At 60.0% G+C, this 57671-nt stretch carries 52 protein-coding genes and 2 pseudogenes (2 of these 54 cut by a window edge); 1 reads left to right on the top strand and 53 read right to left on the bottom strand.

Annotation, left to right across the window (positions count from 1 at the left end):
* The 8 genes from PSH78_RS08060 to flhA all read right to left on the bottom strand — a co-directional run.
* Positions 1-723, bottom strand: partial view of a chemotaxis response regulator protein-glutamate methylesterase gene (locus PSH78_RS08060; protein WP_305499632.1) — the 5' portion only. 402 nt of this gene lie to the left of the window's left edge; only the first 723 of its 1125 coding nucleotides appear in the window; its start codon is at positions 721-723; the stop codon falls past the left edge of the window.
* Positions 724-771: 48 nt separating this feature from the next.
* Positions 772-3027 carry a chemotaxis protein CheA gene (locus PSH78_RS08055; protein ID WP_305499631.1) on the bottom strand — a complete coding sequence of 752 codons (2256 nt, stop codon included), beginning with the start codon at positions 3025-3027 and terminating at the stop codon, positions 772-774.
* Between the two features lie 30 nt (positions 3028-3057).
* Positions 3058-3843, bottom strand: a complete 786-nt coding sequence (locus PSH78_RS08050; RefSeq protein ID WP_305499630.1) for a protein phosphatase CheZ — start codon at positions 3841-3843, stop codon at positions 3058-3060.
* An 18-nt stretch (positions 3844-3861) separates the two neighbouring features.
* Positions 3862-4233, bottom strand: a complete 372-nt coding sequence (locus tag PSH78_RS08045; protein ID WP_003183998.1) for a chemotaxis response regulator CheY — start codon at positions 4231-4233, stop codon at positions 3862-3864.
* Between the two features lie 167 nt (positions 4234-4400).
* Positions 4401-5144: an RNA polymerase sigma factor FliA gene (gene fliA / locus PSH78_RS08040; RefSeq protein ID WP_014337177.1), complete on the bottom strand. Its 744-nt coding sequence runs from the start codon at positions 5142-5144 to the stop codon at positions 4401-4403.
* Positions 5141-5971 carry a flagellar synthesis regulator FleN gene (gene fleN / locus PSH78_RS08035; protein WP_003184001.1) on the bottom strand — a complete coding sequence of 277 codons (831 nt, stop codon included), beginning with the start codon at positions 5969-5971 and terminating at the stop codon, positions 5141-5143. The genes fliA and fleN overlap by 4 nt, the downstream gene beginning before the upstream one ends.
* Before the next feature lie 116 nt (positions 5972-6087).
* The gene (gene flhF / locus PSH78_RS08030) at positions 6088-7437 is read right to left on the bottom strand and encodes a flagellar biosynthesis protein FlhF (RefSeq protein WP_305499629.1); all 1350 of its coding nucleotides are present in this window, start codon (positions 7435-7437) and stop codon (positions 6088-6090) included.
* Positions 7438-7448: 11 nt separating this feature from the next.
* On the bottom strand, positions 7449-9578 hold the full coding sequence (flhA, locus tag PSH78_RS08025; RefSeq protein ID WP_305499628.1) for a flagellar biosynthesis protein FlhA: 2130 nt from the start codon (positions 9576-9578) through the stop codon (positions 7449-7451).
* Positions 9579-10000: 422 nt separating this feature from the next.
* On the opposite strand from flhA, the gene PSH78_RS08020 reads away from it, so the two are divergent.
* Positions 10001-11071, top strand: a complete 1071-nt coding sequence (locus PSH78_RS08020; RefSeq protein ID WP_305499627.1) for an RHS repeat-associated core domain-containing protein — start codon at positions 10001-10003, stop codon at positions 11069-11071.
* 105 nt (positions 11072-11176) lie between these two features.
* On the opposite strand, the gene flhB is transcribed toward PSH78_RS08020, so the two are convergent.
* The 45 genes and pseudogenes from flhB to PSH78_RS07795 form a co-directional block, all read right to left on the bottom strand.
* The gene (gene flhB, locus PSH78_RS08015) at positions 11177-12313 is read right to left on the bottom strand and encodes a flagellar biosynthesis protein FlhB (protein ID WP_305499626.1); all 1137 of its coding nucleotides are present in this window, start codon (positions 12311-12313) and stop codon (positions 11177-11179) included.
* Between the two features lie 3 nt (positions 12314-12316).
* On the bottom strand, positions 12317-13093 hold the full coding sequence (gene fliR / locus PSH78_RS08010) for a flagellar biosynthetic protein FliR (RefSeq protein WP_370871115.1): 777 nt from the start codon (positions 13091-13093) through the stop codon (positions 12317-12319).
* 10 nt (positions 13094-13103) lie between these two features.
* Positions 13104-13373, bottom strand: coding sequence for a flagellar biosynthesis protein FliQ (gene fliQ / locus PSH78_RS08005; protein ID WP_003184009.1), 270 nt, complete (start codon positions 13371-13373; stop codon positions 13104-13106).
* A 23-nt stretch (positions 13374-13396) separates the two neighbouring features.
* Positions 13397-14146 (bottom strand): flagellar type III secretion system pore protein FliP, encoded by a 750-nt coding sequence (gene fliP, locus PSH78_RS08000; RefSeq protein ID WP_305499622.1) that lies wholly within the window; start codon positions 14144-14146, stop codon positions 13397-13399.
* Complete coding sequence (gene fliO / locus PSH78_RS07995; protein WP_305499621.1) at positions 14146-14583, bottom strand: flagellar biosynthetic protein FliO; 438 nt, start codon at positions 14581-14583, stop codon at positions 14146-14148. The genes fliP and fliO overlap by 1 nt, the downstream gene beginning before the upstream one ends.
* A complete protein-coding gene (fliN, locus tag PSH78_RS07990; protein WP_305499620.1) occupies positions 14584-15042 on the bottom strand; it encodes a flagellar motor switch protein FliN in 459 nt (152 codons plus the stop codon).
* Between the two features lie 71 nt (positions 15043-15113).
* Positions 15114-16082 carry a flagellar motor switch protein FliM gene (fliM, locus tag PSH78_RS07985; RefSeq protein ID WP_053120288.1) on the bottom strand — a complete coding sequence of 323 codons (969 nt, stop codon included), beginning with the start codon at positions 16080-16082 and terminating at the stop codon, positions 15114-15116.
* A gap of 9 nt (positions 16083-16091) precedes the next feature.
* Positions 16092-16596: pseudogene (fliL, locus tag PSH78_RS07980) on the bottom strand (flagellar basal body-associated protein FliL).
* 233 nt (positions 16597-16829) lie between these two features.
* Positions 16830-18191: a flagellar hook-length control protein FliK gene (locus PSH78_RS07975; RefSeq protein ID WP_305499618.1), complete on the bottom strand. Its 1362-nt coding sequence runs from the start codon at positions 18189-18191 to the stop codon at positions 16830-16832.
* An 85-nt stretch (positions 18192-18276) separates the two neighbouring features.
* Positions 18277-18621, bottom strand: a complete 345-nt coding sequence (locus PSH78_RS07970) for an Hpt domain-containing protein (protein ID WP_305499617.1) — start codon at positions 18619-18621, stop codon at positions 18277-18279.
* A 31-nt stretch (positions 18622-18652) separates the two neighbouring features.
* Positions 18653-20359 carry a fused response regulator/phosphatase gene (locus PSH78_RS07965; protein ID WP_305499616.1) on the bottom strand — a complete coding sequence of 569 codons (1707 nt, stop codon included), beginning with the start codon at positions 20357-20359 and terminating at the stop codon, positions 18653-18655.
* A 5-nt stretch (positions 20360-20364) separates the two neighbouring features.
* Positions 20365-20670 carry an STAS domain-containing protein gene (locus tag PSH78_RS07960; RefSeq protein WP_305499615.1) on the bottom strand — a complete coding sequence of 102 codons (306 nt, stop codon included), beginning with the start codon at positions 20668-20670 and terminating at the stop codon, positions 20365-20367.
* A 102-nt stretch (positions 20671-20772) separates the two neighbouring features.
* Entirely contained in the window at positions 20773-21222 is a 450-nt protein-coding gene (fliJ, locus tag PSH78_RS07955) for a flagellar export protein FliJ (protein ID WP_305499613.1), read from the bottom strand.
* A 6-nt stretch (positions 21223-21228) separates the two neighbouring features.
* A complete protein-coding gene (gene fliI, locus PSH78_RS07950) occupies positions 21229-22587 on the bottom strand; it encodes a flagellar protein export ATPase FliI (protein WP_305499611.1) in 1359 nt (452 codons plus the stop codon).
* Positions 22577-23407, bottom strand: coding sequence for a flagellar assembly protein FliH (gene fliH, locus PSH78_RS07945; protein WP_305499609.1), 831 nt, complete (start codon positions 23405-23407; stop codon positions 22577-22579). The genes fliI and fliH overlap by 11 nt, the downstream gene beginning before the upstream one ends.
* A 7-nt stretch (positions 23408-23414) precedes the next feature.
* Complete coding sequence (gene fliG, locus PSH78_RS07940; RefSeq protein WP_007958288.1) at positions 23415-24434, bottom strand: flagellar motor switch protein FliG; 1020 nt, start codon at positions 24432-24434, stop codon at positions 23415-23417.
* Positions 24427-26211, bottom strand: coding sequence for a flagellar basal-body MS-ring/collar protein FliF (gene fliF / locus PSH78_RS07935; protein ID WP_305499605.1), 1785 nt, complete (start codon positions 26209-26211; stop codon positions 24427-24429). The genes fliG and fliF overlap by 8 nt, the downstream gene beginning before the upstream one ends.
* Before the next feature lie 15 nt (positions 26212-26226).
* Entirely contained in the window at positions 26227-26553 is a 327-nt protein-coding gene (fliE, locus tag PSH78_RS07930; RefSeq protein ID WP_305499603.1) for a flagellar hook-basal body complex protein FliE, read from the bottom strand.
* Between the two features lie 232 nt (positions 26554-26785).
* Positions 26786-28174, bottom strand: a complete 1389-nt coding sequence (gene fleR, locus PSH78_RS07925) for a sigma-54-dependent response regulator transcription factor FleR (protein WP_305499601.1) — start codon at positions 28172-28174, stop codon at positions 26786-26788.
* A gap of 4 nt (positions 28175-28178) precedes the next feature.
* Positions 28179-29387 (bottom strand): PAS domain-containing sensor histidine kinase, encoded by a 1209-nt coding sequence (locus PSH78_RS07920; protein ID WP_370871074.1) that lies wholly within the window; start codon positions 29385-29387, stop codon positions 28179-28181.
* A gap of 110 nt (positions 29388-29497) precedes the next feature.
* Positions 29498-30973 (bottom strand): sigma-54 dependent transcriptional regulator, encoded by a 1476-nt coding sequence (locus PSH78_RS07915; protein ID WP_305499600.1) that lies wholly within the window; start codon positions 30971-30973, stop codon positions 29498-29500.
* 174 nt (positions 30974-31147) lie between these two features.
* Complete coding sequence (locus PSH78_RS07910) at positions 31148-31444, bottom strand: flagellar protein FliT (protein WP_305499599.1); 297 nt, start codon at positions 31442-31444, stop codon at positions 31148-31150.
* 11 nt (positions 31445-31455) lie between these two features.
* A complete protein-coding gene (fliS, locus tag PSH78_RS07905; RefSeq protein WP_305499598.1) occupies positions 31456-31851 on the bottom strand; it encodes a flagellar export chaperone FliS in 396 nt (131 codons plus the stop codon).
* A gap of 133 nt (positions 31852-31984) precedes the next feature.
* The gene (gene fliD, locus PSH78_RS07900) at positions 31985-33421 is read right to left on the bottom strand and encodes a flagellar filament capping protein FliD (protein ID WP_305499596.1); all 1437 of its coding nucleotides are present in this window, start codon (positions 33419-33421) and stop codon (positions 31985-31987) included.
* A gap of 83 nt (positions 33422-33504) precedes the next feature.
* Positions 33505-33870 carry a flagellar protein FlaG gene (locus tag PSH78_RS07895; protein WP_305499595.1) on the bottom strand — a complete coding sequence of 122 codons (366 nt, stop codon included), beginning with the start codon at positions 33868-33870 and terminating at the stop codon, positions 33505-33507.
* A 72-nt stretch (positions 33871-33942) separates the two neighbouring features.
* Positions 33943-34794, bottom strand: a complete 852-nt coding sequence (locus tag PSH78_RS07890) for a flagellin domain-containing protein (protein ID WP_079305252.1) — start codon at positions 34792-34794, stop codon at positions 33943-33945.
* A 253-nt stretch (positions 34795-35047) separates the two neighbouring features.
* The gene (locus PSH78_RS07885; protein ID WP_305499592.1) at positions 35048-35317 is read right to left on the bottom strand and encodes a hypothetical protein; all 270 of its coding nucleotides are present in this window, start codon (positions 35315-35317) and stop codon (positions 35048-35050) included.
* The gene (locus tag PSH78_RS07880; protein WP_305499590.1) at positions 35314-36606 is read right to left on the bottom strand and encodes a motility associated factor glycosyltransferase family protein; all 1293 of its coding nucleotides are present in this window, start codon (positions 36604-36606) and stop codon (positions 35314-35316) included. Before PSH78_RS07880 ends, PSH78_RS07885 begins: the two co-directional genes overlap by 4 nt.
* 83 nt (positions 36607-36689) lie before the next feature.
* Positions 36690-37616: a ketoacyl-ACP synthase III gene (locus tag PSH78_RS07875; RefSeq protein ID WP_305499588.1), complete on the bottom strand. Its 927-nt coding sequence runs from the start codon at positions 37614-37616 to the stop codon at positions 36690-36692.
* A gap of 200 nt (positions 37617-37816) precedes the next feature.
* Positions 37817-38869, bottom strand: coding sequence for a pseudaminic acid synthase (gene pseI, locus PSH78_RS07870; RefSeq protein ID WP_305499586.1), 1053 nt, complete (start codon positions 38867-38869; stop codon positions 37817-37819).
* Positions 38862-40367, bottom strand: a complete 1506-nt coding sequence (pseG, locus tag PSH78_RS07865) for a UDP-2,4-diacetamido-2,4,6-trideoxy-beta-L-altropyranose hydrolase (RefSeq protein WP_305499585.1) — start codon at positions 40365-40367, stop codon at positions 38862-38864. Before pseG ends, pseI begins: the two co-directional genes overlap by 8 nt.
* A complete protein-coding gene (gene pseF / locus PSH78_RS07860) occupies positions 40364-41065 on the bottom strand; it encodes a pseudaminic acid cytidylyltransferase (protein ID WP_305499583.1) in 702 nt (233 codons plus the stop codon). Before pseF ends, pseG begins: the two co-directional genes overlap by 4 nt.
* Positions 41066-41071: 6 nt before the next feature.
* Positions 41072-42232, bottom strand: a complete 1161-nt coding sequence (pseC, locus tag PSH78_RS07855) for a UDP-4-amino-4,6-dideoxy-N-acetyl-beta-L-altrosamine transaminase (RefSeq protein WP_305499581.1) — start codon at positions 42230-42232, stop codon at positions 41072-41074.
* Positions 42229-43230, bottom strand: coding sequence for a UDP-N-acetylglucosamine 4,6-dehydratase (inverting) (gene pseB, locus PSH78_RS07850; RefSeq protein ID WP_305499580.1), 1002 nt, complete (start codon positions 43228-43230; stop codon positions 42229-42231). Before pseB ends, pseC begins: the two co-directional genes overlap by 4 nt.
* Before the next feature lie 29 nt (positions 43231-43259).
* Positions 43260-46195: pseudogene (locus PSH78_RS07845) on the bottom strand (TIGR00180 family glycosyltransferase).
* A 51-nt stretch (positions 46196-46246) separates the two neighbouring features.
* On the bottom strand, positions 46247-46984 hold the full coding sequence (locus PSH78_RS07840; RefSeq protein WP_305499578.1) for a cephalosporin hydroxylase family protein: 738 nt from the start codon (positions 46982-46984) through the stop codon (positions 46247-46249).
* A gap of 16 nt (positions 46985-47000) precedes the next feature.
* Positions 47001-48071: a class I SAM-dependent methyltransferase gene (locus PSH78_RS07835; protein ID WP_305499576.1), complete on the bottom strand. Its 1071-nt coding sequence runs from the start codon at positions 48069-48071 to the stop codon at positions 47001-47003.
* Entirely contained in the window at positions 48061-48918 is an 858-nt protein-coding gene (locus tag PSH78_RS07830) for an NAD(P)-dependent oxidoreductase (protein WP_305499575.1), read from the bottom strand. The genes PSH78_RS07835 and PSH78_RS07830 overlap by 11 nt, the downstream gene beginning before the upstream one ends.
* Positions 48915-50141 carry a class I SAM-dependent methyltransferase gene (locus PSH78_RS07825; protein WP_305499573.1) on the bottom strand — a complete coding sequence of 409 codons (1227 nt, stop codon included), beginning with the start codon at positions 50139-50141 and terminating at the stop codon, positions 48915-48917. The genes PSH78_RS07830 and PSH78_RS07825 overlap by 4 nt, the downstream gene beginning before the upstream one ends.
* On the bottom strand, positions 50138-50698 hold the full coding sequence (gene rfbC, locus PSH78_RS07820) for a dTDP-4-dehydrorhamnose 3,5-epimerase (protein ID WP_305499572.1): 561 nt from the start codon (positions 50696-50698) through the stop codon (positions 50138-50140). Before rfbC ends, PSH78_RS07825 begins: the two co-directional genes overlap by 4 nt.
* Entirely contained in the window at positions 50695-51768 is a 1074-nt protein-coding gene (rfbG, locus tag PSH78_RS07815) for a CDP-glucose 4,6-dehydratase (protein WP_370871114.1), read from the bottom strand. Before rfbG ends, rfbC begins: the two co-directional genes overlap by 4 nt.
* Entirely contained in the window at positions 51759-52532 is a 774-nt protein-coding gene (rfbF, locus tag PSH78_RS07810; RefSeq protein WP_305499570.1) for a glucose-1-phosphate cytidylyltransferase, read from the bottom strand. The genes rfbG and rfbF overlap by 10 nt, the downstream gene beginning before the upstream one ends.
* A gap of 216 nt (positions 52533-52748) precedes the next feature.
* A complete protein-coding gene (locus tag PSH78_RS07805; RefSeq protein WP_305499569.1) occupies positions 52749-54059 on the bottom strand; it encodes an HlyD family type I secretion periplasmic adaptor subunit in 1311 nt (436 codons plus the stop codon).
* Positions 54059-55798 carry a type I secretion system permease/ATPase gene (locus tag PSH78_RS07800; protein WP_305499568.1) on the bottom strand — a complete coding sequence of 580 codons (1740 nt, stop codon included), beginning with the start codon at positions 55796-55798 and terminating at the stop codon, positions 54059-54061. The genes PSH78_RS07805 and PSH78_RS07800 overlap by 1 nt, the downstream gene beginning before the upstream one ends.
* A 263-nt stretch (positions 55799-56061) precedes the next feature.
* Positions 56062-57671, bottom strand: partial view of a calcium-binding protein gene (locus PSH78_RS07795; protein WP_305499567.1) — the 3' portion only. It continues 1393 nt past the right edge of the window; only the last 1610 of its 3003 coding nucleotides appear in the window; its start codon lies beyond the right edge, outside the window; the stop codon is at positions 56062-56064.

The raw sequence follows: 57671 nt of genomic DNA, 5'->3' as shown, positions 1-57671 counted from the left end.
GAGTTTGTCCAGACGCTCGGCAAATGCCTTGGTAAATGCCGCGGGCATGTGCTGGATCAGTACGATGGGCGCCGGGAAATTCGCCGGCAGTTGGGTCAGGACCCGCTGCAGCGCCACCGGACCGCCGGTGGACGTACCGATGGCAACCAGTTTGTAGGCCTTGCGCTTGGGGGCCGGCGACGCTGCGCTGGCCGGTGCCGAGCGCGCCGGCGCCGGTGCCGGAGCACTGCGAACCGGTGCCGGATTGAAGCTGCACGACGCGGGCGCGGACGTCGGCGCAACAACCGGCGCGGGCGCCGGTGCGCTGTAGGCACTGACCCGGCGATTGCTGCGGGAAATGCTGTGAACTTTCTCGCACAGCAACTGGCGGACCTTGTCCGGGTTGCGCGAGATGTCTTCGAAATTCTTCGGCAGGAAGTCGACCGCCCCGGCGTCCAGCGCATCGAGGGTGACACGGGCGCCTTCATGGGTCAGGGACGAGAACATCAACACCGGGGTCGGGCAGCGCTGCATGATATGCCGCACCGCCGTGATGCCGTCCATCATCGGCATCTCGTAGTCCATGGTGATCACGTCCGGCTTGAGCGCCAGCGCCTGATCGATCGCCTCTTTGCCGTTGGTCGCCGTACCGACGACCTGAATGCTGGTGTCCGCCGAAAGAATTTCCGAGACGCGGCGGCGGAAAAACCCCGAATCGTCCACCACCAGGACTTTAACTACCATAAACACTCCGTTAGACGAGGCGCGGCGCCAGGCCGCACCCCTCCAGAATCAAATACGCCGGGCGGCGTAGCGCTTGAGCATGCTAGGCACATCGAGAATCAACGCGATGCGGCCGTCGCCGGTGATGGTGGCGCCGGACATGCCCGGGGTGCCCTGGAGCATCTTGCCCAACGGCTTGATGACCACTTCTTCCTGGCCCACCAGTTGGTCGACGACGAAGCCGATCCGCTGGGTGCCCACCGAAAGGATCACCACATGGCCTTCGCCCTGCTCGACATGAGCGGCGGAGCTGACCAGCCAGCGCTTGAGGTAGAACAGCGGCAATGCCTTGTCCCGCACGATGACCACTTCCTGGCCGTCGACCACGTTGGTGCGCGACAGGTCGAGGTGGAAGATCTCGTTGACGTTGACCAGCGGGAAGGCGAAGGCCTGGTTGCCCAGCATCACCATCAGGGTCGGCATGATCGCCAGGGTCAACGGGACCTTGATGACGATTTTCGAGCCCTGGCCCTTGGTCGAATAGATGTTGATCGAGCCGTTGAGCTGGGAAATCTTGGTTTTCACCACGTCCATGCCCACGCCACGACCCGACACGTCGGAGATCTCGGTCTTGGTCGAGAAGCCCGGAGCGAAAATCAGGTTGTAGCACTCGGTGTCGCTCAGGCGATCGGCCGCGTCCTTGTCCATCACGCCGCGTTTCACCGCGATCGCCCGGAGTACGTGCGGGTCCATGCCCTTGCCGTCGTCGGAGATCGACAGCAGGATGTGGTCGCCCTCCTGCTCGGCGGCCAGGATCACCTTGCCGCTGCGGACCTTGCCCGAGGCCTCGCGCTCTTCCGGCGACTCGATGCCGTGGTCGACCGCGTTGCGCACCAAGTGGACCAGCGGGTCGGCCAGGGCCTCGACAAGGTTCTTGTCGAGGTCGGTCTCTTCACCCACCAGTTCCAGGTTGATCTCTTTCTTGAGCTGGCGAGCCAGGTCACGAACCAGGCGCGGGAAGCGCCCGAAGACTTTCTTGATCGGCTGCATCCGGGTCTTCATGACCGCGGTCTGCAGGTCGGCCGTGACCACGTCGAGGTTCGACACGGCCTTGGACATGGCTTCGTCCTGGCTGTTGAGGCCCAGGCGCACCAGGCGGTTACGCACCAGCACCAGTTCGCCGACCATGTTCATGATCTCGTCGAGGCGCGCGGTGTCGACCCGAACGGTGGTCTCGGCTTCGCTGGCCGGCTTTTCCGCAGGTGGGGCAGACGGCGCACGGGCTGGTGCCGGCGCTGCGGCGGCGGCAGGCTTGGGTGTCTCGGCCTTCGGCTCCGGTGCCTTGGCAGCGGGCTTGGGCGCGGCCTTGGCGGCCGGCGCAGCAGTGGCGGCGGCAGGCGCCGCGGTGGCCGTGCCGACTTCGCTGAACTTGCCCTTGCCGTGCAATTCGTCGAGCAGGGATTCGAATTCGTGGTCGCTGATCAGGTCGCCACCGGCGGCGGCCGCGGTTGGCTTGGCCGGGGTTGGCGCAGCAGCGATGGCCGAATCCAGCGCATCGACGGCAAAGGTACCCTTACCGTGCAACTGGTCGAGCAATGCTTCGAATTCGTCGTCGGTGATGTCGGAGTTATCCCCCGCAGCCTTCGGCGCGGCCGGGGTCGCCGGGGCGGCAACGGCATCAGCGGCGAACTGGCCCTTGCCGTGGAGCTGGTCGAGCAACGACTCGAACTCGGCGTCGGTGATTTCATCACTGCCGGCGGCAGCGGCGGCTGGCGCAGCGGTTGCGGCGGGTGCCGCCGGAGCCTCGGCCTGGGCCTTGACGGCACTCAGCGAGTCCAGCAGCGACTCAAATTCGTGGTCGGTAATGTCACCCGATTCCTCGGCAACCGGCTCTTCAGCCACAGCCTCGGCAACCGGCGCGGCTTCGTCAGCCGACTGCGGCTCGGCCAGGCGCGCCAATGCTGCAAGCAGCTCAGGCGTGGCCGGGGTGATCGGCGAACGCTCGCGCACTTCGCTGAACATGCTGTTGACCGCATCCAGCGCTTCGAGCACGACGTCCATCAATTCCGAGTCAACGCGACGCTCACCCTTGCGCAGGATGTCGAACACGTTTTCGGCAATGTGGCAGCACTCCACCAGCTCATTGAGCTGGAGGAAGCCGGCGCCTCCTTTTACAGTGTGGAAACCGCGAAAAATTGCATTGAGCAGATCCGCATCATCAGGTCGGCTTTCCAGCTCGACCAGCTGTTCGGACAGTTGCTCTAGAATCTCGCCGGCCTCAACCAGGAAATCCTGAAGGATCTCTTCATCGGCGCCGAAGCTCATTAATGGCTGCTCCTAAAATAGGGCTAAAACTCAAAATCCAAGGCTGGACAACAAATCGTCCACATCGTCCTGACCGGACACAACGTCTTCTCTTTTATCGGCATGAATCTGCGGACCTTCACCCTGAGAGAGATGTTTTTGTGGATCTTTTTCAGCAAGTATCGCCGCACGGTCGTGTTCGATGCCGGCAAAGCGATCAACCTGGCTAGCCATGAGCACCAGTTTGAGCAAATTGCTTTCCACTTCGGTGACCAACTGGGTCACGCGCTTGATCACCTGGCCTGTCAGGTCCTGGTAGTCCTGGGCCAGCAGGATGTCATTGAGATTGCTCGCCACGGCGCGGTTTTCGCTGCTGCTGCGCGTCAGGAAACCGTCGACCCGACGGGCCAACTCGCGAAACTCCTCGGCACCGACTTCGCGACGCATGAAGCGCCCCCAATCGGTACTCAACGCCTGGGCTTCCTCGCTCAGGCCGTTGACCAGCGGAGTAGCGCTTTCCACCAGGTCCATGGTGCGGTTGGCCGCGGCTTCGGTCAGCTTGACCACATACCCCAGGCGCTCGGTGGCGTCGGTGATCTGCGAGACTTCCTCGGCCTGTGGCATGTTCGGATCGATCTGGAAATTGACGATCGCGCTGTGCAGTTCACGGGTGAGCTTGCCGACTTCCTGGTACAGACCGCGGTCACGGGTCTGGTTGAGCTCATGAATCATTTGAACCGCGTCACCGAAGCGGCCCTTTTCAAGGCTGTCGACCAGTTCACGGGCATGTTTTTTCAGGGTCGATTCGAAATCGCCCATTGAAGATTCGTTATCCATAGCTCCCCCGTGGCGCCGTTAACCGATGCGTTCGAAGATTTTTTCGATCTTCTCTTTCAACGCCTGGGCCGTGAAGGGTTTGACCACATAGCCGTTTACACCGGCCTGGGCCGCTTCGATGATCTGCTCGCGCTTGGCTTCGGCGGTGACCATCAGCACCGGCAGGTGCTTGAGTTTTTCATCGGCGCGCACGTGGCGCAGCAAGTCGATACCGGTCATGCCGGGCATGTTCCAGTCAGTCACCAGAAAGTCGATGCTCCCGCTGTTGAGGACTGGAATGGCAGTGGTGCCATCGTCAGCCTCGACCGTGTTGGTGAACCCGAGGTCACGCAACAGGTTTTTTATGATCCGCCGCATCGTTGAGAAGTCATCAACGATGAGGATTTTCATGTTCTTGTCCAATTCGACCTCCAAGCAGTCTTAAACGCGCCCAGCACCTGGACGCGCCATTTCAATCAATCCGGCACAACACTCGACAACGGTATGGAGCCCCACGGATGGAGACTGGCCCGGCACATGCCGTGCCAGCCCCGCTAGCAGCGTCCCCACACTGCCTGTCAGCGCGCTCGCCACTCCCCCAAACGCCCCCGCAAGCGGGCCGCGCATTGGCTGTGTAACTGGCTGACCCGCGATTCGCTGACCCCCAGGACCTCACCGATTTCCTTGAGGTTCAGCTCTTCGTCGTAGTACAGCGCCAAGACCAGTCGCTCACGCTCCGGCAAATTGGCAATCGCATCCGCCAGCGCGCTCTGGAAACGTTCGTCTTCCAGGTCACGCGACGGCTCCATGTGAGCACTCGCATTGTCCTCGTGCAGCCCTTCGTGCTCGCCGTCCTGCAAAAGGTCGTCGAAACTGAACAGGCGGCTGCCCAAGGTATCGTTCAAAATCCCGTAATAATCATCGAGACTCAACTGGAGTTCGGCCGCAACCTCGTGATCTTTAGCGTCACGCCCGGTTTTAGCTTCAATCGCGCGGATCGCGTCACTGACCATACGGGTATTGCGGTGCACCGAACGCGGCGCCCAGTCGCCCTTGCGGACTTCATCGAGCATCGCTCCGCGAATCCGGATACCGGCATACGTCTCGAAACTGGCGCCCTTGCTCGCGTCGTATTTGTTCGACACTTCGAGCAGGCCGATCATGCCCGCCTGGATCAAGTCTTCGACCTGGACGCTGGCCGGCAAGCGTGCCAGCAAGTGATAGGCGATGCGCTTGACCAACGGCGCATAACGCTCGATCAGTTCGTACTGGGCGTCCCGTGCCGATTTTTTGTAGAGATGGTTGTAACCGCTGGCTGTCATAACACGGGCCCTGCCGTTTGTTGCACGAGACGCTCGACGAAAAATTCCAGATGCCCGCGAGGGTTGGCCGGCAGCGGCCAGGTATCGACCTTCTGGGCGATCGCCTTGAACGCCAGCGCGCATTTGGAACGTGGAAAAGCTTCATAGACGGCACGTTGTTTCTGGACAGCCTTGCGTACGCTTTCGTCGTAAGGCACTGCGCCGACATATTGCAGGGCGACGTCCAGGAAGCGATCCGTGACCTTCGTCAACTTGGCGAATAGGTTGCGTCCTTCCTGCGGGCTCTGGGCCATGTTGGCCAGGACGCGGAAGCGGTTCATGCCATAGTCGCGGTTAAGCAGTTTGATCAGGGCGTAGGCATCGGTGATGGAGGTCGGTTCGTCGCAGACCACCAGCAGGACTTCCTGGGCGGCGCGGACAAAACTGACCACCGAGTCACCGATACCGGCGGCCGTGTCGATCACCAGCACATCGAGGTTGTCGCCGATGTCGCTGAAAGCCTGGATCAGCCCGGCGTGCTGCGCCGGCGTCAGGTGAACCATGCTCTGGGTACCGGAGGCGGCCGGCACGATGCGAATCCCGCCAGGCCCCTGCAGGAGCACGTCGCGCAGTTCGCAGCGGCCTTCGATCACGTCCGCCAGCGTGCGCTTGGGGGTAAGCCCCAGCAGCACGTCGACGTTCGCCAGGCCCAGGTCGGCGTCCAGCAGCATGACCCGTCGGCCAAGCTCTGCCAGAGCCAGGGACAAGTTCACTGACACGTTAGTCTTCCCGACGCCACCTTTGCCGCCGGTCACCGCGATCACCTGTACGGGATGCATGCTGCCCATGTTCGTTCTTTACCTTGTCTTACTTAGACGGAGGCCACATTACTGGCTGCGCGTTCGCATACGGAACAATGCATGGCAGACCATCGATGTAGGTACAAAAAATATTCATGATTACCTCAGCCGACCTGCTTGGTCGGGCTGTGGTAGATGTCAGCGAACATGTCAGCCATGGCTTCGTCGCTGGGTTCTTCCTGCATTTGCACACTCACGGCACGACTGACCAGTTGATGACGGCGCGGCAGATGCAAATCATCCGGGATCCGCGGCCCGTCGGTCAGGTAGGCCACCGGTAGTTCATGACCGATCGCCAGGCTCAACACCTCGCCCAGGCTTGCCGTTTCGTCCAGCTTGGTCAGGATGCAGCCGGCCAGCCCGCAGCGTTTGTAGCTGTGGTATGCGGCGGTTAGAACCTGTTTCTGGCTGGTGGTTGCCAACACGAGATAATTTTTTGACTTGATGCCACGCCCGGCCAGGCTTTCCAGCTGCATGCGCAGGGCCGGATCGCTGGCTTGCAGGCCGGCGGTGTCGATCAGCACGACGCGCTTGCGCAGCAGTGGTTCCAGCGCCTGGGCCAGCGATTGGCCCGGATCCACATGGGTCACCGACACATTGAGGATCCGGCCCAGGGTCTTGAGTTGCTCCTGGGCGCCGATGCGGAAACTGTCCATGCTCACCAGGGCGATGCTCTGGGCGCCGTACTTGAGTACATAACGGGCCGCGAGCTTGGCCAGGGTGGTGGTCTTGCCCATGCCGGCCGGGCCGACCATGGCAATCACCCCGCCCTCTTCCAGCGGCTCGACTTCCGGCGTGGCGATCATCCGCGCCAGGTGCGCCAACAGCATGCGCCAGGCCTGGCGAGGCTCTTCGATATCGTTGATCAGTGCCAGCAGGTCGCGGGACAACGGGCCGGACAAGCCGATACGTTGCAGGCGACGCCACAGGTTGGCCTGGGCCGGACGGCTGCCTTGCAGCTGGTTCCAGGCCAACGAGCCAAGCTGGACTTCCATCAGCTCACGCAGGCTGTTGAGTTCAAAGCGCATCGAGTCCAGGGCACGCGGGTCGACGCCCGCGGCTGGCGCGGCTGGCGCCGGTGCCGGACGACGCGGCTCGGCCTGGGCTGGCTCGATCAGCGGTTCGGCAGCGGTCAGCGGCAGGCCGGCCGTCAGTGGCAGGCCGGCGAACAATTGACGATTGGTCCCCGCGCTGCCTTCGCCTTCGCTGCTGCGCAGGCTCAGTTCGGCCTGGGCGCTGGCGATGCGCGACTGGGTCTTGCGCAGCTCATCCTCAAGCTCCATGTTCGGAACCCGCGGGGCCAGCGCCGACAATTTGTAATCCAGGGCCGCCGTCAGCTCGACACCGCCGGCGATCCGGCGATTACCGATGATGGCTGCTTCAGCGCCCAGCTCGTCACGTACCAGCTTCATGGCCTGACGCATATCGGCGGCAAAAAAACGCTTCACTTGCATAAACCACTACCTCAGCCGTTGGGCCCTACTGTCGCAACGATGGTCACTTGCTTGTTGTCCGGTATTTCCTGGTACGCCAGCACATGCAGCCCCGGGACCGCGAGGCGACCGAATCGCGAGAGCATCGCGCGAATCGGACCGGCCACCAGCAGGATCACCGGTTGGCCTTGCATCTCTTGCCGCTGGGCTGCTTCGATCAACGAACGCTGCAGCTTCTCGGCCATGCTTGGCTCCAGCAGAACACCCTCTTCCGAGCCTTGTCCTGCCTTCTGCAGACTATTGAGCAATATCTGTTCCAACCTTGGCTCCAGAGTGATCACAGGCAGCTCAGACTCAGTGCCTACAATGCTTTGGACGATTGCGCGGGATACGCCGACCCGCACCGCAGCGACCAACGCGGCGGTATCTTGACTCTTCGAAGCGTTGTTGGCGATGGCTTCGGCGATACTGCGAATGTCGCGCACCGGGACCTGTTCGGCCAACAGCGCCTGCAACACCTTGAGCAACTGCGACAGCGACACCACGCCCGGCACCAGCTCCTCGGCGAGTTTTGGCGAGCCTTTGGCCAGTACTTGCAGCAATTGCTGGACTTCCTCGTGGCCGATCAGCTCGCTGGAGTGCTTGTACAAAATCTGGTTCAAGTGGGTCGCCACTACGGTGCTCGCATCTACCACGGTATAACCGAGCGATTGCGCCTGGGCCCGCTGGCTGATTTCGATCCACACCGCTTCCAGGCCGAAAGCCGGATCCTTGGCGGTAATACCGTTGAGCGAACCGTAGACCTGTCCTGGGTTGATCGCCAGCTCGCGGTCTGGATAGATCTCCGCTTCGGCCAGGATCACGCCCATGAGCGTCAGGCGATAGGCGCTCGGCGCCAGGTCGAGGTTGTCGCGGATATGCACGGTGGGCATCAGGAAGCCCAGGTCCTGGGACAGCTTCTTGCGCACGCCCTTGATCCGGGCCAGCAGTTGACCACCCTGGTTGCGGTCGACCAGTGGGATAAGGCGGTAGCCGACCTCCAGGCCGATCATGTCGATTGGCGTCACGTCGTCCCAACCCAATTCCTTGGTTTCCATGGCCCGCGCCGGCGAGGGCAGCAGTTCCTGCTGACGCTTGACCTCTTCCAGCGCCTGGACCTTTTGCCCGTTCTGCTTTTTCCAGAACAGGTAGGCGCCACCAGCAGCCAGGGCAGCCATGCTCAGGAACGACACGTGGGGCATGCCCGGCACGATACCCATCACCGCCATCAGGCCGGCCGCCACGGCCAGGGCCTTGGGCGAAGCGAACATCTGGCGATTGATCTGCTTGCCCATGTCTTCGGAGCCCGAAGCACGGGTCACCATGATCGCGGCAGCTGTGGATAACAACAGTGATGGCAATTGCGCCACCAAACCGTCACCGATGGTCAGCAAGGCGTAAACCCTGCCAGCATCACCGAACGTCATACCGTGCTGGAAGATACCGACGGCCATCCCGCCGATGAGGTTGATGAACAGGATCAGCAGGCCGGCGATGGCGTCGCCGCGCACGAACTTGCTCGCACCGTCCATGGAGCCGTAGAACTCGGCTTCCTGGGCCACGTCAAGACGACGAGCCTTGGCCTGGTTCTGATCGATCAGGCCGGCGTTGAGGTCGGCGTCGATCGCCATCTGCTTGCCGGGCATCGCATCGAGGGTGAAACGCGCGCTCACCTCGGAAATCCGCCCGGCACCCTTGGTCACCACGACGAAGTTGATGATCATCAGGATGGCGAAAACCACGATACCGACCACGTAGTTACCGCCGATCACCACTTCACCGAAGGCCTGGATCACCTTACCGGCGGCGGCGTGGCCGTCCTGGCCGTGAAGCATGACCACGCGGGTGGACGCCACGTTCAGCGCCAGGCGCATCAGCGTGGCGACCAGCAGGATGGTCGGGAACACCGCGAAATCCAACGGCCGCAGAGCATATACACAGACCAGCAGTACCACGATCGACAGCGCAATGTTGAACGTGAAGAACACGTCGAGCAGGAACGGCGGTATCGGCAGCATCATCATGGCGAGCATGACCAGCAGCAACAGCGGCACACCCAGATTCCCCCGGCTGAGCTCGGCTACGTTGCTGCGTGCGGTGCTGAATAACTGAGAGCGATCCACCAATATTCCCCGTTCCTGTGAAGCAAACTTTTGACGCCCGGAGGGGGCGCAGACGGGGTATTGCAAGAAGCTTTCCAACTTTTGCAAAAGCTTGAAATAGAAAGGCCGAAGCGACTTCAACCCTGTGGGAGCGAGCCTGCTCGCGAAGCGGTTTGTCAGTCGGCGCATGTATCGACTGGATCAGCGCATTCGCGAGCAGGCTCGCTCCCACAGGGTAATACGGTTCACTTGAGAAGAATGGGAACCCGTGGCGAGGGAGCTTGCTCCCGCTCGGCTGCGAAGCAGTCGCAAACCGGCGGGTGCGGTGTGTCTGATGCCCCGCATCTGGCGCTTTCCAGGCAAACCTAACAGTTCTGCTAGTTTTCCCTTTGCATCCGAACCTCGATAATCCGGCGGAGCCTCGTCCGAACGGATCGTCGACCGTGCCAGCCACACTCCTCTGCATTTACCGCTATGACCCATTGGATCATCTCACCCACCACGCGGTGGCGACTCATACTCCGATCCAGCGGTTCTACTGCAAATCGCGCCTGGCCACCGAAATCGACGGCGTGATCAACCGATCAATAGTTCAACACGCCGACCAGCTGCTGGCCCTGACTGAAACCCAGGGCAACCTAAGGCAGGCAACACTATTGGCGACCGACCAACAACGCTCGGTACTACAGGCCATTGCCTGCAATGAATCGCAATCCCATGCGTATTCGCCTTATGGCAACCGAACTATCGGCAACGGTTTGTTGAGCCTGCTCGGCTTCAATGGAGAACGACCGGACCCGGTGACCGGGCATTATTTGCTGGGGAATGGTTATCGGGCGTTCAACCCGGTTTTGATGCGTTTCAATAGCCCGGACAACCTAAGCCCCTTCGGCAAGGGTGGTCTGAACCCTTATGCCTATTGCCACGGCGACCCGGTCAATCAAAGCGATCCAACCGGACATGCGATAGTGCAGTTTGGAAGTCTTCTGCGTGCAATGATTGTCCTGAAACGCGGCGCTAGAGCTTTTAAAGCTGCTAGAGCTGCTAGAGCTGCTAGAGCTGCTAGAGCTGCGGCGCCTTCACCTGCGCCTGTGGCTCAATCGAGCACCGCGATGCTCGACGCGCCAAGTGGGCCTTCATCAACTATCAGCCCCCTCTTTCGTGATGAGATGGCACGCCTGCATGATGGGAATCAGCAAATAATAGACCAGCTACTTGCAACAGCGCGATCAAGCGTGCCATTACCGCAAACGCGCAGGAATTATTCGCTACAGCTAGCAACAGACGATGTAGATCTCGAAATTTATGCCCAAGCAATCGATGCAAATTCGATGCGGCAAAATTGGAACAGTGCGCAACGCCAGGCCGCTCTGAACGGAGCCGAGCGAGGTCGGCTCACAGCCGAGCGACATCTGCTGGCAACCGAGCGAAATGTGCTACGAGCCGAGCGACATTCGCGGCTCGTTACGCGTTCTCGGCGAATACGCGCGTATGGACGGCCAGAACGTGGTTGAGCCCCGGAGCAAACAGATATTCTTCGCCGATGCGACCTTTGTCGAGCCGCATTATCCGAGCGCATCGGCAAGCTCGCGATGGGGTCGGGACTATCACCGCAGCGATTATGAGTCACGCCGCAAATCCGGCGGGATCGGCAGGTCCTTGAGCGGTTCGGGACGCTTGCCCTTGCCGGCGCGGTGCTGGCGGATCTGGTAGACGTAGGCCAGCACCTGGGCCACCGCCAGGTACAGACCTCCGGGAATTTCCTGATCGAGTTCGGTTGAGTAGTAGATCGAGCGCGCCAGCGCCGGCGATTCGAGCAGCATCACTTCGTTGGCAACGGCGATTTCGCGGATTTTCAACGCCAGGAAATCACTACCCTTGGCCAGCAGCACCGGCGCATTGCCTTTTTCAGGATCGTATTTGAGCGCCACCGCATAGTGGGTCGGGTTGGTGATGACCACGTCGGCATCGGGAATCGCCGCCATCATGCGCCGCTGGGAGACCTCGCGCTGCAATTGGCGAATCCGCTGCTTGACCTCCGGCTTGCCCTCCGCGTCCTTGTGCTCGTCGCGCACTTCCTGCTTGGTCATCATCAGCTTCTGCTTGCTCTGATAGAGCTGGATCGGCACGTCGATAGCGGCGATCAGGATCAGGCCGCAAGACATCCACAACGTGCTCCACCCTACCAGCTGCACGCTATGAATGATGGCCTGCTCCAGCGGCTGATGGGCGATGCGCAGCAGATCGTCGATGTCGCCCTCCAGCACCACCAACGCGACGGACAGGACCAGCAGGAATTTGCCAAAAGCCTTGAGCAGCTCCACCAGCGCCGTGGTGGAAAACATGCGCTTGATGCCGGCGGCCGGGTTCATCCGACTGAACTTGGGTGCCAGGCTGCCGGCGGCGAAGAGCCATCCGCCCAGGGAAATCGGGCCGATGAATGCCGCCAACAATAAAAAAATCAGCACGGGTTGAATCGCCAGAAGCGCGATCTTGCCCGAATGCAGCAAGTACTGCGTCATGGCGCCAGGGCTCAGCAACACTTCCCGGGGCAAGGAAAAATTCAGGCGCATGATTTCCAGCAGTTCCAGCGCCAGATCGCCGCCATAGATCAGTAAGCCGCCAGCGCCGGCGAGCATGATCGCCAGGGTGTTGAGCTCCTTGGAACGGGCGATCTCACCCTTCTCGCGGGACTCCCTGGTGCGTTTCTCCGTGGGGTCTTCTGTCTTGTCCTGACCGCTTTCGCTCTCAGCCATGGTTCAGCGCGCCTGTGCCATGTCGCGTAGCAGCTGCAAGGCCTGAGTCGCCAACGGCTGGTACTGGTTGAGAATATCCCCCAGGCTGACCCAGAAGATCACCATGCCCAGCACCAGCGTGAGGGGGAAGCCGATGGAAAAAATGTTCAGCTGCGGCGCCGCGCGGGTCATCACGCCAAAAGCGATGTTGACCACCAGCAGCGCGGTGATGGCTGGCAATACCAGCAGCATCGCCGCGCCCAGGACCCAGCCGAGCTTGCCGGCGATGTCCCAGAAATGATTGACCAGCATCGCACTGCCCACCGGCATTGTGGTGAAGCTCTCGGTGAGCACTTCAAACACCACCAGATGCCCGTTCATGGCGAGGAACAGCAAGGTCACCAGCATCGTCAGGAACTGCCCGATGACCGCGGTGTTGACGCCGTTGGTGGGGTCGATCATGGAGGCGAACGCCATGCCCATCTGGATCGAAATGATTTGCCCGGCCACCACGAACGCCTGGAAGAACAGCTGCAGTGAAAACCCCAGCAGGACACCAATGAGGATCTGCTCGGCCACCAGCATCAGCGCACTGAGGTCAAGGGCATTGACCGGCGGCATCGGCGGCAGTCCGGGCGCGATGACCACGGTGATTGCCACAGCCAGGTACAGGCGCACACGGCCTGGCACCAGGGTCGTACCGAAGACCGGCATGCTCATCAACACGGCGGTGACGCGAAACAGCGGCAGGATAAACGATGCCACCCAGCTGCTGATCTGGGTGTCCGTCAGTTCGAGCATCGACATCGGGTCAGCCGATCAACTGGGGAATACTGCCGTACAGCTGCAGGATGTATTCCATGAAGGTTTGCACCAGCCACGGACCGGCGACGATCAGCGTCACCAGCATCACCAGCAGGCGCGGCAGGAAGCTCAGGGTCTGTTCGTTGATCTGCGTGGCGGCCTGGAACATCGCCACCAGCAAGCCCACCAGCAGGCTCGGAATCACCAGGATGGCAACCATCATGGTGGTCAGCCAGAGTGCTTCGCGGAACAGGTCTACCGCTACTTCAGGCGTCATGTCGTGTTACCCGCGCAAGTGGTCTAAACACCGCCGAAACTGCCCGCCAGCGTACCGATGATCAAGGCCCAGCCATCCACCAGCACAAACAGCATGATCTTGAACGGCAAGGAAATGATCAGCGGCGACAGCATCATCATACCCATGGCCATGAGGATACTGGCGACCACCAGGTCGATGATCAGGAACGGGATGAAAATCATGAAACCGATCTGGAACGCGGTCTTCAGCTCGGACGTCACGAATGCTGGCACCAGGATGGTCAATGGGGCCTGGTCGGCGCTGGCGATGTCGGTGCGCTTGGACAGGCGCATGAACAGCTCCAGGTCGCTGCTGCGAGTCTGGGCGAGCATGAAATCCTTGATCGGCACCTGGGCCCTGGCCACCGCGTCCTGGGCGCTGAGGGTTTCGGCCAGGTAGGGTTGCAGCGCATCACGGTTCACCCGGTCGAAGACTGGCGCCATGATGAACATGGTGAGGAACAACGCCATGCCCGTGAGGATCTGGTTCGACGGCGTCTGCTGCAAACCCAGGGCCTGGCGCAGGATGGAAAAGACAATGATGATCCGGGTGAAACTGGTCATCAGCATGACGAACGCCGGGATGAAACTCAGCGCGGTCATGATCAGCAGGATCTGCAGGCTGACCGAATATTCCTGGGCCCCTTCGGCGTTGGTGCCCAGGGTAATTGCCGGGATCGACAACGGGTCGGCGGCAAACGCCAACGGTGCGGCCAGCAACAGGGCCAGCGCCAACAGAATGCGCAGCGGCATTACTTTTTATCCTTCTGATCTTTACCCAGCAGTTCCATGAGCCGCTGGGCAAATTCGGGGGTGGCCTGCTCGGTGGCGGGCACCTGCACCGGCTCCTTGAGAACGTGCAACGCGGTGATCGTGCCAGGGCTCAGGCCGAGCAGGATCTGCTCGTTGCCAACCTGCACCAGCACCAGCCGATCCCGCGGGCCGAGCGCACGGGAACTGATGATGTCGATGACCTGGCCTTTGCCGGCAGGCCCCGCCTGTTGCACGCGCCGCAGCATCCACGCGAGGAAAAAAATCAACCCGAGCACCACGAGCAGGCCCAGCACCAACTGCGCCAGTTGCCCGGCCATGCTGCCGCCACTTGCCGGCGCAACCGCCGCCGTGGCCGCGGGCTCGGCCGCCAGCACGCTGAACGGCAGCATCAAGGCTGCGGCGAGAAAGCCTTTCATTCAGCGCAGCTTCTTGATGCGTTCGCTCGGGCTGATCACGTCCGTCAGACGAATGCCGAACTTCTCGTTGACCACCACCACTTCGCCATGGGCGATCAGGGTACCGTTGACCAGCACGTCCAGCGGTTCACCGGCCAGGCGATCCAGCTCGATCACCGAGCCCTGGTTGAGCTGCAACAGGTTGCGGATGTTGATGTCGGTGCTGCCCACTTCCATGGAAATCGACACCGGGATATCGAGAATCACGTCGAGGTTCGGCCCGTCGAGGGTGACCTGCTCATTGCTTTTCGGCACGCTGCCAAACTCTTCCATCTGCATGCGATTGGAAGCGTGATTGCCGGTATCGGCGGCCAGCAGCGCATCGATATCGGCCTGCCCGGCGTCGCCGGTTTCTTCCAGGGCCGCAGCCCATTCGTCGGCCAGCGCCTGGTCATCCTGGGTATTCATATCGTCAGCCATCATGTTTCCTCGGCGGGCAAGAATCGGTAAAAAACTAAAAATCCGTTACAAACTTAAGCGATTGACAGCACTCAGCGGCGTTCGATCGGCTCGATCACTTGCAACGCGAGGTTGCCTTTGTGAGAGCCCATCTTGACCTTGAAGGCCGGCACGCCATTGGCGCGCATGATCATGTCTTCCGGCATCTCGACGGGGATGATGTCCCCCGGCTGCATATGCAGGATGTCCCGCAGGCGCAGCTGGCGCCGGGCAACCGTCGCGCCGATCGGCACGTCGACATCCAGCACGTCCTGGCGCAACGCATTGATCCAGCGCTCGTCCTGGTCGTCGAGGTCCGACTGGAAACCGGCGTCGAGCATTTCGCGCACCGGCTCGATCATCGAGTACGGCATGGTCACGTGCAGGTCGCCGCCGCCACCGTCGAGTTCGATGTGGAAAGTCGACACGACAATGGCTTCGCTCGGACCGACGATGTTGGCCATGGCCGGGTTCACTTCCGAGTTGATGTACTCGAAGTTGACTTCCATGATCGCCTGCCAGGCTTCCTTCAAATCGATGAAAGCCTGCTCCAGCACCATGCGCACCACACGCAGCTCGGTCGGCGTGAATTCGCGCCCTTCGATCTTGGCGTGACGGCCGTCACCGCCGAAGAAGTTATCCACCAGCTTGAACACCAGCTTGGCGTCGAGGATGAACAGCGCAGTGCCGCGCAACGGCTTGATCTTCACCAGGTTGAGACTGGTGGGCACATACAGCGAGTGCACGTATTCGCCGAACTTCATCACCTGCACGCCACCGACGGCCACGTCGGCCGAACGGCGCAGCATGTTGAACATGCTGATGCGGGTGTAACGGGCAAAACGCTCGTTGATCATTTCCAGGGTCGGCATGCGTCCGCGAACGATGCGATCCTGGCTGGTCAGGTCGTAGCTTTTGACGCTGCCCGGTTCAGCAGCGTTTTCGGTCTGCACCAGGCCGTCGTCGACACCATGCAACAGCGCGTCGATTTCGTCCTGGGACAACAAGTCCTGCACGGCCATGTCGTGTTCCTACTGCAATACGAAGTTAGTGAAGAGCAACTGTTCGATCACCACTTTGCCGAGCTCTTTCTGAGCCACTTCCTGAACGCTGGCCGTGGCTTTCTGACGCAGCATTTCCTGGCCGACCGGAGTGGCCAGGGTGTCGAAACTCTGTCCGGAGAACAGCATCACCAGGTTATTGCGAATCAGCGGCATATGCACCCGCAGCGCTTCCAGGTCAGCCTGGTTGCGGCCCAGCAGGGTGATGCTCACCTGCATGTAGCGCTGGCGACCGTTCTGGGTGTAGTTGGCCACAAATGCGGGAGCCATCGGCTCGAAAATCGCCGGCTGCTTACCCACCGGCGCGGTTTCCACCCACTTCTGCCGGTTTGCTTTGAGCGCTGTGCATGAAATACCAGGTCGCCCCCACGGAAACACCCATCGCCAGGAGCAAACCCACCACGATCATGATGATCAGCTTGAGTTTGCCTTTGGTTGCGGGGTCTTTTACAGCTGCTGCTTCACTCTTCGCCATGCCAATAATCCGTCGCTAATCGGGGGTTTCACTGTTGCACGGCTTGGCTGGAGCAAGTGTTATGCCAGAAGTGTGTGGGGCTTAAGGATGAGGGTCGCTTACGATCTTCAATTCGGCAGAAACCAATGTGGGAGCGAGCTTGCTCGCGATAGGGGTGAACCAGCCCCTGTAAGGGTGACTGACAATCCGCTATCGCGAGCAAGCTCGCTCCCACAGGGAGATACCGCGCTGGATCAGGCGTAGTAGTCGACCGCGCTGGTGCCGATGACGCTGGTGGTGTTGGCCGCCGCTTCGGCAACGCTGGCCGGCAGCTCTTCGTCCACCGAATCCACTCGCCCGCCAGAGGCAGAGCTCGCGCGACCAGCCTGGGCCTGCTGCTGGGCTTGCTGTTCCTGGCCCTGGGAGCCACGCGACTGATCCGACACACTGACGTCGACCTGGCCCATGCCCTGCTGGGCAAAGCTGTCGCGCAGGCGGTGCATCTGGCCTTCGAGGGCTTCACGAACGCCGGAATGGGCGCTCATGAACGTGACCTGGGTCTGCTGGTCGGGAACCATATTCACGCGAATATCCAGGCGCCCGAGCTCGGCCGGCTGCAGTTGGATATCAGCCGCCTTGAGATTGACGCTCGACAGGTACATCACCCGGTTGACCACTTCTTCGGTCCAGCCGCTCTGGTTCATGGCAATGGGCTGGTTGACCGGCACCGCGTTGGCGGTTTTTGGCGTAGCCGCCTGGGTCAGTGCCGCCAAGCGGTTGGCAAAATCATCTACCCGCGTGTCGCTGGAGGCTGCGGTCAGATCCTTGAGGCCCTCGTTGAGCAAGCCACTGAACGCCTTCTCACCGCCCTGGCTGCCGGCACTGGTACTGTCCTGGTCGGCTTGTACATTGAGCATGCTCGCCATGCCGGCTGCGAAGGTCTGGGCCGACGTCGGTTCGCCATCAGTGGACGCCGGCGCCGTTGCCTTGGGCTGCGCCTGGCTGGAAGCGGACACATGGCCACTCTGCTCCATCGCCAGACGCAACGCCGGCAGGGCGTCAAGCGGATCGGCCTGGGGGTCAAATTCCGGATCGGTCACCGGGACCGGCGTGGCCGAAGCCACCACGGGCGCCGCGACTGCCGCGACGACTGGCGCCTCGGTTGCGTCAACCACAGGTGCGGGCAGCGCCTCGGCAATGACTTCAGGCACGATTACCCCTGGCAGCAAGGCCGGGTCGAGTGTCGGATCGACTGGGGCGGCGTCGGCTACAGGCGTCTCGGCCGTATCGCTATCGTCCTGCGTCGGTTTGTCGTCGGCCGTGGCCGGCTTGTCGGCGGGCAAGGGTTTGCCGCTATCGGCAACCGCCGGCTCAGGAGCGGCAGCCGTGTCGCTGCCTGCATCCTTTTTGACGGTGTTGTCGGAGACCTTGTCGCGCACCGGCTTAACTGCCGGTTCAAGGGCCGTCGAGGGTTTGACGGGGGCCTGCTTGGCGAAGACCTGGGCGAAACTGGAGGCTTTATTCCCGGCGTCCGGGCCAGCTGCCAACGGATTGACGGTGGCCTGCGGCTTGGCCTGGGTAACGGCCTGAAGGAGTGTATTAGGCGTAACGGGCATGAAATGGTCTCCGCTGCACTGGGATCTTTGATGCAGTCGAGACAGGACAATGCAAGGGATGGGCCAACGCGCCGAACAACCACTTTTAACAGTGAAAGCCTGCGCGCTCTTTCCTGCAAAGGTCGCGAACGCGGATAAACTCGCTGTTGATCTCACTGACCAATTTCTCGATTCCACCCAGCGAGGGCTGCTTGGCGCGTTGTTCCAGCTCGCCGCACAGTTCAGCCAGGCGGATGGCGCCCATATTGCTGCTGCTGCCCTTGAAACTGTGGGCGGTGGCGCTCAATTGCTCGGCGTCCCTCGCCTCATGCAACACCTGCAGGCGTGCCTCGGAATCGTTGAGAAATGTATCCAGCAATTCCGGATACCCTTCCTCCATGACTTCCTTCAACGTGCTGAGCACGTCCCGATCCAGATGAATCTCGTTCACTTGTTCGCTCCTTGATCAAGAATGGCCCCGATTATGCCAGAGCCTCCCAGAAAAACTCCACGCGCGCACTACGACCATCGTCGGACCAACTGGCCTCGTGGCATAGCTGGCGCACCAGACTCACACCGCGCCCGGATAACCGGTCACGATCCACAGGCCGGGCCAGCACACGGCTGACATCGAACCCCTGGCCGCTGTCCTCGACCTCAATGACCAGGCGGCCACCCTCCCCTTGGGGAGTCACGTGCAGATGCACGCGGATATGGCCGCTGTCCAGCTCATCCAGACGGCTGCCGCGCTCCGTATAATAGCGGGCAAACCCCGCCGCATCACGCTTGAGGCTCGAATCGAGCCCCAGTACGCCGTGTTCCAGCGCATTGGAATAAAGCTCTGTCAGGACACTGTACAAGGCGCCACTCTGGCCCCTGAGTCCATGGACCTCAAGCAATAACTGCAACAGGTAAGGCATCGGGTTGAAGCGCTTGAGAGTCTGCGCACGGAACTCGAAGCTCACCGACCAATCCAGCGGACTCGACTGGCCGCTATCGGAATAGACCGGTGGCGGCGGGCTGAGTTGCGTCGGCGCGACCAGCCGCACCTCGACCATGCTGAAGTCGTCGCGGGCCTCGCCGCGAAAATCACCGAGGGCCTGCTGGATATCTTCGAACAGTCGATCGGGCTCGCGGTTGGCCGCAAACACCTGCTGCAACCTTTCCACGCCAAACGGCTGATCATCGCGGTCGCTGGCTTCGATGACGCCGTCAGACAACAGGAATACCCGGTCACCCACCGACATCGGATGCACTTCAGTGCGATCATCAAACAGTTGCGGCGTGAGCACGCCCAACGGCAAGTGCCGCGCCGGCAATGGCGTACGCACGCCACTGAGGCTGTCATGCAGGTAACCATCGGGCATGCCGCCGTTCCAGACTTCGACGGTGCAGCGCTGGAAGCTCAGGCACAGCAGCGTTGCGCAACAGAACATGTCCACTGGCAGGATGCGCTTGAGCTTGGCATTCATCTCTCGCAGGATTTGCGCCAGGCCGTAGCCTTTCGCGGTCATCCCGTAGAACACTTCAGCCAGCGGCATTGCCCCGACCGCCGCCGGCAAGCCGTGGCCGGTAAAATCCCCAAGCAGGATGTGCATGTCACCAGCCGGGTTGAAGGCGGCCAGCAGCAGATCGCCATTGAACAAGGCATAGGGCGATTGCAGGTAACGAATATTCGGCGCGCTCAGGCAACCGGAGTGGGCGATCTTGTCGAACACCGCCTTGGCCACCCGCTGCTCGTTAAGCAGGTAGTCGTGGTGCCGGGCGATCTGGTCACGTTGCTCGACCACCGTGGCCTGCAACCGACGCAAGCGGTCCATGGCCTTGATCTTGGCGGCCAGGATCACCTGGTTATAGGGCTTGGCGAGGAAATCATCGCCACCAGCCTCCAGGCAACGGGCCAACCCTTCGCTTTCGGTCAACGAGGTGAGGAAAATGATCGGAACCAGTTGGTCCCCAGCCAGTTGCTTGATCTGCTGCGCGGCTTCGAAGCCATCCATGACGGGCATCATCGCGTCCATCAGCACCAGGTGCGGACGCTGCTCCCGGTAGACTTCGACCGCCTCGGCGCCATCCGCTGCGGTGAGCACCTGATGGCCTTGACGGCGGACGATGGTCGACAACAGCAGCCGGTCAGCGGCACTGTCTTCGGCAATCAGGATCGTCAGCGGCTCCGGCGACGATTGCATGGTGATCAACTGATATCGAACAACTTGTCGAAATTGGAAATCGCGAGGATTTTCTTGACGTCGCTGCTGCTGTTGACCACGCGGATATCCGACTCGTCGCCACCGGCATGATCGCGCAACAGCAGGAGCATGCCCAACGCAGAGCTGTCGAGGTAGGTGGCTTCTTTCAAATCCACCACGATGGACTCAGGCTTGTTGTCGAGCCGCTCATAAGACTCGCGAAATTCCTGGTGCCGGCCAAAATCGAATCGACCTTTGACCAGGATCGTCAGCTTCTTCTTATCTTGGGATAATTCAGTTACGACAGACATATTCACTTCCTTGTCGTGGACATATGTGTACAAGGTGTAGCATCAGGTAAAGGTCTGAGCAAGGAATCAAACCCTCCAACCGACAGAATTCCGCTTTCATGATCAATACGGATCATGGCGCGGCAGACGCTGGGACAGTTCATCAAGCAACTTCTGCTCGCGCTTGTCTTCCAGCTGCCGAGCCTCATCGATATAACGCTGTACAAGTTTGCGCAGCCCTTCGACCCGGGCGAAGGCTTCCTGCCAGCTCTGGCGGGCCTTTTCCAGGTTGTTCTGGTGCCAGACGAGGCTTTGGCGCTGCTGGTCGATCGCGGTGCCCAGCTGTGCGAGGAACCCTTGGTAGCCCAACAGCCACTGCCCGGAAACGCCATGACTGCCACGGGCAATCCACTGCTCCTGGTATTCGAGGCGAAAATTCTCCAGGTCGGCCAGCTTGCTCTCGGCCACGGCCACTTGCCCCTGGAAATAAGCCAGCCGCTGAACGGCGGTCTTTTCGGCTTTTTCCGCCATTTCCACCACCGGCGCCAGGCGCGCCGCACGACTCGTGGCCATGAGCGGTTATCCGCCCGCGACGGGGGCGAAGATGGTTTGCAGGTGCGCTTCGCTGGCGCCCATGCCGATGTTGTCGTTCAAGCCTTGGCGCAGGTAGACCGCCATGGCCGGATAAAGACTGATGGCCATGTCGGTTTCACGATCACCGCCGGGCACGTAGGCGCCCACGCTGATCAGGTCGCGACTCTGCTGGTAACGTGACCAGTATTGCTTGAATTGCTGGGCGCGCTTCATGTGCTCGGCGCTGATGACCGACGGCATGACCCGGCTGATCGACGCTTCGATATCGATGGCAGGATAATGCCCTTCTTCGGCCAGGCGCCGGGACAGCACGATATGGCCGTCGAGTACGCCTCGGGCCGAGTCGGCGATCGGGTCTTGCTGATCGTCGCCCTCGGACAGCACGGTATAAAAAGCGGTGATGGAACCGCCGCCCTTCTCCGCGTTACCGGCACGCTCCACCAGTTTCGGCAATTTGGCAAACACCGAAGGCGGATAACCCTTGGTGGCCGGCGGCTCGCCGATGGCCAGGGCGATTTCCCGCTGGGCCTGGGCAAAACGGGTCAGCGAATCCATCAGCAACAGGACGTTCTTGCCCTTGTCGCGAAAATACTCGGCGATACGCGTGCAATACATCGCGGCCCGCAGGCGCATCAACGGCGCATCGTCCGCCGGCGACGCCACCACCACGGAACGCTTGAGCCCTTCTTCGCCGAGAATGTGCTCGATGAATTCTTTCACCTCGCGGCCCCGCTCGCCGATCAGCCCCACCACGATGATGTCGGCTTCGGTAAAGCGGGTCATCATGCCCAGCAACACACTCTTGCCCACACCGGTACCGGCGAACAGGCCCAGGCGCTGACCGCGACCGACCGTCAACAACCCGTTGATGCAACGGATGCCCACGTCCAGCGGCACGCTGATCGGATCGCGCTTGAGGGGGTTGATCGTCGGGCCGTCCATCGGCACCCAATCCTCGGCCTTCATGCCGCCCTTGCCGTCCAGGGCCCGCCCGGCCCCGTCCAGCACCCGGCCGAGCATGCTCATGCCCATGGGCAGCCGACCGGTATCGGCCAGGGGAACCACGCGGGCGCCAGGGGCAATGCCGGCGACACTGCCCACCGGCATCAGAAATACTTTGCTGCCGGAAAGGCCCATCACTTCGGCTTCGACCTGCACCGGGTGATAACTGTCATCGTTGATCACCAGGCACCGGCTGCCCATGGCTGCGCGCAGGCCTTCCGCTTCGAGGGTCAGGCCGACCATACGCAACAGGCGCCCTTCGAGGATCGGCTGGCCGGCCAGTTCAGTGGCCTCGGCGTAGCTGCCCAGGCGCTTGCCGAAGCTGGTGCGGTCAAGGCGCATTGCGACCTTCCACTTCGGCAGCAATCAGTTCGGCCGCGTCCGGATCGGCGATAACGGCGGCCTCCGGTTCGTCCGGCAACTCCAGGCTGAGGTCGGCCGGAGCCGGATGCAGGGCCTGCTCGTGCAATTGGTCGAACAGCTTGGCCATGACCTGGCTGATGCGTGTTTCGATTGTTGCATCGATGCGGCTGTGCTCGGTTTCCACCCGGCAACCGCCGGGCAGCAAGGTCTCATCCTCGACGATGCGCCAGCTTTCCTCGTGACGCTCACGCAAGGCCTTGACCAGCTCGAAGTCCTGCGGATTGATGTACAGCCGCACATTGCCGACGCCCAGGGGCAGCAGCTTGAGGGCCTCGCGCATGACATGCTCGATCTGGCTCGAATCGATGGCCAGCTCGCGCTGGATCACTTGCCGGGTGATGTGCTGCACCAGCCCGACCAGGGATTTCTCGATCTGGGTGTCCTGCTCGGCGATGGGCTCGAACAGGTTCAGCATCAGCGATTCCAGCGCCCGCAGCTTGGCCGTCAGCGCCACGTCGGCTTCCTGGCGGACCTTGATCGTGGTGCTGTGGAAGCCTTCCTTTTCGCCGATGGCGAAGCCTTCGTTGTAGGCCTCCTGGCGAATGCTCTCGACTTCTTCGAGAGTCAGCGGCTGGACTTCCTCCAGCGGCACCTCTTCCATCTCCGGCAGCTCTTCCACCGGTGCAGGCTCAGGCTCCGGCACGTATGGATCGAAGCTGGGCAGCGACCAGACGTCGAAACCACCGACGTCGCGGGCGCGGATCAGGTCGCTGGGTGAATCATCGCTCTTGGCAGACATAACGACCTTAGATCATCTCTTCGCCGCCCTTGCCACCGAGCACGATTTCTCCGGCTTCGGCCATACGGCGGGCGATGGTGAGGATTTCCTTCTGTGCGGTTTCCACATCGCTGACGCGCACCGGGCCCTTGGCCTCGAGGTCGTCGCGCAACAGTTCGGCCGCCCGTTTGGACATGTTCTTGAAGATCTTCTCCTTGACGCCTTCGTCCGAACCCTTGAGGGCCAGCACCAGCACATCGGAGGACACTTCGCGCAACAGTGCCTGGATACCGCGGTCGTCGACATCGGCCAGGTTGTTGAACACGAACATGAGGTCTTCGATCTGACCGGACAGGTCTTCGTCGACTTCGCGGATCGAGTCCATCAGTTGACCTTCGATCGAACTGTCGAGGAAGTTCATGATGTCCGCCGCGCGCTTGATACCGCCCAGGGTGGTGCGCGAAGCATTGGAGTTGCCCGAGAACTGCTTCTCGAGAATCTGGTTCAATTCTTTCAGGGCCGCTGGCTGCACGGTGTTCAACGACGACACCCGCAGGATGATGTCGAGGCGCACTTTGTGGTCGAAGTTGCCCAGCACTTCACCGGCCTGGTCCGGATCGAGGTACGCGACGACGATCGCCTGGATCTGCGGGTGCTCGTAACGGATCACGTCGGCGACCGCGCGCGGCTCCATCCACTTCAGGCTGTCCAGGCCGCTGGTATTGCCACCCAGCAGGATCCGGTCGATCAGGCCGTTGGCCTTGTCCTCGCCCAGGGCCTGGGTGAGCATCTTGCGCACGTAGTCGTCGGAACCGACGCCCAGGCTGGTCTGATCGCCGACGATGTCGACGAACTCGCTCATCACCTGCTCGACTTGCTCACGGTGCACATTGCCCATCTGCGCCATGGCCACGCCGACGCGCTGGACCTCTTTCGGCCCCATGTGGCGCAGCACCTGGGCAGCGTCGGTCGAACCCAAGGACAGCAGCAGGATCGCGGCTTTGTCGACCCGGGACAATTTGGCAACAGCGGCTCGATTATCACTCATCTGCGTTAATCCACTCTTTCACGACCTGGGCCACACGACCCGGATCCTCTGCCACCAGACTCTTGATGGCGTTCAACTGAGCGTCATAGCCTTCGCTCGGGCTTGGCAGCAGGATGCTCTGCGGCCCGCCGAGGCTGACGCGATCGTTGGCCAATTCGCCATCCAGGCCGCCCATGCCTCCCAGCTCTACATCGCCCAAGCCTGCCAGCTGCTTGTTCTTGCCGCCACCAGTGATGTTGTTGAGCACCGGACGCAGCACACCAAATACCAGTATCAGGATGAACAACACACCCAATACTTGCTTGACCACATCCCAGAACCAGGGTTGCGAATAAAACGGGATGTCGGCGATTTCCTCACCGCGCTCCAGGGAGAACGGTACGTTGATCACGCTGACGCTGTCGCCACGGCTGGCGTCGAAACCGACGGCGTCCTGCACCAGGCGAGTGAAGCGCGCCAATTCGTCGGCGCTCCATGGCGCGCGGCTGGTTTCGCCGTTGGCCGGGTTGACCTTGACCTGATCGTCCACCACCACTGCGACCGACAGGCGATTCAAACGGCCCTGCTGTTGCTTGGTGTGGCTGATGGAACGGTCGAGCTCGAAGTTCTTGGTCGATTGCTGACGCTTGTCGGCCGGGTACGGCGCGAGCATCGGCTGGCCGGTGGCCGGGTCCATGATCTGCTGGCCATTGGCGTCGATCAGCGGCTGGCCTGGCTGCACCATGCCCGCGGCGGCGGTAGCGCCACCGGTGGTCTGCGGCGCACTGGCCGGCGCTGGTGGCTGGTTGCTCAGGGCACCCGGTACACCTTGCGGGCCATTGCTGGCGGTACGTTGTTCGTTCACCGACTGCTCGCTGCGCAACGCCGGTTGATCCGGGTTGAACTGCTCGGAAGTCGATTCGACGGCGCTGAAGTCCACGTCCGCCGAGACTTCGGCCTTGTAGCGGCCGTTGCCGAGGATCGGTTGCAGGATGTTGTGCACCCGCTGGGTGAACATGCCTTCCATGCGGCGGCTGTAATCGTATTGCTTGCCGGCCATGGTCAGTTCGGAGTTTTCCGCCTGGTCGGACAACAGGTTGCCCTTCTGGTCGACCACGGTGATCTGCGACTTGCTCAGCTCGGGAACGCTAGTCGCCACCAGGTTGATAATGGCAACGACCTGGCCTGGCTCAAGCGAGCGGCCGGAATACAGTTCGACCAGTACCGAGGCACTCGGCTTGCGCTCGTCGCGCACGAATACCGAGCTTTTCGGAATCGCCAGGTGCACGCGGGCACCCTTGACGTTGTTGAGGCTGGAAATGGTCCGCGCCAATTCGCCTTCCAGGCCGCGACGATAACGAGTCGCTTCCATGAACTGGCTGGTGCCCAGGCCCTGGTCCTTGTCGAGGATCTCGAATCCAATGTTGCCATCGGTCGGCGTCACGCCAGCGGCAGCGAGCTTGAGGCGTGCGCGCGCGACGTCGTCGGCCTTGACCAGCAAGGCGCCGGAATTGGGTTCGACGGTATAAGGAATGTCGGCGGAAGCCAGGGTTTCCATGACTTGTTTGGCATCCATGCCCTCCAGGCTGCCGTACAGCGGACGGTAGTCCGGCTGCTGGGACCAGAGGACCACGGCAAAACCAATCGCCACGCTGGCAGCGAGGCCGACCAACAGGCCAACCTGACGCAGCATGGTCATCTCGGAGAGGTTTTCCAGGAAAGACAGACCGAACAACGGCGGTTTGCCGTCTACCGGGGTTGCCTTGGCTGGAACGTTATCAACGGCTGCTTCTGCCATGACTCAATAGTTTCCTTAGACCGGCATCTGCATGATGTCTTGATAGGCTTGAACCAGCTTGTTGCGTACCTGGGTCAACGCCTGAAACGAGACACTGGCTTTCTGCGAAGAGATCATTACGTCCGTCAGGTCGACGCCACTTTTGCCAATCTCGAAAGCACTGGCCAACTGGTTCGAAGCCTGCTGGGTATCGTTCACTTTATTGACGGCCTGACCGAGCATGTCGGAAAAGCTGCTGCCGGCCACTTGGGGCACCGCGACCGATTTAGGCTGGGCCATGGCGTCCATCTGCATGGAGCGCATGTCCAGCATCAACCGATTAAATTCAATACCTTGGCTCATGATCTATTCTCTCTGGCGGCCCGCATTTTTTTGACACTTACTCAGCGGGTACGTAGGTAGTAGCAACAAGGGTGCCAGCTCCGAGGCTGTCGGAAACAAATGCGCGCGCGGATCCTTCCAGGCTCCTGTGGGAGCGAGCCTGCTCGGGATAGCGGTGTGTCAGCCGGCGCCCGCGTCGCGAGGACCATTGTCTTCGCGAGCAGGCTCGCTCCCACAGGGTTTGTTTAATGGTTTAACTGGCGAAGAGATAAGCCTCTACATCCATCCCGGCATCACGCATCTGCGCCAGTTTGTAGCGCAGGGTCCGCGGGCTGATACCGAGGCGTTCAGCCGCCTCCTTGCGTCGGCCGCGTTCGGCGCGCAGGGTGTCGATGATCATCTGGAATTCGCGACGGCGCAGGTCATCTTCCAGGGCGCCGGCGGTTTCCCCCATCACTTCCCCGGGAGGAATCTGCGCCGGGGCGGACTGCAACACCGGCAAAGGCGCGCAGGCCACCGGCCCGGCCAGGCAGAAATCTTCCGGCTGGATCAAGCCGCCCTGCTGCAGGATCAGCGCCCGCTGGATAGCGTTGTCCAGTTCCCGGACATTGCCCGGCCAGGGATAGGCGATCAGGCAGGCCTGCGCCTCGGCGGACAACCGCGCCGCCGCGTGCTTCATTTTATTGACGTGTTTGGCCAGCAGGCGCTCGGCCAGCGGCAGGATATCGGCGGTGCGCTCACGAAGTGGACGCCAGGCCAGCGGGAAAACCGACAGCCGGTAATAAAGGTCTTCACGAAAGCGCCCCGCCGCCACTTCCCCGGCCAAGTCGCGGTTGGTCGTCGCCACTACGCGAATGTCCAGGCTGATGGGCTTGCGCGCGCCGACCCGCTCCACCTCCCGCTCCTGCAGTACGCGCAGCAGCTTGGCTTGCAGGCCCAGCGGCATCTCGGAAATTTCATCCAGCAGAATGGTGCCGCCATCAGCCTGCTCGAACTTGCCAGGCTGGGCCGCGATGGCGCCGGTAAACGAACCTTTCTCGTGGCCGAACAGCGTCGCCTCGAGCATGTTGTCGGGAATCGCCGCGCAGTTGATGGCAATGAACGGTTCGCTGGCGCGCCGGGATTGCTGATGGATATACCGGGCCAGGACTTCCTTGCCTGTGCCGGACTCGCCGGAAATCAACACGGTTGAATCGCTGCGGGCCACCCGTGCGGCCAACTCCAGCAACTGCGCACTGGCCGGCTCGATGGCCACCGGCCCCTCGCCCTCGACAGCAGGGCTACCCAAGGCGTGGCGAGCCACCAGGTCCAACAGGGCCTTGGGCTCGAACGGCTTGACCAGATAATCCGCCGCCCCTTGGCGCATGGCATCCACCGCCCGCTCGACGGCGCCGTGGGCGGTCATCAACAGGACTGGCAGTTGCGGCTGGCGTGCGCGCAGCAGGCCGAGCAACTGGTGGCCGTCCATGCCCGGCATGTTGACGTCGCTGACAACCAGGCTGAATGGCTCACGGGCGACCGCAAGCAATGCCTCTTCCGCCGAACCGACAGCGGCATAATCATGCCCGGCCAACAGCAGCGTATCGGCGAGTGCTTCGCGTAGCGCGCGATCATCTTCAACCAGTAAAACCTTGGTCGCCATTTGCTCACTCCACCCCTGGCGCGCTGGAAAACAGCGGCAAGCACACCGTCGCGCACGTGCCGCGCCCCAGCCGCGAGCGCAGCTGCAATTCGCCCTGATGGGCACGCGCCACGGCCTTGACCACGGTCAGGCCCAGGCCGGTTCCAGTGGTCTTGGTGGTAAAAAATGGCTCGCCCAGACGTGCCAGCACGGACGGCTCGATACCGCTGCCGCTGTCGCTGACACACAGGCGCAGGGTGTTGTCGCGGGTATACAGGTGCACTTTCAGACGGACATCAACGTCACTGGCCTGAATCGCGTTTTCAATCAGATTTAATACCGCGCCCACCAGCGTGTCACGGTTGCACAGCACCTCGCCCGCATGACTGTCGCACTGCCAGCGGATCGACACGCCCTGCACATGGGTCAGTGCTGCGGCCTGCAAAGACTGCAGCAGCACCTTGGGCGCGACGCGGTCGGTCAGCGGCAACTCGCCACGGGCGAACACCAGCATGTCACGCACTTGGTGTTCCAGCTCATGCAAGCGCTCCTTCAAGCGGCCGGCAAAGCGCTGCTGGGTTTCCATCGGCAGTTGCTGCTCGGTCAGGTGGCTGGCGTACAACAAGGCAGCGGACAGCGGCGTACGGATCTGATGGGCCAGCGACGCGACCATCCGCCCAAGGGAAGACAGACGCTCGTGGCGGGCCAATTGGTCCTGCAAGTGACGGGTTTCGGTCAGGTCGTTGAGCAGCACCAACTGTCCGGGCTCGGCGTCCAGCGAACGGGTCGAAATGGACAACCGTCGACCATCCTTCAGGGAAACTTCGTGGCCGTCGTCATCGCGGGGCGCGAAGCAGCGAGCGATGACGTGCCGCCAGAGCTGGCCTTCCAGAGGCAGGCCAAGCAGCTCGCACGCCGCCGGGTTGGCTTCGCGCACAAAGCCATGGGCATCGATGACAATGACGCCGCCGGGCAGGAGGTCGAGCAGGTTCTGCAGCCGGTTGGCCAGGCGTTCTTTTTCCGCCAGCTCCTGCATGCGTTGGGCACTGACCACCGCCAGCTCACCCTTGAGCTCGGTAACCCGCGCTTCAAGCAGGCTGTAGGAGTCGGTCAACTGGCTGGACATCTGGCTGAACAGCGAAAACGCCTGTTCAAGTCCAAGCCGGCCAGCCTGTTCGGCGGACGGCATATGTCCCGGCTCGGGGACAGAAGACATCAGGGCGGCTTGGGTCATCGTGCTCTCTCGCTTGGCTGACCGTCAGTTAAACGGAACGTTGCGAGAGCTGTAGCAATACCCGTGCCGAAAAAAAACCGCCTGAAAATCAGGCGGTTGCAAAACAGGCGTCAATCATCCGCCTGTTCATCTCCTTCGCGACGACTCATGCCGTACTTGCGCATCTTTTCCACCAGGGTGGTTCGACGAATGCGCAAGCGCTCTGCCGCGCGGGCGACGATGCCGTTGGCGTCGTCCAGAGCCTGCTGGATAAGGCCTTGCTCCAGGCCGCCCAGATAGTCCTTGAGGTCCAGGCCTTCCGGCGGCAGCAAGGCATTGGTGGTGAAATCCGGCGTATGGCCGTTGATCGCCACCCGCTCTTCCAGGTCGCTGCGCAGGCTGTCGACCATTTGCTCGTCTTCGTCATCGACGTAGCGGAATTTCTTCGGCAGCTCATTCACGCCGATCACACCGTAGGGGTGCATGATCGCCATGCGCTCCACCAGGTTGGCCAGCTCGCGGACGTTGCCCGGCCAGCCGTGACGGCAGAGGGACATGATCGCCGCCGAGTTGAAGCGGATCGAACCACGCTTCTCATGCTCCATGCGCGAGATCAGCTCGTTCATCAACAGCGGGATGTCTTCGACCCGCTCGCGCAGCGGCGCCATTTCGATCGGGAATACATTGAGACGGTAATAAAGGTCTTCGCGGAAGCTGCCGACCTCAATCATGGTCTCGAGGTTCTTGTGGGTCGCGGCGATGATCCGCACATCGACGCTCTGGGTCTTGTTGCTGCCCACGCGCTCGAAGGTGCGCTCCTGCAAGACGCGCAGCAGCTTGACCTGCATCGGCAGCGGCATGTCGCCGATTTCATCGAGGAACAGCGTGCCGCCGTTGGCCAACTCGAAACGTCCGGCGCGGCTGGTGATTGCGCCGGTGAAGGCGCCCTTCTCGTGGCCGAACAATTCGCTTTCGAGCAGCTCGGCGGGAATCGCCCCGCAGTTGACCGGCACGAAGGGCGCTTCGCGGCGCTTGGAATGGTAATGCAGGTTGCGCGCGACCACTTCCTTGCCGGTACCGGATTCGCCCAGGATCAGCACGCTGGCGTCGGTGTCGGCCACCTGCTGCATCATCTGGCGCACGTGCTGGATGGCACGGCTGGTGCCGACGAGGCTGCGGAAAAGGTTGGGTTCGCGGTGCCGGCCGCGCTCACGCGCCTGGTCGTACATTTCGCGATAAACCTGGGCGCGGTGCAGCGAATCGAGCAATTTGCTGTAGCTCGGCGGCATTTCCAGGGTGGAAAGTACCCGGCGGCGCTGGTCTTCCGGCAGGTCGAGGGAAGAATTTTCGCCCATCAGCAAAACTGGAAGGAACTCATCCCAGGTCGAGAGTGTCTTTAGCAAGCCCAAAAGCGAAGCGGGAGCATTTACCGTCCCGATAAGGACGCAAATGACTTCACGACTGGACGACAGAGAGCCGACAGCCTGCTGCCAATCATGGCTACCGCAGGGCAAATTTTCTTCGCCAAGAAAATTCAGGATCACCGCCAGATCGCGGCGGCGGACGCTATCGTCATCGATCAGGAGAATTTTGGTTTCACGCCACATGCAATAGCAACTTCCCTAGTCAACTCAGTGCCCGGATTTGGGGGCAAGCTAGACGCTTGCAGACTTGTCATGCCTGTAGACGCCTGAAATCTGTAAACAGCCACTAGTTAAGTCAAAAAATCGTGCACAGTCAAATTTATGGCGCACTTTGTTCGGTATTAACTGAAAATTAAATCAGCCGAACAAGTGATAAACCTTCGCCGCGTTCTGCGCCTGATGAATCTGCGACATTTCGCTCACGATTGCCTGGCGCTCGCCTGTTGCCGCTTCCAGCAGTTGGCGATAAACCCCCAGCAGTTCTTCCAGATTATTACGCAACGCCGCCTCGTCCACCTCAGACTCGCTCAAGACGTCCTCCATGCAGGAACGGCACGCCAGGTCCAGTTGACCAATGGCTTCCCAATTACGCTCAGCCAAGGCGCCAACCAGGGCATCACGGGTTTGTTCGATTCGCTGCAGGACAAGACTCATGGGAGCGCTCCTTAGAATTGCGGACCAGGCGTGGCGATGGCATCCCAGCCTTCCTTGACCGTGCGAAGCAGATCGGCGACTTCGTCGAGGATCTTCGGATCGGTCTTGGCGTTGGCTTCGGCCAGGCGTTTCATCATGTAGGTGTAGAGCGCATCCAGCTCGGCGACCGACTCGGCCTGGTTTTCCAGATCCAGGCCTTCACGCAGACCGCCGACGATGCCGATGGCCTTGCCGATCAGAATGCCTTTGTTTGGAATATCCTTGCGCTCCATCGCGCCTCTGGCTTGGGCGATACGGTCCAGCCCGCCTTCCATGAGCATTTGCACAAGGCGATGGGGACTTGCTTCGGAGGTTTGCGCCTGGGCGCCAATCTTCTGGTATTGGCGAAGGGCTAACATCGGATTCATGTTCTACCTCATCAAAAAAACTTCGGTTCGTATAAACAGCGTATCGACGCTGCGTCAGAAAACTTTAGGTCGGAAAAGCCGAAAGCCCGGAACGTAGTCAACACGTTGCCGGGCTTTATGCATCGGTCGACAATCAGCTGTTTTTCTGCTGTGCCGTCATCGCTTCGAACATGGAGGTGATGTTGTTGGCGGTGGCTTTCAACTTGCCAACCAGGGTGTCCATGTCGTTGTACTTTTTAGTCAGTACCGCGGTAAGGGTTTCGATGCGACGGTCCAGGGCCAACTGCTCTTCGCTCAGTTTCGCCTTGAGAAGATCCAGGTTCTTGGAGCGAGTGGTCAGGATGGCCTCTGAGCCTCCAACACCACCAGCACCAGTCTTGCCTTCAGTGTACGGCTTGATGGCATTATCCATGCGCTCAAGCAGACCATTTTCACCAGCGAACAGCGTCTGGACTTCCCCACCCAATTGCTTGTCATTGAGTGCCGCAGTAAATTTCCCACTGTCGAAATCCAGAGCGCCAGTCGTCTGGTTGGTGGTGATCCCCAACTGAGAAAGAACGGTCAGCTTGTCGCCTGAACCGGCCTCAGACAAAGGCGTGCGAATGGCCGCCAACAGCGAGCGAGGCAACGAGTCGCCCGTCAATGCCGCAGGGACCGAATTCCCCTCGGCGTCTACCGATGGCTTAGTCAGGGAGGTCACAGCCTTCGCAACGGCATTATAGGCATCGACGAACTTCTGGATCGAAGCCTTCAGACCGTCAGTATTAGTAGCGACGGTAACGGTTGTCGGGCCTGTGCCCGCAACGAGTAGCGTCATGCTCAAGCCCGAGACCACGTTGTCCAGCTTATTGGTTGCGCTGGTCATTTCCAGGCCGTCAACTTTGAAAATGGCGTCCTTGGCAAATCCCAGCGAACCTGAAGAAGCCGCAGTGGGTGGCGAAGCCATCGCTACGGAGCCATCAGCGGCAAGACTGGCAATGCCACTAAGGGAAATATCGTTACCCGCACCGGTTTTAGTCGAGCCCACTACCAGGCGTGAACCGAAGCCGTCGGTCACGATGTTGGCGGTCAGTCCGCTGGAGGAATACTTACTATTAATGGCGTCCCGGACCGACTGCAACGTCGAATCTGCCGGGATATCAAGAGCATAATCCGTGCCCCCCTGACTAATAGTCAGCGTACCGCTCGCCACTGCGCTAGAAGCTCCACCGGCGAAAGCAGCCGTCGCAACTTTTGAAGAAGTTGCCAGTTGAGCGACGTCTACCGTGTAGATACCAGCTACTGCGGAGTTGCCCGCCGTCACCGTCAATGCACTGGTGTTGGCGGAAGTGGCGGCGACGCCGGTAAATTGGGGAGTGGTCGTGCTGCCTAAGGCCTTCAGCGTGGACTGAAAGGTAGCCAATAAGGCTCTCAGGGTGCCAATCCCGGAAATATTGGAGGCATTGGTCTTGGTTGCCCGGTCAATCTGGCCTTGCTTGGCCGCTTTGTCAGAATCCACCAGTGCCTTGACGATTGCACCGGTATCAAGGCCTGAGCCTAGACCCAGTCCCGGAAGAATTGGACTTGCCATTGTGATACTCCCTTCAGTGTGTCGCCGGCCTTTTGGCCAATACAACGCCCAAAAGAATAGAGCAACAAAATTCGTGCCAGCTGTCAGGCTTCAGCGCTGAACAACAAGCTGTTTGCATCATTTAAGCTGTGGGCCAGTTTCAGAACTTCTTCGTTCGGGATCTGACGAATCACTTCACCGGAACCACTGGCAATCACCTTGACGACTACCTTGCCAGAAGGCTCATCGATAGAGAACTCCAGGTTACGCTTGACCGACTGGACGAACTTCTCGATTTCCTGGACGGCTTTCTTCAGTTTGTCCTGCTCGGCGGCAGCGTCTTTCGGAGTTTCCCTCACCGGTGTCAAAATAGCCACGTCAGCCTGAGGCTTCTCCACTGGCTTGTCGACCACTGTAGGCGCCGGCTTCGCCGCTGGATAAGACAAGTTCAGCTTCACGCTCATATCCATGTCCATCACCTCTTGAACGGAAAAAGCGAGAGAGCACGCAAGCGCACTCCCCCGCTAAAACTCATCCGGCTATTACTGAAGCAGCTTCAGCACAGCGGATGGCAGTTGGTTGGCCTGGGCCAGAACCGAAGTGGAAGCCTGTTGCAGAGTCTGCTGCTTGGTCAGCTGGGCAGTTTCAGCAGCGAAGTCGGTGTCTTGTACGCGACCCAGTGCAGCAGCGGCGTTTTCGTTGATGTTCTGCAGGTTGGAGATGGTGCTGGTCAGACGGTTCTGGGCAGCACCGAGGTCCGCACGACTGGCGTTGATGGTCGCCAAAGCAGCGTCGATCGCGTCGATTGCAGCAGAGGTGTTGGTTTCAGCTTCGGCGCTGTCGGCAGCACTGATCGCGATGGCACCAGAGTCAACGCTCAGGGTAGCAGCGTCAAAGCTGTCGCTCAGGGTCAGAGTGATCTGGTTGGTGGCACCGGTGTTGGAACCGACCTGGAAGGTCATGGTGCCAGCGGAACCGTCGATCAGGTTCTTGCCGTTCAGGTTGGTCGAATCAGCGATACGAGTCAGCTCGTCGGACATCTGAGCAAATTCTTTGTTCAGAGCATCACGGTCAGCTGTACCGTTGTTGTCGTTTCGTGCCTGTACGGCCAGTTCACGCATACGCTGCAGAATGTTGGTGGATTCCTGCAGAGCGCCTTCAGCGGTCTGAGCGATGGAGATACCATCGTTGGCGTTCTTGATCGCAACAGTCTGACCGCGGATTTGCGAAGTCATACGAGTGGAGATTTGCAGGCCGGCGGCGTCGTCTTTGGCGCTGTTGATTTTCAGGCCGGACGACAGACGGGTCATCGAAGTGGACAGAGCATCGGAAGCCTTGTTCAGGTTCTTCTGAACGTTCAACGATGTGACGTTAGTGTTTACTGTTAAAGCCATGACGAATTCCTCGTTGGTTGGGTACTGCGGCTTCCGGCCCTGGCAACCGCCGGGTGTGGCCTAGAGAACCTTCGTAATAGTTATCGTCGTAATTGGAACTTGCTTTAGCAGAATTTTCAAAAATTTTGCCATCAGGGTGCCACCCCTCATAAATCAAGGACTTGGCTGCGGCTGGAGGGTGGAAAAATGACGTCAGGGAAACGCCGGTGACGGAGCCGAAGGCGGAGGACAGTGTTGAGTGGCGCGAAAGAGGTTATTTCGGCCGACCGGCGGTCAACAGTTGGGCCCATTCATACTCAAGATAATCGGCCAACGAAATCCAGTTCTGCGCCTGCTGATCAACCAGCATCAAGGCAAGCAGCCTGTTCCACGACGCAGGGACGTCGCCTGGCATCAATTCGACTAAAGGCTGCACCGATTCGATCAGCGCGACCATCGCCAGCCCCGCCTCGACATCTCGTCCAAGGCGAAACAGACGCGCGCACTCACGGGCATCATCGATCACTACTTGAAGCTCGGTCATTGCACATATTCCGGATCAAAATCGGTGCCCACAATCAACGCTCCGTCTCGACTGCTGTTATAGAACCGCACCTGGGGATGCCTGGCGATAAAACGCTCCAGCTCACAGAGGTAGCTGCGGAAGTTGAGCTGGGTCTTGACTCGTTGGCCATGCCCATCAAGCACCCAGTGCCTGGACGCCTTTAACTGCGGCCCCAAGTCGCCATCGCCCCATCCTGCATGGGTCTTGTCATTGGGAAAGGCAAAATCAGCACCAAAAAGCGTGATGTGCGCAGCGCCCATTTGCACCGCCAAGTCGACCGCCGGATGAATCACGCTTCCGCCTACATGGAGTTCGGCCCGGTGCAGTTGCTCACGCATCTGGCGATAGACCGGGCTGGAGGAGTAAGCGACGTAGCGAGGCCCTTGCCACGCCTCAATCACCAATGGGTCGGCCATCGGCAGATAGACCAGCGCGATGCCGTCAGTGTTTTCAGAGGGAAGATGACGCGCCGAGATACGCTGGTCGATGCTGACCACGATGTCGGGACGAATGCCGTGACTGATCAACGGCCGGTATGCCGTATCGACACAAATCAACAATGGTCGCTCGGCTTGCTCGCTAAGGTGGCGCAGTCTTTCGAAATGCTGCTCAAGGCTGGGGCCGGTGGCCACGACAAGCGCCTTACGGCCCTTGAATGCGCCGAACAGCTCGACGACATCCCGATCCTCGCTCGCGAGACTGAAGGTCGATTGCAGGCGTTCAACAATCTCAGGGGACTGTGGATCGAACTCACGATTAGTGAAAGCCAGATGGATCTCACTGATCAATCGATCACGAATCTTGGCATTGTAATCGTCGGCCAGCACCAGCTCGGCGGGCAGTGCAAAAAATGGCAACTGGATTTCCGCCAAGTCACCGGCATGAAGCAATACCACTCTCGGGTCGCACAGCCACGGTGATTGATCCAGCACCTGCAACACCAGGGCAAACACCGAACCGTTGAGAATATGCACGCACAACCTTTCGAGCCCTGCTCGCCCCAGCAAGCGGTTCTGCAGATCGCCCAGCCCGGTGCCATAGACATGCACCACGGGAGCGTCCAGCGGGAGACTGGCGGCTTGCAGGTCGGCCTCGGCAAGACGGTCATGTCGACTGGTCAGTTGAATGCCATTAACACTCAGTGTCGACCCAAGACCTTCTACAAGATCAGCCTGCAATTCACTGACATCCTCAAGCAACAGACGCTCGGCCAAGGCCGGCCAACGATGCTGAATGATCTGAAGATTGCGCTCGAAGAACTCGCTCATGGTGTCTCGCTTTCGCGTCAGGCAAAAAAATAGCGTTCAAGGTTACACCTTGGACGCTATTTTTGTGCCCGGGTTTTATTGGCTCACGGGCGATAGATGATCGCCGAGCCCCATGACAGACCTACGCCGAAGCCACTCAACGCCACACGCTTCCAGTCGGAGTTGAGCACGTGTCTCTCCAGCAGCAGTGGAATGCTCGACGACACGGTGTTGCCGGTCTCGACCATGTCCTTGATGAACTTTTCCGGCTCGCCCTCGAAACGTCGCGCCACGGCATCGACAATTGCCGCACTGCCCTGATGGATGCAGAACGCATCGATGTCGCTGGCTTGAAGGTTAGAGTCGGCGAGCAACTCATGCAAATGGGCCGGAACCTTGAGCAAGGCGAAGTTGAAGACTTGGCGGCCGTTCATGAAGAATACGCCGTCGCTGACCTTCAGGTGCGGGGCGCCAGAGCCGTCAGTGCCAAACTTGGCCTTGCCCAGTTGCCACGGGGCGTCTTCCCCCATCCAGGTGGCGGTAGCCGCGTCGCCAAACAGCATCGTCGTATTGCGGTCTTCTGGATCGACGATTTTCGAATACGGATCAGCCGTCACCAACAGGCCGTTCTTCAGGCCAGCGGCCTCCATGAAGCCCTTGATGGCATAGATGCCATAGACATAACCCGAGCAGCCCAGGGAAATATCGAACGCCGCCACGGTGGTAGGCAAGCCGAGCTTGTCCTGGACGATGGCTGCCGTGTGAGGCAAGCCTTCTTCATCGCCATTCTGTGTAACGACGATCAGCACGTCGACGGATTCGCGTTTCAGGCCGGGATTGTTGGCAAACAGCGCGTTGACCGCTTCGACACACAGGTCCGAGGTTTCCTGCCCGTCATCCTTGCGAGGCAAGAAGGCCGAGCCAATCTTGCCAAGGATGAATTCTTCATCCTTTTCAAATTTTGCACCTTGTGCGTAATTGTCCACGCCGGCTACAGGAACGTAGCTCGCAATGCTTTTTATGCCAATCATTACGGCTTCCCAATCAAAAACAGCCCAATACCACCGCTCGCAAGGAATCGAGGGGCGCCGACAAATGGGAAGTGTAAAGGGCTATCACTGGGCCTGATAAGGGCCAGGCGCCATCTTCCCGGTCAATACAATACAGTGAAGATGCGCGTTATGACTCGTAGGTCACGCCAATTTTCCGAATAAGGTCTTTTTTGAAAGGGCTATTCAACCAGCGACCAGGCCAATGGAGTGCCGCGTTTGATGGCTTTACGAGCACAACGGCCCATCACAGAGTCGGCGTACTTGGGAGGCAGCCCCAGGCCTGGGCGAATAGCCCGGACGTTATGTGGTGTAAACGCATCACCAGGGCTCATGTCTTGCGTCACATACAGAGAACGTCGATAGACCAGCGACTTGCGCTCAGCCTCGGTCACGCCATAGTGCACCTGTCCCATGGCTTGCCAGGCACGCTCGGTTTCAATCACCAGCGCTGCCAGCTCCGCAGGTTCAAGGGAGAAACTGGCGTCCACCCCACCCGCCGCGCGGTCGAGAGTGAAGTGTTTTTCTACCACGGTTGCCCCTAACGCCACAGCGGCGACAGACACGCCAACCCCCATTGAGTGGTCCGATAACCCCACCTCACAGCCGAATAATTCCCGCAGATGAGGGATAGTGCGCACATTGCTGTTGGCCGGGGTGGCCGGATAGGTGCTGGTGCACTTGAGCAATACCAGATCCTTGCAACCGGCCTCTCGGGCCGCCCGTACAGTTTCGTCGAGTTCAGCAACGCTCGCCATGCCGGTGGAAATAATCAACGGCTTGCCGGTGGCGGCGACTCGCCGGATCAGCGGTAGATCCGTGTTTTCAAAACTGGCGATCTTATAGGCGGGCACGTCCAGGCTTTCGAGAAAATCCACGGCGGTCTCGTCGAACGGCGTCGAGAACGCGAGCATGCCCAGCGCCTTGGCCCGGGCGAAAATCGGAGCGTGCCATTCCCAGGGCGTATGGGCCTTATCGTACAAGTCATAGAGCGATGTACCCGCCCAAAGGCTGCTGGGGTCCTTGATGAAGAATTCCCCTTCGCTCAGATCCAGCGTCATGGTATCGGCAGTGTAGGTCTGCAGCTTCAAAGCGTGAGCGCCGGCATGGGCGGCGGCTTCGACGATCTGCAAGGCCACTTCCAGCGATTGGTTATGGTTGCCGCTCATCTCGGCAATGATGAAAGGCGGCGCGTCAGCCCCGATACTGCGCTGACCGATCTTGAAACTACTCATGAGGATGATCCTTCAATACGCGCGTGAACACGCATGTGCCTTGACTGAAACCGGCTTGGCGGAACAGGTCCAAAGACGCCTGGTTAGCGGGCAGAACCTGAGCGGTAAAGCGGCTCAATTGCGGCCAGTGGACGGTAGCAAACGCCTCACCATGGGCCAGCAATGCCCTGCCCCACCCCAGCCCCAGGCGATTCTCGAACAAATAAATCGATACCAGCGCTTCGCTGCCTTGCAGGTCGTAACGCAATGCGCCGACAGGTCCGTCGAACGCATCGCCAACCAGCAATAAACGCTGTGGATTGACCAGGCTGCCTTGCAGCCATTGGCAATGGCGATCCCAGTCGACGGGTGAACGATCCAGCGATACACGGCGCACGGCGTCGGCATTACGCCCCTCGAAAAGCAGACGAGCGTCAGCTTGCGTGGCCGGACGGACCCGTAACATGGCGCCGGCCAACGCAACGGCGACGCGTGACACGCCCAAGCCGTCGACCAGTCGCCGGGAGTGCTGTGCCAGGCTCTGACGCAACCCGTGGTTATCCACGACGAAACCGATGGCCTGGCGCAACTGTTCAACCGTAACCTTATCTCTGGGCCCGAGGTAGACATGGGCTCCAAACGACGCCATTGCATCGCTGTTGGCCTGCTGATTGTTCGATACCGCGATACAAATCGTGGGCAACCCCATGGCGGCCCGCTCCCAACTGGTTCCACCACCGGCACCAATGAACAGATCGGCCTCCAGCATGAGCCGATGAAAATGACTGACGAAACTGTGCAATCGCCAATGGGGACGACTCGCCGCCATCCGTTGCATGCAAGCCCATGCCGGGTTGTCCACACCGGCAACAAAATCCACTTCCAGTCCAGGGTAATCCGCCAGCGCCAGCATTGCGTGATAAGTCTGCATCGCCGCATCAAAACCGCCGAAATTGACGAGCACGCGCCTGACCTTCGGTTTTATCTCGATCGCCCCGCAACGAAACTCATCGCGCAACAACGCGTAACGCGGTCCCAGCAGCGTACGGCAATGCTTGGGCAGCAACCCTTCATACGCAGCTTGGGTACCGGACAGATTCTGATTAAGCAGGAGGTCGACGCTATAAGTCCGGGTCGCCAGGTCATCCACCGCCATGATCCTTGGCGCAAAGCGCCGGGCAGCGGTCTGCCAATGATGATCCAGGCCATAGTGGTCAACGATGATCCAGTCGAAACCGGGCCGATCGGCCAGCGCTTGCTCCAACGCTTCGATATCTGCCTGCCAGGGTAACAACGACTCGATGGCCTGTTGCGGATCTTCGCCAGGATAAAAGTCTGGCAGGGAGAACGTCTCAAAGCCCTCGGCCTCCAAGGCGTGCAGACGATGTCCGATGAGCAACCGACAGGCGAACGCGACGTGCGCGCCCTGCCCGCGCAGGACTCGCGCCAAGGTCAGGCAACGGGCGATGTGCCCACTGCCGATGCTGGGTGAAGCGTCGGCGCGGATCAGCACTCTCATTGCAATTCACCGCCTGCTTTCAAAGCGGCGTAGAGATACTCGGCGCGCGTCCAGTCTTCGGCGGTATCGATGTCTTGCACCAGATGGCGAGGCAGCACCACCGGCAGGCTTTTGGAAGAAAACAACGTATCGCCACGCAACCAAGCCTCCCGGCGCCCCCAATAGAATTGGCCAGCATCCTGAAAAGCTTCGGCCAGGTCCTGGGAGCGGGTGTCGCGAAATTGCGGGTACAGAGGCGTCAACGCGCCCTGTTCGTCCAGTGTCAACGCGCGTTGCACCGGAAAGCCAAAACCGGTCACAGAAAACGCGAACGACTTCTCGGGATGCTCGCGCAGTAAGTCAAAACCTTCACGTAGAAACCGCGGTTGCAACAAGGGGGCGGTGGCATAAATGCAACAGACAAAGTCGAACGAACGCGCACGTAATTCATTCAGGGCATGGACAATCACCGTCGCCGTTCCGGTGAAATCATCCGCTAACGCTGCCGGTCGCAGGAATGGCACCTGCGCACCGTGAGTCTTGGCCAATTCGGCAATTTCTTCGTCATCGGTGCTGACAATCACTTCGTTGAACAATCCCGACGCCAGCGCCGTACGGATTGAGCGGACAATCATCGGCACGCCATCGAACGGCTTCAGGTTCTTGCGAGGAATACGCTTGCTACCGCCACGGGCGGGAATGATCGCGATTGCGCTCACGCGTCGTTACTCCTCAAGCAAACGTTGCAGTTGCCCAACCACATAGTCCTGCTGTTCGTCGCTGAGGGAAGGAAACATCGGTAGGCTGATGGCCTCGGCGTAATAACGTTCAGCCTGTGGATAATCACCTTGGGCAAATCCCAGATCGCGGTAATACGGTTGCAAATGGACCGGTATGTAGTGCAGGTTCACACCGATCCCGGCCGCGCGCAAGCCTTCGAAAACCTGACGATGACTGAGGGAAATCTCATCAAGTCGCAAGCGCACCACATACAAATGCCAGGCCGATTCGGCGTCGGCTTGCAAGCCGGGCAAGGTCAGCGGCGAACCACCCAGCAACTGATTATAGCGCGCCGCCAAACCACGACGCCGGGCGACAAACCCTTCGAGCTTATCCAACTGGGAAAGCCCCAGGGCAGCTTGAAGATCCGTCATGCGGTAATTGAAACCCAGCTCCACCTGCTGGTAGTACCAAGGCCCATGGCTGGGTTCGGTCATCTGCCCGGCTTCACGGGTCATCCCATGGCTGCGCAGACGTTGCAGGCGCTGCGCCAGCTCCGGGCGATTGGTCAGGACCATTCCGCCTTCAGCGCTGGTAATGATTTTCACCGGATGGAAACTGAACACCGTCATGTCCGCGAATTCGCCACACCCCACTGGCCTGTCGGCATAAGACGCGCCCACGGCATGAGAGGCGTCCTCAATGACCGTGAAGCCGTATCGCTCGGACAGGCGAGAGATCTCACGCATATCACAGCTTTGCCCGGAGAAGGCTACCGCCACCAAAACTTTTGGCAGGGTCCCGTCACACTCGGCCCTGTCGAGTTTTATGGCCAAGGCAACGGCATCGAGATTCCAGGTCAGCGGATCGATATCGACGAAATCCACCTGTGCGCCGCAATAACGGCCGCAATTGGCTGAGGCCAGAAAGGTGTTTGGCGTGGTCCACAAGCGATCCCCAGGCCCAAGCCCCGCCGCCAGGCAAGCGATATGCAGCGCGGCGGTCGCGTTGCACACCGCCACGGCATGGCCGGCCTGGCAGCGGCGGGCCATGGCCTGTTCAAAGCGCTCGATCGCAGGCCCTTGCGTCAGCCAATCGGACTGCAACACGGCGACGACGGCATCGATGTCAGCTTGATCGAGGCTTTGCCGACCGTAGGGAATCATACCGACAGCCGAGCGTGCAGATCGGCGATCTGTTCCACCGACAAAAAGTGAGGATTGGTGTCAGAACGATACTCGAAGTCCTCCGCGACGGGAGTGCCTCGTTCGCCCAGGTTGTCCATAGCGAAATTCACATCCACGTTGGTGAAGCGAATCGACGGCTGGATTGTGTAATGGTCTGTGAACTCGATCGTCATGCGCGCGTCGTCCAGCGGTACCATCAGTTCATGAAGCTTTTCGCCGGGCCTGATGCCGACTTTTCTATGAGGCAGATGTCCAGCCATGCCCGACGCCAAATCGACGATGCGAATCGATGGAATCTTCGGCACGAACACTTCGCCGCCGTGCATGCGCGCGAAGCTGTCCAGCACGAATTGCACACCGTGATCGAGGGTGATCCAGAAGCGAGTCATACGTTCATCGGTAATTGGCAGCTCCGTCGCGCCCTCAGCGATGAGCTTGCTGAAGAACGGCACCACCGAGCCCCGGGAGCCGGCAACATTGCCATAGCGCACGACGGCGAACCGGGTTTGCTGTTCGCCCGCGATATTGTTGGCCGCCACGAACAATTTGTCCGACAGCAACTTGGTCGCGCCGTACAGGTTGATTGGGCTGGCCGCTTTGTCGGTGGACAGCGCAACGACTTTTTTCACACCGTTATCGATCGCCGCTGCGATGATATTTTCTGCACCATTGACGTTGGTGCGAATGCATTCGGTAGGATTGTATTCCGCCGCCGGCACCTGTTTGAGGGCCGCCGCATGCACCACGTAATCGATGCCACGCATGGCCTGGCGCAGACGATCTGCATCGCGCACGTCTCCCAGGAAATAACGCATGCACGGGGCGTTGAAGGTTTGTTGCATCTCGTACTGCTTGAGTTCATCGCGGGAAAACACCACCACGCGCTTGGGCTGGTATTGCTCCAGCAACCGGCGGATGAAATTGCGCCCGAACGAGCCGGTGCCGCCTGAGATGAAGATCGATTTACCGTTGAACATACCTTGAGTCCTTTGCCTGATAACCAGACCTATGCGAGCAATCTTGCCCAATCCACTGCCGCAGCGGTGCCCAGCGCAAAGCCGGTACCGGTCAAGGCCAGGTTCGGGTTACGGGCCGCGTCATGGTTGAAGCGCGCCTGCCACTTGTTGCGCAAGACCTTGGTCGCCTCCGGCGCATCGGGGAACGTACCGGAGTGCAGCATTTGGGCCTGGGGAGTCCAGACGGTGAGATACCCCGCATCCGCCGCTTTCAGGCACAGATCGACGTCGGCAAACGCTTCACCGAAATGTTCCTCGTCCAAGCCGCCAACCGCTTCGAACAGATCCTTGCGGATCATCAGGCACGCGCCAGACACCGCCGAGTAGTTCTGTTCCGCTTGATGGCCGTTGAGATAACCCTTGGCGTCCTTGCGCTCGCCAATAAATACCGAGGCCACCTGACCGTCAGGGGCAAGCACCAGGCCGGCCTGGGTGGTGATACCGCGAATGTCCATCTGCTTGCTGCCGACGATTCCCACTTCGGGGCGCTGTGCCTGGTTGAGCAAGCTGTCGAGCCAGTTGGCGTTGATCACTTGTACTTGGGCAGACAGCAACACCAGATACTCGCCTTTGGCTTGGGCGCCCGCCCAGTTGATCAGGGCCGAAGCGCTGAGGCGCCGGTCGCTGCGCAGGATTCGGATCCGGTCGCCCTTGCCTTCCAGGCTGTCGAGCCACTGGGTCAATGCTTCGGACTGGCTATGATTGTCGGCGACCAGAATTTCATGGCGATGATAACGGGTACGCTGCAGCACGCTGACCAGTGCCTGCTGTACCTGTTCGAAGTTATCCCGGCTTTCGAGAATGATCGAGACCAACGGCCGCTCGGCATGCTGGTAATCGATTTGATAGGTCAACGGTAGCGCCGTAGTGACCTGGGCACGATAACCCCGGGCTGCCAAGTGGCGTGTCAGTACCTGACGTTCCTGAGAGTTTTCCTCTTCCACCGGGGCGTTGCAGATCAGCAACGGCTCGGCCAGGTGCGCCAGGCCGGCAAGCCCTGCGTCTTCGATTAAACGCAACAGCAGGTCCAACTCCAGGGCCTGAGTGTATTCAGGAGTGAAACCGCGTGCCTGTACCAATACGTCACGATGAATCAGCCAATGCCGCGCCATCAATGAAGGCACCGATTGCAGGAAATCAAGATTGACGCCGGGGCGGAACACATCGGTGAGACTGCCATCGGCCTTGCGGTGGATTTCGTCCATGGCCACAGCACGCACGCCCTCAGCACCGATCAGCTCGAGGCTGGCACGCAGCAGGCCGCTTTGAGTGAATTGGTCGCCCGCTTCGGCCAGCACCATCCAGTCGGCGGAGGATTGCCCGATGATCTGGTTGACGCGCTCGACATAGTTCGTTGCGCTGACTTTGACGAAATGCACGGTGTCGCGCACGGTCGTGGTCGCCGGCACGTCACCGGTGGTGAAGACCACCACGTTGAACGCCTTGCTGTGGCCGTTGACCAGGCTGTCGAAGGTTGCCTGCAGCTTGAACATGTCAGCGCCGAGGTCCAGCAGCAGGATGCAGAACCGCGGGCCGCCCTGATGCTTGGCCAAGTGGGCGGTGATGGATTTCAATTGCTCGGCATCCGGATTGCGCGCCTCAAGCCAACTCAGCAGACGACCGGAGTGCATGTTTTCCAGCAAGCGCCGATCCAGCTGTCCCGGCACCGAATCCAATCGCTCAGCCCAAGCTTGCAATTTTAATGCTTCATCGGGCTCGTCGCTGGTTTTCAGCGATTCGGCCAGGCGCTTGACCACGGTACGGTTGAACGCATACAGGCCTTGGGCTTCCCACAAGCGGCTGCGGATTGTGCGTTCATTGTCGTTAGGTTGCACTCGCATCAGCTCGTGCTGGCGCAGAAGAATACCTTCCAGTTGCTGAAGCTGAAGGCGGCCAGCCGGCATAGCATGCAGCAGGAATTCAAACTGGGTCAGCAGATCGAAGACACGTTGATTGTAAAAAGGCATTTCGACAAATTGCTGCGGGCCAAACGAACGAATCGGTTCGCCCCCCGCCTCCAGCCACGCCGAACGGATAATTTGCGTCCCCTTGAGGGAGCGCCCCTGTTGCAGGCAATCGGCCATGGCCGCAAAACTGTCCAGAGCGATCTGTTTGATGCGCTCCGGAGCCTGCTCGCTAAGCTGGGTTGGCACGGATGCCAGGAACTCGGCGAAATGCTCACGCTCGGCGACACTCTTGGCGTCTTTGTAACTCAACACCGTCAGGACGTTGGTGTTGTGTTCGGAGCCGCCGTAGTTGAGTTCGCGCACGGCGAACGGAATCGGCAGGATCCGTGCCTTGGCACAGGCCAATAGGTAAAAGGTATGGCCGATTTTCCTGCCACTCGAAACTGGTGCCTGGCGGCAGTATGCCGTACCACTGTTGTAGCAGGTCAGTGCGGGTCACGGCGTAGAACGGCGGCAGGAATTGATCCATGAAACGGATCACACGGTCCTCGGCCAATTCGCTGTCGTAGTCCTCGTGCACCTTGCGGTCTCGGCGGAAGTAGCAGACTTCTGTCGCGCAGGACAAATACATGATGCCGTAGCCATGGCAAAGGCCGTAGTCGGGGTTGGCTTCGAGAAACTCCACCGACTCGGTCAAGGCATCATGCAACAGGAAATCGTCATCGGCGGCGAACACCATATAAGGCGTTTTGACCTGGTTGACACCATAGGTCAATTTTTCCTGAAGCCCTTTGTAGGTGAACTGAGGCAAGTGGCGGTAATCGACCGATGGAAAATCCCCGGGCGATTTGATCATCCCGCTCCACCGAGGAATCCAGCACCAGCACCGAGCACGGATAGCTGCTGTAGTAATGCAATGTGCGGCGCAGGAATGCGCTGCGGTTGTGGGAGATGACCACCACGGTGAACCGCTCGTTCAGCGGTGCCACGTTGTTTTGAAGCATATTTCGAACCTGCATATTTCCTAGTCCCCACAACCTGCCAGACGCCAATGACTTGAAACGGATGGATTAACGAACCCGACGCAGATAACCATCCGGTGCAACGGTGATCAGCAGTTTGTTCTGCAGTTGCTGGTCAATTTCGAAGCTGTCGTTTTCTTCGAGGTATTTCCACACTGCGGTTTTAGGGTTGTCGCCCGGCCCCCATGGGCGATCCGGGAAAAAATCCGCCGGCATGTCTTCCACCACCGTGTCCATCACCACGCAGTAGCTGCCCACCGAAACCAGCGGCGCATACAGACGCAGCTCTTCAAGTACATGGTCATGGGTGTGGTTGGAATCGAGTACCAGAATGACTTTCTTGCCTTTGGCCGCTGCACGCACCTGCTCGGCGATAGCCGGATCGATGCTAGAACCTTCGATCATCGAGATGCGTTTGCTCATCGGATGGCTCTCGATGGCTTCGCGATTGTGCGGGCGAATATCCAGGTCGATACCCAGCACTTCGCCGTGGCCTTGCAACTCCAGCAACGAAGCGTAATAGATGATCGAACCGCCGTGGGCGATACCGCATTCAATGATCAGGTCAGGCTTGATCTGCCAGATCAGTTCCTGCATGGCCATCATATCCTGTGGCAGCTGGATGATCGGCCGCCCCATCCATGAAAAATGGTAGCTGTACTTGTGGCGGGCCGATTCGTTGAAAAACGCCTTGGCCAAGCCGACGAGTTTCTGATCTTGGCCTTGACCGGCGATTTCGGTCTGGCATTGGGCTTCGAATGCTTTATGGATAGTGTTGTCGGTCATTTTTCGAATCTCGTGGTTATTGGAACGAAGCGCTGTCAACGGCGTGGTAGACGTAACGCCCACCGGTCATCCGCTTGATCTCTTCGAGGTAATTGGAATTCATGACAAATACATGCGCCCCTTCAGCTAGAGCAGTCATCGCCTCCTCGGGCGAGGAGACCCGCACCCCACTCAACGGCAGGTACCGCCCCTGCTTGGCCGGGTTGATATCCACCACGCAGTCCACTGCAACACCGGCTCGTTGCAGAAAAAGCGAGTAGATCACGCCCTTGGACGACGCCCCCCAGATCGCCGAGCCTTGCTGCGGCGCAGCCTGAACAATCTGCACGGCGTGATCGAGACTGGCGGTGAATTCGGCGGGCAGTTGCAACGCCGGAACGGGCTGATCCGGCTTCAGGCGCAACGTGGCCAGATCAGCAACGATATACAGGTACTGACCGCCGAACAGGTGCCCGGCTTCATGCACCGTGCCAAACATCCGGTGCAGGTCAGCGAGGCGGAAATAGTTGACATGTTCGTAGAACAGGTCGAACCACGCACGATGTTCGAGGATCCAGTCCAGGCACGGCACTTCGATGTAGATCTGTCCGCCCTGGTTGGCCGCCGCGATCTCAGCAAGGAAAGCCACCGGGTCCTGGATATGCTCCAGCACGTGACGCAGCACCACCGCATCGGCCGACAGGCCCAGTTCGCGAGTGAACGGCGCCTTGATCACGCCTGCGTTTGCGCCCTCATAGGCGGGGTCGATACCCGTGATCGTGTAGCCACGCTCCTTGAGCAGTTCCAGAAAATAGCCTTTGCCGCAACCGACCTCGATCAACTCCTGGCCGCTGAAATGCCGGGCGATGATGCCCTCCACGTCAGCAAGATGCTTCTGGAACTGACCGGAATAGGCCTGTTCATTCTGGTAATCGCTGTCATAGCTGAGCTTGTCAGCATCGAACGCCTGATTAAAAACCAACCCGCTCACGTCGTCCTGGACCAACACCATGTCGGCACTCGCCGAGGCTCTGGCCGACTGCTCGTTGGCGAAGGTACGGTTCTGCAGAACCGGAAGGCCGGTGGCCCGGTATAGCTCACGCGTCATGTTCGGCTCCCAACAAAGTATGCAAACGTTCGGCCACACCCCAGAACGCCATGGGTTCGTGAGTCGGATACGGATAATGACCCAGGTTCAGGCGAATGGCCGCGCCACGCTCACGCAACCGTGCTTCTACCAGCGCACGAACCGACACCGGCTCGCCACTTGAGCAATTGACGACACCATTGAATTCGCGCCGCGACAGCAGCCCCGCCAGATAAGCACTCGCTGTTTCGATTGCCAGGTAATCGCGCAACTGCTCGCCGCCCGACATATCGAATACCGGCGCCTGGGCATCAATGGCCCGGTCCAGCGCCGCGAGCAGGCTGGTGGGGTTCTGACCAGCGCCGTGCAGATAGAACAAACGTGCCCACTGCAAGGTGAACGGGTGCTCGCGTTGCAGGTGTTCGAGGAACAGGCGCAAGGTATTTTTTGCCAAACCGTAAGGGTTGGCCGGTTGCGGCGCAGTCTGCTCATCGAGCGGTCCGCTCTGCAGGCCATATTCGAAACAGGTCCCCGTGACCAGCACCTGGCCCACTCCCGCCATGACCGCCGTTTTGATGAACTGATAATCGGCCATCAGGTTATGTTCGAAATGAAACAGTGCCTGGTAATTCGGCAATCCCGGCCACGCCAGATGCGCCAAGGCATCGACATCCTCGACCAATGCAGCAACGTCCAGTTCTTCGGCATGGACATCGGCCGCGACGAATTCAACCCGGTCGAACCAGGGCAATGCCTTGGCAGGCTCCTCCCTGCGCGCAACGGCCCTGACCTGACAACCGCGAGCGAGCAGGGCCGCGACCAGATGACGGCCGACAAACCCGGTGGCGCCAGTCACTAACACCTTCATAGCAGCGTCAGCTCAGGCACCGCGATGACGAATTGCCCGCCCCATTGACGAACCTCAACCAGCTGTTGGCTGACTTCACTCAGCAGGTTCCAGGGCAGGACGACAACGTAGTCGGGTTTCTCTATTGCGATACGCTCAGGCGACACGATAGGAATCCGACTGCCAGGCAAATATTTACCCTGTTTGTGCGGGTTGGCATCCGCCACCCACGCCAGCAGATCAGGCTTGACCCCGGCGTAGTTGAGCAAAGTGTTGCCCTTGGCGGCTGCGCCATACCCGACCACATGCTTGCCATCGGCCTTGGCCTGCAACAAAAAGCGCAACAGGCCATGTTTGATCGCTTCGGCGGCCGGCGCCAGGGTGGCGTAGTACGCGGCGGTTTTCACGCCGGCATCCAGTTCGGCCTGTAACTGTTGTTGCACGGAGGACTGGACCGGGCGTCGAACGCCGTCGACACGCTGGACGAAGACTCGCAACGAGCCGCCATGGGTCGACAGCTGGCTGACATCGAAGACTTCAAGCCCATTGCGCTCGCACAGGGTTTGCACGGACGTAAGCGACAAATAAGAAAAATGTTCGTGATAGAGCGTGTCGAACTGCTGCCCGGCCATCAATGTGAGCAGTTGCGGAAACTCGAACGTGGCGACACCGGTCGGCTTGAGCAGCGTGGCAAACCCGGCGAGGAAATCATTGATGTCCGGCACGTGGGCCAATACGTTGTTGGCCACCATCAAATCCGCTGCCCAGCCGTCGCCTTCCAGTTGCGCGGCCGTTTCGCGACCAAAGAACAACTCGCAGATTTCCAGACCTCTGGCACGGGCGGCCTCGGCGGTGCTGCGCGTTGGCTCGACCCCCAGGCAGGGGATACCGCGCTTGCCCACGAACTGCAACAGGTAGCCGTCGTTGGCGGCAATTTCCACCACGCGACTATCAGCGCTCAGGTCGAAGCGCTTGACCATCTCGGCAACATAACGCTCGGCGTGGGCCAGCCAAGTGCTGGAAAAGGAACTGAAATAGGCGTACTCGGCGTCGAACAGCGTATCCGCGCTGGTGTAATCCTCGGTCTGCACCAACCAGCATTGCTGGCACACTGCAACTTTAAGCGGCACCCACTGCTCGGCCTGATCCAATTGGTCGGCCCGCACATACGCGTTGGACGGCGGCGAAGTGCCGAGATCGATCAGTGGCAAAGCCAGGGCAGTCCCGCAACCTCGGCAGTTCATAGACGCACTCCAGCAAAACGTTCGTCGAGCAAAGGATGGTTGCTATCCCGGCTCGACAGATTATTGACAGACAGCGGCCAGGCAATCGCCAGCCGCGGGTCATTCACAGACAGGCCGCCCTCATGCTCCGGAGCGTAGTCGGCACTGTGCAAGTAAAGCAGCTCAGCGTCGTCGGTCAGGGTCTGGAACCCATGGGCAAACCCGGCCGGGATCAACAGACTGCGGCCATCACCAGCCTTCAGGTGCTCGGCATGCCATCGCAGGAAGGTCTCGGACTCAGGTCGCAAATCCACGGCCACATCCCAGACTTCGCCACGCAGACAGGTGATCAGTTTGGCTTCCGGCTGCGCTGCGTTCTGATAATGCAAACCGCGCACACTACCCCGCTCACGGGTGCAGGAATGATTGATCTGGCGGACATGGAACGGCTGGCCGAACGCACTCAAGGTCCCTTCACAGAACAGCCGGGCGAAATGTCCGCGCTGGTCTTCGAAGCGTTTGTGCTGGACGCTGAACAGACCGTCCAGCGGCAATGTCTTCAAATAAAATTCGCTCACAACCCGCCTCGGTACAGGTGCAGTTGGCCGAGGGTGACTTGACGCATGTCGTCACCGTTCTGCCATGCCAAGTGCCAATCCAGGGTCTGGCCCAGGCACTGTTGCAACGACCAGCGCGGCTGCCAGCCGAGCAGTTGCCGGGCGCGGCTGCTGTCCAGGCGCAACAGGCCGGCCTCGTGCAAGTCGCTCGGTTCGATGCGCAGGCCCGGCGCTTGCGGCCAGCGCTCGGCCAGCAGTTGAACGACTTCGCCGACGCTGCACATGTCCGCTTCACCCGGACCGAAGTTCCAGGCACCTGCGAACTCCGGCCCCTGCTGATACAGGCACTCAGCCAACTGCAGGTAACCGGCCAACGGTTCGAGAGCGTGCTGCCATGGGCGCACGGCTTGTGGATAACGCAGCGTCACCGGCTCGTCTGCCGACCAAGCCTTAAGCACATCAGGAATCAGGCGCTCGGGAGCGAAATCACCGCCGCCCAGCACGTTGCCTGCCCGCGCCGTGGCCAGGGCCAGACCATGCTCGGCATAGCGCTCTACCGAAAAGAACGAGGCAGCGTAAGATTGTGCCAGCAACTCGCAGCAGGCCTTGCTGCTGCTATAGGGATCGTGACCGCCCAAGGCCTCGTTTTCGCGGTAGGGCCATAACCATTCCTGGTTGGCGTAAACCTTGTCGGTAGTAACCAGTACGCATGCCTTGACGCCGCCCACCTGGCGAACCGCTTCCAGCAGGTTGAGAGTGCCCATGACGTTGCTGGAATACGTGCCCAACGGGTCTCGATAACCTTCGCGCACTAACGGCTGGGCTGCCAGATGCAGGACTATTTCCGGCTGCGCGTCCGCCAGGATTTCCAGCAAGGCACCGAGGTCGCGCAAGTCGCCGCGTCGGTCATCGATGCCCTCGCCCACGCGGGCCAGTTCGTACAGGTTCGGCTGGGTGGCCGGATCAAGGGAGAAACCACTGACCTTGGCCCCCAGGCTCTGCAGCCACAGCGTCAGCCAACTGCCCTTGAAGCCGGTATGGCCGGTGACGAGTACGCGCTTGCCACGCCAGAATTCCGGATTCAAGACCATTGTTTCCATGGGGCCTCGCCGCTTTGCCACAAAGCTTCGAGGTGGTTTTTATCGCGCAGGGTGTCCATTGGATGCCAGAACCCATCGTGCTGGAACGCCTGGAGCTGCTGCTCGGTCGCCAGAGCCGCCAGCGGTTCGGCTTCCCAGGACGTCTGGTCATCGGCGATAAAAGGCAAGACCTTTGGCGAGAGCACAAAAAAACCCCCGTTGATCCAGCCGCCGTCACCCCGGGGTTTTTCGGTGAAACCCAGAACGCTATCGCCGTCGCGCTCCAACGCACCGTAACGCCCAGGGGGCTGGACGGCCGTCACGGTGGCAAGCTTGCCATGGGACAAATGAAAATCCACGAGCGCGCCAATATTCAGGTCCGACACGCCATCACCATAGGTGAAGCAGAACGCCTCTTCATTTTCCAGATAACGCGCCGCCCTGCGCAGCCGCCCGCCGGTCATGGTGTCTTCGCCGGTGTCGATCAGGGTCACGCGCCACGGCTCGCTGTAGTTCTGGTGGACGTCCATGCGGTTGTTGCACATGTCGAAAGTGACGTCGGAGGTATGCAGGAAATAATTGGCGAAGAAGTCCTTGATGGCGTAGCCCTTGTAGCCCAGGCAGATCACGAAGTCATGGATTCCATGGGCGGAATACTGCTTCATGATGTGCCAAAGAATTGGCTTGCCACCGATTTCGATCATCGGCTTGGGCTTGAGGTGCGACTCCTCGCTGATCCGCGTGCCGAGACCACCTGCCAAGATAACTGCCTTCATCGTCTCCCCTCTCGTTCATCACCGGGCTCGGCCAAGCGTTGTTTTGCTTGCGAGCGCCGGGATTACACCTGCGATGCCGATCCGGGCGCTGCGACGGGGCCGCGAGCGCTCGTTTTATGGCGATATGAGGGGGACTTGCAGGAAACGCGCCAGCAAACGGCGAAGTCCATCGCTCTTTGCGAGAGTTACCTGCTACTCCCTTCGGCCGTAAAAGAACTAGCCTTCCCTGAATGCCCGCTGGGCATGATCTCCAATAGGCTTGAGTAAATAAGACAACACCGTTCTGTCGCCCGTTTTTATGAGCGACTCGACCGGCATGCCCGGCACCAGCGTAAGGCCGGATATCCGCTCGACTTGTTCTTTGGGAATACGAATGCCTGCCCGATAAAACCCTACTCCGGTACGCTCGTCCTGAATCAGATCCGCCGACAGCCGCACCACGGTGCCGGTCAGTTCGGGGGTGGTGCTGCGGTTGAACGCGCTCAAGCGCAAGGTCGCGGATTGCCCGACAGTTAATTGATCAATGTCCTGCGCACTGATCTTCGCCTCCACCAACAATTCATCGTTTGCCGGCACGATCTGCATGAGCCCTTCGGCCGGTGAGATGACGCCGCCGATGGTATGTACCGCCAATTGCTGCACGCGCCCGGCGATAGGCGCGGTGATGTCGATGCGTTTGAGCTGGTCGCTGGCAGTGATTTCCCGCTCGATCAGTTCGCCCTGGCGGGCCAGCAGGTCGCGCAGTTCCTGGGACACCTCACTGCGGAAGGTCTGGTCGACCTGGAGCCGTTGCAACTCGGTTTCGGCGATCTTGCCCCGTGCCTCGGCGATGGAGGCCATCAATTGACCGCGTTCGCCGCGCAGCCGGGCAATCCCCCGGGCCAGGGCATTGACCCGGTCGAGGGTCATCATGCCTTTGTCGAACAGCGTCTTGACCGCCTGATATTCCGAGTCGATAAGCTCGATTTCTTCCAGCTTGGTTTTCTGCTGGATGTCATGGCCGGCAATGGTTTCGTTGAGTTGCTGAACGCGCTCGCGAAGCTGTTTTTTCTGGCCTTCGCGGGATGCTCGACGGTCGAAGAACAATTGCTGCTCGATAGCCATGACCGACTTGGCCTCTTCCAGGCTCATGCGAGTCATCAACTCTTTGGGTATTGCGACTTCGCCGGCATTGTCGCGCTCGGCCTCCAGGCGAGCCAGCCGAGCCCAGGCCTGGTTCAATGATTTACTGACAATGGCCTGGCTGGCGGCGGGCAGAGTGGCATCGAGGCGCAACAGTACGTCCCCGGCGGCAACGGCCTGTCCTTCCTTGACCAGCAATTCGGCGACGATGCCACCGGTAGGATGCTGGACGGTCTTGACGCTGCCCTCCACCGCGACCACACCGGTGGCGATGACGGCGCCGGACAGATTGGTGAATACCGCCCAGGTCAGCCCTCCGCCGAGCAGCACCAGCAACGAGATAGCGCCCCAACGCAGATGACGGGACAAGGAAGCGGTCAGAGTGACTTCTTGATCGGTATGCATCAGTTCGACGCTCCCAGTTCCACAACATTGCTGGAGGGCCGGGGAGGCGCTGCGGGAGAGCGTTTAAGGACGACATCCCTCGGACCGTAAGCGGTCTGTACGCCCTGTTCGAGGATCAGCACCTGATCGATCACCGACAGGATATTGGTGCGGTGGGCAATCACTATCACGATTGCACCACGGGCCTTGAGCGCCAGGATGGCCTTGGCCAGCGCCTGCTCGCCTTCGGCATCGAGGTTTGAATTCGGCTCGTCCAACACCACCAGGAACGGATCACCAAACAGCGCCCTGGCCAGCGCCACCCGTTGCCGTTGGCCGGCCGAGAGGTTGACCCCGCCCTCGCCCACCTGGGTTTCATAGCCTTGGGGCAATTGCAGGATCAGCTCATGCACGCCGGCCAATTGCGCAGCGCTGACAATTGCGCTGTCCTGTGCAGCAGGGTCCAGCCGGGCGATGTTCTGGGCGACGGTTCCAGTGAACAGACCGACGCTTTGAGGCAGGTAGCCGATCAACTTGCCTCGCGCCTGTTCGGTCAGCAGATCGAGCGGCGCACCATCGAGCCGCACATGCCCGCGGGCCGGCGTCCAGGCGTTGACCAGCACGCGCGCCAGTGATGACTTGCCCGATGCACTCGGTCCTACCACGCCTACGGCAGTACCCGCGGCGACCATGAAGTTGATATTTTGCAAGGTCAGGTGCTGTGCGCCGGGCGGCGCCGCAAAAACGTTTTCGACCTGCAAACTGCGATGAGCAGCGGGTAGCTCGGTCTTGCTCTGGGCATCAGGGAACAGGGCGAACACTTCCACCAGCTTCTTCCAGGCTATCTGGGCACCCAGCAGACTTCGCCACGTGGCAATCACCTGCTCAGCCGGTGCCAGGGTTCGCGCCACGATGATCGACGCCGCGATCATCGTGCCACCGCTCAAGTCACCTTTGATCACCAGCCAAGCCCCAAGGGCCAGGGCGGCCGACTGCACGACCTGGCGCAAGGTCTTGGAGATGCCACCGTAAAAACCGCCGATGTCGATCAAGCGTCGCTGCAGGGTGATGAAGGTACTGTGGCTCTTCTGCCAGATATTCGACGTATTGGCCAACATGCCCATGGCCATCAGCGCTTCGGCGTTCTGGTGAGCTTGCTGACCGAGGTGGTTGCGCTTGTTCAACGCATCGGCCGAAGTCTGCATCAGCTTGCGGGTCTGGCGGTCGGTGATCAGGGTCAGGCCGATAAGGATGGCCATCAGGCCGACGGTCAAAAGGCCAAACAGCGGATGGATATAAAAGCAGATGGCGAGGTAGACCGGCGTCCAGGGCAAATCGAAAAAAGCCACCAGGCCCGGTCCGCCAATAAAACCGCGAATCTGGTCCAGCTCCTGGGCCGGTTTCAAGGCGTCGCCGGTAATGGGTGTCTTCAGTGACGCACCGGCGATGACGTTGAAGACCTTGGATGACAGCGCCAGGTCCAGCGAGGAGGCAATTCGCACCATGACCCGTGAACGAATGATATCCAGCAGCCCCGAAAGCGCATAGACCCCTAGCGCCAGGAGCCCCAGGGCGACCAGAGTCGGAACACTCTGGCTGGGAATGACGCGGTCGTAGACCTCCAGCATGAACACCGGGCCGATCAGCGCCAGGATATTGATCACCCCGGAAAACAGCGCGGCGCCTATCAGCCCCCGGCGCAGTGCCGACTTCAATGGAGGCGCGACAACAGGCGCACTGGCAGCGTTAGGGGTTTTCAACTGTTATCCATCCCTTGGTTTTTCATGACATCCATGTCACCAGTCAATACTGACTCGATGACAGAGGTCGTAAGGAAACTTGACGCTCTTCGAGCGCCTTGCGCTGGACTGCAAGTTCCGCACCAGACAGTCCGCCTACGGCAGGACTCGCCTGCGTAAGATTGCGCCCATCCTGTGGATAAATAAAAGCCTCTGGTTCAATAAGACACAGAGGCGTTCCTGTAGCCTGCTTTTGATCGAACTCCCCGGACAAGGGGGCGCTGTTATGCGGGGATCGTAAAGACATCTCCATTGGACGTATGGAACTGTTCGATGGTGTTGAAGCCCGCGTACCAATCCTGCAGCTTCACGCCCATGTCCGAAAGAGGCTGGCCAGAATGGTAGCTGGAGGTATTGAAGATATAGGCATCATTGCCACTTCGCACGGTCGTTATCGTGTCCATCGACGCCATGCCGTTCAGCATCACCCGGTCAAATCCTCCTGTGCCGTCATCCTTGATCGTGACCTGGCCGTAAGTATCAATGACGTAAGTATCGTCATCCTGGCCGCCATTGACGAACCCCTGACCACCTTCGGCGACAGTCAAAGTGTCATCGCCTGCTCCGCCCAACAAACGGAAACCATCCCCTCTGCCCAACAGAATGTCGTTGCCGGCCCCACCATCAGCAGTTCCGCTGTATACCGCAATACCGTCGTTGCCTGCCTCGCCATAAGCCATCGTTCCGGTATCCAGCGTGGCCGTTGTGATCGCATCATCGCCGAGGCCACCATAAAGCTGATCGGCCTGAGCAACGTTAGTAGCGCCACCAGGAAGCATCGGGCCTGTAGCCGTGTACAAACCACCATAAATGTAATCGGCACCATCGCCACCATAAATGGTGTCACTGCCCAACCCACCCTCCATCCAGTTAGCCAGGCTGTCTCCTGTCATCGAGTCATTAAACTGGCTGCCCATGATCCGTTCAATGTTAGTCAGCACATCGCCTTGGGCGTCGCCTCCTTGGTGAATACCCGTCTGGAGATTGATCTCCACAGCAGCAGCACTGTTGATATACCAAGCCTGGTCCACTCCCCCTCGTCCATCAATGACATCGGCGCCCGCACCGCCGATAAAAATGTCGGCTTTAGCAGAACCCAACAGCGTGTCATTGAAGCTAGAGCCCTGATATATCTCGATCGCGGTAAACGTATCACCCGCAGCATCACCTGCGTTCACATTCGTTGTCAGGTCGATGGTCACCGCGCTCGTGGATTGTTCATAGCTGGCCAAGTCTGTACCCAGCGCTCCATCGAGTCCCATCGCTTGTGACCCGCCGATGAAGGTGTCGGCAGCACCTGTGCCACGAATAACTTCAATGTCGGTGAAAGTATCGCCTGCTGCGATACCAGAATGGACACCAGTCTTGAGATTGATGTTCACGGCCACTTTACTGTCGATATAACCGACCACATCAAGCCCCGCACCGCCAAAGAACTGATCAGCGCCGTCACCACCAAACAAAACGTCGTTGCCTGCACCGCCAATAATGATGTTGTCACCGGCGTTGCCGTAACCGGTAAAAGAGCCCGTGCCCGTGTACACCATTTTTTCGACGAACACGTCCATGGTGGTCGTTGCGGCGCTGGTGCGCAGTTCGTCGAAACCGCCGTTGTCCTGTTCGATGATCTTCACACCGGTTGTAGCCACGTTGTAGATATCGTTACCGGAGCCGCCTTCAAAGGTCACGTTACCAATCGCGCTGGTGAAAGTGTCATCGAAAGCCGTCCCGATGACCTTTTCCACCGCCGATAACGTGTCGCCTTCTGCGTCGCCACCGATGCCAGCCCTACCCACACCGTTGCGGATGTCTATGTCAATGGCGGCAGAAGAAG

It is taken from the genome of Pseudomonas sp. FP198, from assembly GCF_030687895.1.
GTDB lineage: Bacteria > Pseudomonadota > Gammaproteobacteria > Pseudomonadales > Pseudomonadaceae > Aquipseudomonas.
This window is presented reverse-complemented; position numbering and strand designations above follow the sequence as displayed.

Excerpts from the sequence above, each read along its gene's own strand:
- PSH78_RS08055 (WP_305499631.1), bottom strand. The coding sequence starts at position 3,027 with ATGAGCTTCGGCGCCGATGAAGAGATCCTTCAGGATTTCCTGGTTGAG.
- PSH78_RS08050 (WP_305499630.1), bottom strand. The coding sequence starts at position 3,843 with ATGGATAACGAATCTTCAATGGGCGATTTCGAATCGACCCTGAAAAAA.
- PSH78_RS08045 (WP_003183998.1), bottom strand. The coding sequence starts at position 4,233 with ATGAAAATCCTCATCGTTGATGACTTCTCAACGATGCGGCGGATCATA.
- fliA (WP_014337177.1), bottom strand. The coding sequence starts at position 5,144 with ATGACAGCCAGCGGTTACAACCATCTCTACAAAAAATCGGCACGGGAC.
- fleN (WP_003184001.1), bottom strand. The coding sequence starts at position 5,971 with ATGGGCAGCATGCATCCCGTACAGGTGATCGCGGTGACCGGCGGCAAA.
- flhF (WP_305499629.1), bottom strand. The coding sequence starts at position 7,437 with ATGCAAGTGAAGCGTTTTTTTGCCGCCGATATGCGTCAGGCCATGAAG.
- flhB (WP_305499626.1), bottom strand. The coding sequence starts at position 12,313 with ATGGCTGAGAGCGAAAGCGGTCAGGACAAGACAGAAGACCCCACGGAG.
- fliR (WP_370871115.1), bottom strand. The coding sequence starts at position 13,093 with ATGCTCGAACTGACGGACACCCAGATCAGCAGCTGGGTGGCATCGTTT.
- fliQ (WP_003184009.1), bottom strand. The coding sequence starts at position 13,373 with ATGACGCCTGAAGTAGCGGTAGACCTGTTCCGCGAAGCACTCTGGCTG.
- fliP (WP_305499622.1), bottom strand. The coding sequence starts at position 14,146 with ATGCCGCTGCGCATTCTGTTGGCGCTGGCCCTGTTGCTGGCCGCACCG.
- fliO (WP_305499621.1), bottom strand. The coding sequence starts at position 14,583 with ATGAAAGGCTTTCTCGCCGCAGCCTTGATGCTGCCGTTCAGCGTGCTG.
- fliN (WP_305499620.1), bottom strand. The coding sequence starts at position 15,042 with ATGGCTGACGATATGAATACCCAGGATGACCAGGCGCTGGCCGACGAA.
- fliM (WP_053120288.1), bottom strand. The coding sequence starts at position 16,082 with ATGGCCGTGCAGGACTTGTTGTCCCAGGACGAAATCGACGCGCTGTTG.
- PSH78_RS07975 (WP_305499618.1), bottom strand. The coding sequence starts at position 18,191 with ATGCCCGTTACGCCTAATACACTCCTTCAGGCCGTTACCCAGGCCAAG.
- PSH78_RS07965 (WP_305499616.1), bottom strand. The coding sequence starts at position 20,359 with ATGCAATCGTCGCCGGAGCCGCTGACGATCCTGATTGCCGAAGACAGT.
- PSH78_RS07960 (WP_305499615.1), bottom strand. The coding sequence starts at position 20,670 with ATGTCTGTCGTAACTGAATTATCCCAAGATAAGAAGAAGCTGACGATC.
- fliJ (WP_305499613.1), bottom strand. The coding sequence starts at position 21,222 with ATGGCCACGAGTCGTGCGGCGCGCCTGGCGCCGGTGGTGGAAATGGCG.
- fliI (WP_305499611.1), bottom strand. The coding sequence starts at position 22,587 with ATGCGCCTTGACCGCACCAGCTTCGGCAAGCGCCTGGGCAGCTACGCC.
- fliH (WP_305499609.1), bottom strand. The coding sequence starts at position 23,407 with ATGTCTGCCAAGAGCGATGATTCACCCAGCGACCTGATCCGCGCCCGC.
- fliG (WP_007958288.1), bottom strand. The coding sequence starts at position 24,434 with ATGAGTGATAATCGAGCCGCTGTTGCCAAATTGTCCCGGGTCGACAAA.
- fliF (WP_305499605.1), bottom strand. The coding sequence starts at position 26,211 with ATGGCAGAAGCAGCCGTTGATAACGTTCCAGCCAAGGCAACCCCGGTA.
- fliE (WP_305499603.1), bottom strand. The coding sequence starts at position 26,553 with ATGAGCCAAGGTATTGAATTTAATCGGTTGATGCTGGACATGCGCTCC.
- fleR (WP_305499601.1), bottom strand. The coding sequence starts at position 28,174 with ATGGCGACCAAGGTTTTACTGGTTGAAGATGATCGCGCGCTACGCGAA.
- PSH78_RS07920 (WP_370871074.1), bottom strand. The coding sequence starts at position 29,387 with ATGACCCAAGCCGCCCTGATGTCTTCTGTCCCCGAGCCGGGACATATG.
- PSH78_RS07915 (WP_305499600.1), bottom strand. The coding sequence starts at position 30,973 with ATGTGGCGTGAAACCAAAATTCTCCTGATCGATGACGATAGCGTCCGC.
- PSH78_RS07910 (WP_305499599.1), bottom strand. The coding sequence starts at position 31,444 with ATGAGTCTTGTCCTGCAGCGAATCGAACAAACCCGTGATGCCCTGGTT.
- fliS (WP_305499598.1), bottom strand. The coding sequence starts at position 31,851 with ATGAATCCGATGTTAGCCCTTCGCCAATACCAGAAGATTGGCGCCCAG.
- fliD (WP_305499596.1), bottom strand. The coding sequence starts at position 33,421 with ATGGCAAGTCCAATTCTTCCGGGACTGGGTCTAGGCTCAGGCCTTGAT.
- PSH78_RS07895 (WP_305499595.1), bottom strand. The coding sequence starts at position 33,870 with ATGGATATGAGCGTGAAGCTGAACTTGTCTTATCCAGCGGCGAAGCCG.
- PSH78_RS07890 (WP_079305252.1), bottom strand. The coding sequence starts at position 34,794 with ATGGCTTTAACAGTAAACACTAACGTCACATCGTTGAACGTTCAGAAG.
- PSH78_RS07885 (WP_305499592.1), bottom strand. The coding sequence starts at position 35,317 with ATGACCGAGCTTCAAGTAGTGATCGATGATGCCCGTGAGTGCGCGCGT.
- PSH78_RS07880 (WP_305499590.1), bottom strand. The coding sequence starts at position 36,606 with ATGAGCGAGTTCTTCGAGCGCAATCTTCAGATCATTCAGCATCGTTGG.
- PSH78_RS07875 (WP_305499588.1), bottom strand. The coding sequence starts at position 37,616 with ATGATTGGCATAAAAAGCATTGCGAGCTACGTTCCTGTAGCCGGCGTG.
- pseI (WP_305499586.1), bottom strand. The coding sequence starts at position 38,869 with ATGAGTAGTTTCAAGATCGGTCAGCGCAGTATCGGGGCTGACGCGCCG.
- pseG (WP_305499585.1), bottom strand. The coding sequence starts at position 40,367 with ATGAGAGTGCTGATCCGCGCCGACGCTTCACCCAGCATCGGCAGTGGG.
- pseC (WP_305499581.1), bottom strand. The coding sequence starts at position 42,232 with ATGATTCCCTACGGTCGGCAAAGCCTCGATCAAGCTGACATCGATGCC.
- pseB (WP_305499580.1), bottom strand. The coding sequence starts at position 43,230 with ATGTTCAACGGTAAATCGATCTTCATCTCAGGCGGCACCGGCTCGTTC.
- PSH78_RS07840 (WP_305499578.1), bottom strand. The coding sequence starts at position 46,984 with ATGACCGACAACACTATCCATAAAGCATTCGAAGCCCAATGCCAGACC.
- PSH78_RS07835 (WP_305499576.1), bottom strand. The coding sequence starts at position 48,071 with ATGACGCGTGAGCTATACCGGGCCACCGGCCTTCCGGTTCTGCAGAAC.
- PSH78_RS07830 (WP_305499575.1), bottom strand. The coding sequence starts at position 48,918 with ATGAAGGTGTTAGTGACTGGCGCCACCGGGTTTGTCGGCCGTCATCTG.
- PSH78_RS07825 (WP_305499573.1), bottom strand. The coding sequence starts at position 50,141 with ATGAACTGCCGAGGTTGCGGGACTGCCCTGGCTTTGCCACTGATCGAT.
- rfbG (WP_370871114.1), bottom strand. The coding sequence starts at position 51,768 with ATGGTCTTGAATCCGGAATTCTGGCGTGGCAAGCGCGTACTCGTCACC.
- rfbF (WP_305499570.1), bottom strand. The coding sequence starts at position 52,532 with ATGAAGGCAGTTATCTTGGCAGGTGGTCTCGGCACGCGGATCAGCGAG.
- PSH78_RS07805 (WP_305499569.1), bottom strand. The coding sequence starts at position 54,059 with ATGCATACCGATCAAGAAGTCACTCTGACCGCTTCCTTGTCCCGTCAT.